Origin of the sequence: Pseudomonas sp. NBB (assembly GCF_032701105.1) — a bacterium.
GTDB lineage: Bacteria > Pseudomonadota > Gammaproteobacteria > Pseudomonadales > Pseudomonadaceae > Aquipseudomonas > Aquipseudomonas asiatica.
The window spans coordinates 2,617,254-2,672,865 of record NZ_CP103994.1 but is presented as its reverse complement, the minus strand read 5'-3'; the positions used below and the strand labels follow the sequence as shown (position 1 = coordinate 2,672,865).

Below are 55,612 nucleotides of genomic sequence, written 5' to 3'. Positions count from 1 at the left end.
GCAAGGCGTGATCATTCGCGGCGACAGGATCGTAAGGTTGATCCGTCGCGACGAAGTCGAGCAGTTCCGTACGGCATCGACAGTGGTAACCGACCTGGGCAACCGCACGCTGATGCCAGGCTTCGTTGATGTGCATGCCCATGCGGAAGTGGTTTGCCGCACCACCTTCAACACCATCGATTGCCGAGCACCTGAGTGCTCTTCGATTGAAGAGGTGTGCGCGCTTTTGGCAAAAGCCCGTGATGAGCGAGCACCCGGCGAATGGATCGTCGGCCAAGGCAATCTGTTCTTTGACCGCAAGCTCAAGGAAGGCCGCCTTCCCAGCAAGGCCGAGCTGGATGCCGTCAGTACAGATTCACCGATTGCCGTGCGCGCCGGTGGACACATTACCGTGCTGAACAGCAAGGCGCTCGAAGTGGCCGGCATCGACCGCAATTATGTCGCCCCCGAATTCAGTGTGACCGGCCTGCCGATCGTCGAACGAGATGAACACGGTGACCCCACCGGCGTGGTGAAGGAAATGGACACCTTGCTGCCCTTTCCGGGCTGCGACCGCTCGACCCTGAAAAGCGCGCTAAAGGAAGGTTTGTTCGAATACTTCACCCGCTTTGGGGTAACGACAATCGGAGAAATCTCCGAGACCGTCGAGGGTATTCAATGCATGGATGAAATGGCATGTGAAGGTGAATTGCCAGTTGCCATGCGTGTGTACATTTGGGCGCCAGGCACGATGGAGCTCGACGACGCCTGCAATTGGCAAGACAAATTCCAACTCAATGCATCGGAACACATGATCCGCATGCAGGGCATCAAGCTGTTCGCCGACGGTGGTTTCTCAGCCAAAAGCGCCGCCGTGAGCTGCCCTTACCTTGGCATGAATGGCCAATGTGGTGAAATCGCCTTCCCCAAGTACTTCTTCCGCAGGGCGTACGAGCAATCGCAAAAAAGCGGCCTGCAGTTGGCGGTTCACGCAAACGGCGATCGTGCCCAAGAATGGCTATGCGAACTGGTGCAATCCATGGGCGGCGCGAGCAGTGGTCGCACTCGTATGCGCATCGAGCATGCTGGCAACTTCATGCCTCGCCAGAAAACCATGGAAGCGTGGGCAACCGCCGGCATCATTCCCGTCCCGCAGCCAGTTTTCATCTACACCTTCGGGGAGTACTTCCCCGATTATCTGGGTGAAACTGGCCGAATCGGACGCTTCCCGTTCAAAGATCTGCTTGCCCAAGGCTGGCGCCTGTCCGGCAGTTCGGATGTCTGGATTGGCTCAGAACGCGAGGCCACCAACCCGCTGTTCAGTGTCTGGTGCTGTGTCAAGCGCGAAACCTACTCCGGCAATTTCATTGACCCTGAGCAAGCCGTCACCTTGGAGCAAGCTTTGCGCATGCACACACTGGATGCCGCAGCGACCATGGGAGAAGAAGACATCCGAGGCAGCATTACGCCTGGCAAGTTGGCCGACATTATTGCCTTGGATCGCGACCCCTTTGCAGTACCCGTTGATGACCTTAGAAAACTAAAAGTGGAATACGTGCTCACGCAAGGACGCACGGCTCTTAACCTTACCTGTTAACTGCCAATTCAGCCGGCTAGCAATAGCCGGTCCTCACAAGAAAAGGTTGCAGGAGATACAAAAATGCGTGCATTACCGCTGGAACTTGAAAGAAGAATAAGTTTGCTGGAACAAGAACACAACCAGGGTGCCGACTTTGACGCCACGGCCTGGTTCTGGCTCATCGTCCTGGGCGTCATCCTTCCGGTTGCCGTCGCAGTCTGGGGGTGGGCATGAGCAAAGATACGCTGGACGTCGCGGCTGATACATCCGCATGGCCGCTCCTCCCGGCCGAACGCGTCTGGGGGAGCTGGCAGTTGCTGATCGCCCTGACCACTGCGGGTGCAGCAACGTGGTGCTATATCATTGGTGAGTACGTTGGCTACTACCTGAACTTTAAACAGGGCTTTGCCGCTCTGACGGCGGGCTGCATGTTCGGCATGTTGCTGACCGTACTCGCAGCACTGCCAATCTGTTGCCGTTTCGGGGTTGACTCGATTGCGTCAAGCAAACCCGCGTTCGGCTCCAGAGGCTGGGTAATACCGGCAACCTTGCAGTTTCTTTCCATTCTCGGTTGGAACTGCCTTTTGCTGATTTTCTTTGGTAAATCCGCTGCACAGTTTCTTGTCGCGGTCGGCTTGGCCACACCTGAACAAAGTGGAATCATCGAGCCTTGCGCGACACTGTTTGCCTGCATCCTTGTAATGCTGCTGCTGCTCAAGGGGTCCGGGGGTGTTGATAGGGTAGCGAAAATTCTGGTCGCTCACGTGTTCGTAGGCCTTTGGATGCTCTACATCATCGTCAATGAGCGTTGGGAGGATCTCGCGATGGCCAAACCAGCCTCTGCATCGCCCGATCCTCTGTGGAATTTCGTCACAGGTCTTGAGTTGGGAATCGCCTCCTCGCTGTCTTGGTGGCCTTACGTGGGCGCTATGTCTCGAATGGTACCAAATGGTCGCAAAGCAGCAGTGCCTGCACTAATTGGACTAGGCGGCTCAGTCGCAGCGTTGAGCCTGATCGGCGTGGCGGGCGTGCTGGTATTGAAAGTTTCCGACCCCTCCGAATGGCTACGAACTGTTGGCGGCCCCACGTATGCAATCATCTCACTTGCGTTCGTGACTGCAGCCAATCTGGGTACCGCGGTCGCAGGCATCTACTGCTCCGCATTGGGTCTTCGCCATTACAAGGCGCTTGAACAGATATCGTGGAAAGTGCTGTTGGTGTTGATAGTGACCCCGATTGCGATTGTTGGCCTGGCGATTCCGAACTTATTCTTCAACAATTTCTCGACTTTCCTGGCCTTCATCGGGGTGGGCTTTGCTCCATTGTGCGGCATACAGATCATCGACTATTACCTGCTAAGGCGCGGAAAAATCAACGTCCGTGGACTATTTGACGAAAATGAACCTAGCTATAGATACTGGAAAGGCGTAAACCCGGCTGCAGTCTTGGGAATGGTGGCGGGAATTGGCACTTATATCTACGCACTCAACCCCTTGACTTACGTATCAAACTTCCCTTACCCACTGGTTCCAGCCTCAATTCTTTCCGCCGGAACTGCGAGCTTGGTGTTTTTACTAGTAACACGTTTGTTTGTAATACCGGCTAAAAAGGGGGGCTACGACAACATAGCCCGCCCCGTCAGCACCAAGAGCCTATCTCCCTTCTGAGTCTCAACCGGCCCGCTCATCCAGCGGGCCACAATTCAAAACAAGGTAACACTTATGCCCGCACTCACATCAACAATCATTGATGACATCATTCATGCCTTCAATCAACATGATGTTGAAAAAGTACTCAACTACTTCAGCAATAACGGCATCATGATTAGTTCCGGCGGCGACAATTGTCGCGGAACGTATATACAGGGCAAAGAAGCGATCGGCATGGCGTTGCGCTCTAGATTTTCATCATGTCCAGACATCAACTGGAGTGAATGTAAAACCTGGATATCAGGACACAAAGCGGTATCTGAGTTCCGAGTCAAAGCCACCCTTCCAACTGGAAAAAAATTAGATGCCATTGGCTGTGACATCTGGGAATTCTCGGAGGGAAAAATCATGCGAAAAGATACATATTACAAACACACCTAGGACCATACACACCACACCCGAAGTCGAACCAACCTTAAAGTCCAGCAATTCAAAAGTCAGCCATTGCAAAACAAAAAACAGGGAAAGTCATGTAACCAACAAGACTCACACCTAACACAAACCCATCAGCTTAATGAAAAAATGAATAAAACACTAATCGTCGTAGCACACCCAAATCTTGATCAGGGCATCGCAAACAGCGCCTGGACAACCGAACTTGAAACCTACCAAAACGAGTTCACAACCCACCACTTATATAAAGAATATCCCGACGGCATAATAGACGTCCGCAGAGAGCAGGAATTAATTGAGTCGCACTCCGAGTTAGTCTTACAGTTCCCTCTATATTGGTTTAACTGCCCACCACTGCTAAAGAAATGGCTTGACGATGTGTTTACATATGGGTGGGCCTATGGCAAAAAAGGTGAAAGCATGAAAGGACGGACAACAGCAATCGCGGTCTCAGCTGGTATATCCGAGAGTGACTTTCAAAAAAATGGGCGCTACAAGTATAGTCTGAGTGAAATACTCACCCCTTTCAAGGTTTCCTTTGACTATGTTGGAGCTCGCTACAAAGGAGTTTTCGCACTTTACGGGATCACAGAGGATACCAACCCTGAAATAACAAAAGCCAGCTCCCGAGATTACATTCAATTTTTAAGAAAGCTAAAGGACCCTGAAAACAAATAAAAATACAGACTCAAAAATTTTAATTAAAACAAATACATTGGAGGTCCATCTCACAACCGCGCTGCTAGAGATATTGTCCTTTTCCAGATCTAAGACGCTGACTATAAACCATCGCTATTTTAACCGCACAAAGGGATACGGACCATACCGTCCAATTGATCCACAGCGTCGTCATATCGTTTTTTCACGATTGGCAGTGATAATAACTGATCATTGATGCATCCGTGCGGTGTTCAATATGGACAAAATCCTGACACCTTGGGCCAGGAGAGTACCAAGCAGGTTGATTCCTTGTAATTAATGAATCACTAGATCATTATCAACCCACTCAGTAATTGGGCCTGCAAATCGCGTTTTTCAGGGGTCAAGCACGACCACTCTAGTCTGTTGGCTTATTTTATTAGAGGCAATAGATCATGAATCAGAAAGAAAACTTGCAACAACCTAAACATTGGCGCCTATTAAAAATACACTCACCACCCCATACCTAAGCAACTCAGCGATAAACGCGACCCACTTCAACTGGCAACTTTTTATCCGATATCTCTTGCTGAAAGGCAGCAGCCAGTGCTGCCTTCACGAAATTATCAACTACTTCACACCTTTCACAAGGCTCCAACTCATCTAAATTCATCCAGGCCGAAATGTTATTCAACCAAGCAACAATGCCACGCACAGTTGCACGCAACACAGGAGTAACGGGCTGCGCTCTTTTGTCGATTAATCGGTGCAACAAGATATCCTCATAGCGGCGACGCATCAGCAATATCAATTGCCGATGCTTGGGTGCGAGATAACGAAACTCTTGTTCACTCAGCAAGAAACAAATACGTCGATGCTCGTGCAAATCTACATGCGCATAGAGCAATGCCTGGAAACCGTCACCGGCGACATACTTTGTTATAGCCGCCGCCTCCAATATGTCTTCGTAAAGTTCTTCAATTGCCTCAAAGAGCAACTGCTCCTTACTCGCAAAATGGTGATAGATTGATCCCGGCCCCATCCCCAAATGCTGTGCAAGTTCGCGCATACCGACTTTTGCAAATCCTCTCTCGGCAAATAACTCTAGTGCCTTATTGCGAATCTCCTCAAATCGCGAACCAGCGGTTTCTACGGAAGCAATCAAGCATTCCTCTTCCGACAACGCAGCGGGGTGAATCGCTCTGTTCATTTTTTATGCAGACCTAAGTTTGTGACTACGCAGATTTCGCGCAAGAAATTTCTGACAAAAAACTCACCAGATGCTCTAAAAACACCATAAAATCATTGACTTAAGGATCTAGTGCATTACCCACCTTAACCAACCACTCACTGGCCTGTGGGCAGGATTCTAGCAAGTATTGCATTTTGCTTTTCTCAGGTCGCACCGATAAAACCTCGACTCTCGATCATAAAACGAATCCCGCACCGAGCACAGTTGCTAAACCCCGCTAACACGATGCTCTCAGAGCATGACGATCGCAAGAAAAAAGAAATAATAGGCCTATTATTTTTTATAACATCTGAAACCGGCATAACAATTACAACTTAATCTAGAATAGATACTTATCCACTATGTAAGATACACGACCTTTATCTTAGACAATACGAGCCAAGACAACGCAAACGCAAACGCAAACGCAAACGCAAACCATAGGGCTACATCGATAAAAAGACAGCAGGGCAAGCCTCTGAAAACAATTAAGCAGAAACCACAACTCAGTCCACCCTAGGAATGAAAGCTACTCTTTCACCCCCTTCAGTTCATCCCCCACAGAACACAACAACCTTCAATCAACTGAGACAAGATTAAGCAATTTTTTGTTTTAGCCCACAACCCCGCAAGTTCAGCATCAGCACTAAAAACTCAGTCACCCCCAACTTTTTGCACTCTTCTTGCATGACAGAACTCAGAAACCAGCCAATTACGAAACTGGTTTGCCCCCTCCCCTCTGACCGTCGGACTTTGACACAAATAATAATAGACCTTTAATGACAGTGCATTTCCAAATGGCGTTATAAGCTCACCAGATTTAACCTTATCCCTCATAAACAAAGAAGACCCAAGAATTAGGCCACTTCCAATTAATGCAGCCTTTTCCAAAAGAGCAGGATCCTTTACAACCATACCTCGCCGAGCTAGACTTGGGTCAATTCCTGCCAACTCGCACCAAGCTGCCCACCACTCTCTGTCAAATTCGTGAATCAAGCTAAAATTTGAAAGCTCCTGAAGCGGAAGTGACGCGAGGCCTTTAGTTAATGACGGACTACAGATCGGTAATAGTTCGTCGACGAGCAAAAGCTCATGATCAGCATCTTCCATTTCCTCTCTTGAGTAAAAAATCTTATAATCAAATTTCTCCCTATCTTCCACTGGCAAACTCAAAGAGCTATGCAGTACAACGTCGACATTAGGGCGATTAGAAACGAAACCGTTCAGCCGAGGAAGCAACCAATTTGCGGACAACAACGGTGTAACACTTAGAACCAATCTATTATTCGCGCTTGATAAATTGGCAATCACCTCAAATGTGTCGGCAAGCTTATCAAGACACTCAACACTTGACCTCAGTAAAATTTCACCCTCGAGTGTTAACTCAACCCCCTGGTGCTTTCGAGTCAATAGCCGAATGTTGATTTTCTCTTCCAGCTTCCTAATTTGATGACTAACCGCCGCCTGTGTCACATTTAGTTCTTTAGCCGCCATGGTAAAACTCAGATTGCGACCAACTGCCTCAAAATAACGGATCGCTAATAGCGATGGAAGTCTTCTACTCATGGGAACCTATACCTCGCCAAAAACTGTCAGCCGTCTTACTCTAGGCATCTATGCTAGACCTTATAGGATATTTCATTCAATAGCGCGAACTGTTAAGATTTTTCGGCCACAGGGCAACGATCATAAAATAATTGAGCGCCTTTTCCGCATTCAAAGCGAACTCTGATCAAGTTTCTCAGCGATCGGTAATGACCGGCTTTCTGTCCAAACACAGCTCGACTTTCAGACGAAAATATGTGTATTTCCCGGCACAGAGCCTTGCTTGGTAAGCCTTTCAGGCGTGCTGCTCCTCAGTACTCAATAAGTACCAGCGATCCATCCATAGGTTCGACAACGCAAACGGGGTGCTCAGCGGGGCTGGCGACCATGCCATAGAGGCAAGTCTTCCATAAACGGTACTGGCGCAGCCCCACCGAAGGGATGTTCGACCTTCGCCCGTCACAGCTTTGTCCTTCTCGATCCTCCGTCTGGCCTTGTAACGCGCACTGCATTTGCTCAGGTGTTTGTAGGTACCACGCCGGGCTGCGATCTGTTAGGTCACATACCCCCTCCACGCTCGGGTAGCTTTTCAACATCAGCATCCCCCCGTTTGTGCACGGACGACATGCTCTTGACCGTGCAGCAAGCACTGCGACTTCAACCACGTCGGCGATATTCGTAGTAGTGCCATGACCGTGAAGGACCAGTCACGCCATTATGGCCCTCATGCTGAATAGCACTGGTTGCCCTTCTTCATCTGATGCGTTTGCCTTCCTTATTCTTGGTCGAACTGGGCAGCATACACCACTGCCTTAACCTCAAACTGCCAAGTTTATGCCAGCTTATCCGACCCCTTGACTGAAATTCCCTGCCTAAAAAAACTAATGGGGCAATTAGTTTTATTAGGTTGCATCCAGCTTCTGGCAGTCACATAGTTTCTATATGTTACTGTGAATCATAGCAAACGAGCACTCAAACCCAATAACCACATCAGCCCGGCCGCTCGGCGCACAATTCAAACACTATAATATAACACCGCCAACCGCTAAGATTAGCTTTTCGCAGACGTCGCCAGGATACAAAAACACTGCTTGGACCTCTCACTCCAGCGAGCAATACGTGTACTTGACACACCCCAGCGGAGATTACTGAAACACACTAAAAGCCAGAATAAAATCAAAAAAGCAATGCAGAAATTTCAGACCTCGCCAGAGTCCAACTGTAAATTTTCAGCCATAGGCATTACAGAACTAATTACCTGACATCACCTGCCCCACACTCATAACACAGTACAGACGATAGGTACTCTAAGTGACTCGAGGTCGTTTGCCCAATAGGCACCGTGCAACTCAAGTCACTTTAACAATATAAAAACAACCATAAGGAGAACTAAGTGGGAAAATATCGTAAATGGCTCCTCGTTTCTGCACTGTGGGCGTCCGTGGCCAATGCTGAATACGTTAAGGTTTCCGATGACCTCAACATCCACTACCTCTCGTCTGGAGAGGGCCCAAAAGTTGTTTTGCTCGTCCCTGGCTGGATTATGAGCGCAGACGTTTTCGAAAAGCAACTCTCCTATTTTAAAGACTCAAAGAAGTACAAGTTGATCGCTATTGACCCTCGCAGCCAAGGCCTCTCAACACATACTAATGAAGGCAATTATTACGAGCAGCATGGCCGTGACCTTAACGCCCTGATCGTAAAGCTTAATCTGAATAAATTTGTGTTAGTCGGCTGGTCAAACGGTGGATTTGACGCGCTCTCCTACGTGCACCAATTTGGCGCCGATAGGTTGGGTGGCTTTGTAATGCTAGATGCAGCGCCGACAGGAAACGCAACAAGTAATGCAAGTGAGTGGGCTTGGTATTCCCGAGACGATAACGATCACTTCTGTGAACAACTCACGCAAGGTTCTTTAAATGATCGGCAGAAGATGAACATCGAGTTTGCTCAATGGATGGTGACTAACCCTACTCCAGAGTACATGAACTGGATTACCAAAATATCCAACATGACTAGCGACGGCGTGGCTGCACTGACCAATTCGAACAGTTTTTATCAAGATTACCGAGCGGATCTTCGCGGCTTGGAAAATAAAGTACCACTGCTTTACGTAGTACGCCAAGATTGGAAGCATTCCGTACCTAAGTGGAGCAAAGAAAACACACCGACTGCGTCAATAGCGCTTATGGACAAACACATTTCTTTCTGGGAGCATCCGGAGCAATTTAATATTCCGCTGGAGAAATTCCTGGGTGATTTAAACTAATCTTCAGAATGCATTAGCTCTCCAGCACCGCATCTATTAGCACACCCCCTCTAGTCCCAAAACTCCTCCTCAACAAAAATAGCCCAGCCAAAAATCTGGGCTTCCAACGCAAAATCAGCAGGACTAACGCCTAGTCACGCGAAGCCCACAATCGCAGCACCGGCTGCCCACTCTGCAGGTCACCACCTAGTCCTTCGATGGCGGCCTGGAGGACTTGCAGTTGCAAGGCCTGCGCCTGCTTGACCGGTTGTGGTTGCAGCACTTGGATTTCGCGCAAGGCATCGCGCACCTGCGCCGCCTTGGTCGGGTCGACAAAGCCGCGCTGCGGATGCCAGTGGGCGAGCACCCCCAGGTGCATGCGCAACGTGCCGGCAGAAAGCCGTGCACCGTAGGCCGCCAGGAGCGCAGCACACTGACGCCAGCAGCAGTTCCCCCCTTCAAGGTGCTCGATGGTCTGGGCGTAGCCAGCCCGGCATGCCGCCAGCCGATACCGATCTGCGTCGCTCACGTAACCTCCCGCATACAGCGCTCAAGCGCGCAATGCATCAAAAACGTCTGTCAGCTTCCGGAAATCTGCACTCTCGAACGTAAGCTTCTCGCATGGACTTTTCAAGCCTCGTCGCACAACTTGACTAGACCTTCGAACTGCCTATCCAGGACAAAATCAAGTCGAAAAAAATTGTGTATATAAGTAGAGTTTTGAGAGAAGATTCTGGCAAAAATGAATAGCGTCGAAACCTGTCGCGATCGGCTCTCTTCAGCCGAACCAAAAGACCATTTCACAGTCACTGCCTTTGGATCCGGAAATCCATTTGGATCCGCCGCTCGACAGAGGGCCCGAATCAGCAGCCCCCGCCAGCGATTAGGATGACCATAGCAGGAGGCTGATTGACATGGACTCGATCAAGAGCTGCTACCACCCCATTGATGCCGCGATCCTTTGGTGCAACCTCACCGATCACTCTACAGAGATCCTGGAAGTAGAGATCTCTCACTCAGGTGAACTGCTCAAACATTTTCCACAATGGCCCAACCTTCAGTTCCATGTAGAGCGAATTTACGACGCCATCGCCTCTGGGGAGTTGGCTGCAACTTTCCTCGGCGGACCCATCACGCCTAATGACCACGTCGAACGCGTGTATTGGTCCATCCGCCGTACAGATCTGAGAGTATGGTCCGCTCTAAACCACCCAGAGGATAAGCCCGAGTTTCTATTTCCAAAGAACACTGACCACCTCGAGTGCGTGAATCTCAACGTTTTCATGGCAGTGCAAGCTGAGCGAGACTTCTACGCGCGCGAATACGAAAAAATGCATGAGGCTTTTGATTCCCTCGCCAAAGAGATGGCTACGTATAAAGAGCAAGAGCACGAATTGGCAGCACAGCTCGAGGGAGTTGAGCCTGCATCCGAGACATCCACCAAGGTGCACCACACGATTATCGGAGCCCTGCTAGCGGTAATGCTTGAAAAGTCAAAGAGCGGCCAACCGCGGTCAATCTACAAGACCCAGGCTGCGGTAGTCGATGCCATCACTACGCTGTTCCCAGGTGTTGCTGGGTTGAGCAAACGCACCCTTGATCGGAAATTTGCGCAGGCTCGCCGTTTGTTTGCCCAAGCGGTAGAGGCCTAGCGCCAAATTGCCAGGCAATGGCGGCCATCACCCCACTCCAAATCCCAACACATCATACCCACCCCCATCTCTCCCAATTCTCACATTCTATCCCCATCCCTCACATACCCTCCCCCCCCCCCTAAACTACCTCACTCCCCACCATCCCCTTATCATCTAATTCCACCCCCCCCCCCCCCTTCAACCCCCTCACTCCCCACTCCCCCATCATCCTTCTTTCCACCCCCCATCCTCTCAACTTCCCTCTCTTATTTAATTCACTATTCTCATCCCTTTCAACCTTCATCCATACCTTAACTTTAATATACATCCCTACCAGCCTATCACACTCCCATTTCTTTTTCTTCCCTCCCCCTTATTCCCACTTCTTATCAATCTCCTCTTCATTCCTTATTTCGTCATCCCACTCCATACCCCCCTCCTCTTATCAACACTTCCCATATTCTCTCCCTATCTCTTTCTACCTCCCTTCACACTCCTCTTCACCTTAATCCTCTCACAAACAACCCCTCCCACCCTCTTCAATACCATCATAAACCCCTCCCTCTCCTTCCCCCTTTCCCCTACATATCCCTCTCCTAATTCTTCATCTCTCATCTGCCCATCCTAACTATCATATCCTCATATCCCAACACTCACCCCCTTTTTCTCCATTTTTTTTTTCTCATTCAACTCCACCTAATAATAAAAAATACAAATACCCCCCCAATATATATATATAATATATATATATTTTATATATATCCCCCCCCCCCCCCCCCCCCCCCCCCCCCCCCCCCCCCCCACCATGCCCGCTATGCCCGTTGCCACCGGAAATGCTCGCGGCACGCGAACTGCGGCGTGGCACGCTAGGCCTGTTCGAGGAGCTGGAACCCTACCGCTACCTCGGCGTGGACTTGCCCCCGGTGAAACTGCTGCTCAATCAGGTGAACGCGAATCGGCGCGACACCTGCCTGATCATGCAGAGCCTGCGCAACACCTTTGCCGCCGACCCGCATGTCAGCGTCTGCAACACGGTGATTCCCGATCGCGTCGCGTACCTCAACGCCGCGTCGTTGGGATTGCCGGTGCATCGGGTCGAGTCGAAAGCCGCCCCTCGATCGCGCAGTCGCTGCGCGGCCGATGTCATGCGGGCACTGGCCAATGAACTGTTCCCGGAGTGGGAGCAGCGACTGGCCCAGCCCAGGGGCCGTGCGCGCTCTTATCCCGACAGCATTGCCTCAGAGGAATGCGTCACCGGCCGACCCGCCTAGTGCCCTGCCCTTCCCCCCGCTGCCCCACCCACGCAGACAACTGGGAAGGCCAGGGCGGGGCCGCCTGCACTGACAGATCAGGGGCAAACCCATGAAACCACCAACCTCCGAAGACATTACACGCCAGCTCCAGCACGGGCACTTCCCACAGCGGGCAACACAGGTATCGCCCACCGATCCCGACTGCGACACGCCGATGGTGGTGACCCTCGAGCAGCTGCGGCCCTACGAGCACAATCCACGCTTCATCCGTAATCCGCTGTACGAGGAACTGAAGGCCTCCATCCGCGACCGCGGCCTGGACCAGCCCCCCTCTATCACGCGCCGGCCCGGCGAGCCGCAGTTCATCATCCGAAATGGCGGCAATACACGGCTGAGTATCCTCGGCGAACTGTGGCAAGAAACCCGTGACGACCGTTTTTTCCGCATCCATTGCCTGTTTCGCCCCTGGCAGTCGGAGCTCCATACGCTGCTGGGCCATCTGGCCGAAAGTGACCTGCACGGCCAACTGACTTTCATCGAGCGGGCCCTGGCCGTGGCCAAGTTCCGCGACATGCTTCTGGTAGACGGTGGTAGCCTGAGTCAACGTGAACTGGCGGCGCAACTATCGGCCGGCGGCTACCCAATCTCGCAATCGCACATCAGCCGGATGCTGGACACCCTGGAGCACCTGCTGCCGGCGATCCCGCAAACCTTGTACGCCGGCTTGGGCAGACCTTCGATCGAGCGGACCCTTAACCTGCGTCGACGTGCCGAATCGGTGTGGAATCGGTACGTTGCGACACGGTTGGATTTCACCGCGTTGTGGTTGGAGGTGCTGTCTACGTTCGACTGCACAGCCGCCGAGCTGGACACCGCCGAGCTGCAGGACGAACTGCTCGCGCACATGGCGAAATCCTTGGACCAGTCACCACGCCTGCTGGCGTTGGAGCTGTTCCAGGATAGCGGCCAGGCATCACGTCAGCCACTGACGCCCGACCGGTCGCTGCCCTCGCCGCTGGGCGTGGGCCAAGACACCGATACCACTTCCGGTAGTGAGCCTGAAGCCCCCACGGGGCTCCACTCACCGGAGCTGGTCTGCCCTCCGCAACCTGCTGATAGGCAACCCGAACAGGCAGACCTGAAGCAGCCTCCTGCCGTCACCCGTGAACAGGTACGCACTCCAACTGCGCCACCGCCCGCTCAGTCTGCCAATCTCGGCAGTGCTGGGCGCCTGTGCTTGCCCGATTCACTGGATACCCTCTGGCCGATACCGCCGGCTCTGGAAGACCTGGTGCAACTGCGCCAGGCCTACGCGCAGTTGGCCAGCGAACTGGCCGGCTACGCCAATGCGCCACACATGGTCTGCGCCACGGAGGAAGGCCTGGGTTTCTCGTTGGCGCCCGATACAGCAGCGCCTTCGACACCGCACCGCACCGGGATTCAGCTGCTGTTGGGCGCGCTGCTGCGCGTGCAGGATGACGTTGCTTGGGAGCAACGTCAGCAGCTCCCGGCGGCGCTGTTCGGCCAACTGCTACTGGGTGCCTACGACCTGCCACTGATCGAGCGCCCACAGCTCGCGATCGGGATTGAGCGGCTCCCCGATCCTCAATTGGCGCAACTGTTTTCACTTATCCGGCTCTCTCGACGCTTGATCGAACTCACGCTGTCGTCCACCCGCTGACACTCGGAGGTGCCGCATGAGCACGTCGTTCAATCTGCTGAACCACGCCATGTTGAACCAGGTCCTGCATGAGCTGCGCCATGGTCGGCTGCAACGCTGCAAGGCCTTGGGCCTCGGCGACGAGGACATCGAGGTGCTGCAGTCGCTGCCGCCTACGACCTTGTCCCACCTGGCGCACTCCACGATCGCCTGGGTCGAAATCAAGGTCGACACCACGGTGCTGCGGCGCCTGATCGCCCAGGCCGAACGCGACGAGCTGAACGAGCGGCTGATCAACCGTGCCCTCAAGCTCGGGGCAAGTTCAAACATCATGTACCGCTGCTTCGGCCTCGACCATTCCGAGACGGCGTTGCGCCGACGCATCCTGAAGATCGAGACCCATCGCGGCCGCCCCGTCCAGCTCAGCGAGACTCAGGAGCATGCGGTGTGGAACCGCTGGCGCCAGTTGCGGGCTGAAGATCCGGACAGTGAACCGCTGGATGCAATGATGATGCTGGCCGAGGAACAGCAGATCAGCCTGACCCTGATCTGGCAGCAGATCGAGCTTTACGGAGGTATCCCATGCTGAATTTCTACACCGTGGACTGGGCCGATGTGGTGCGCCAGAGCATGGTCACGCTCAAGCGCTGTCTGGAGCAGGCCGAACAAGCCAAGGCTGCCCGTGCACTGGCAGAGGGGCCGGGCTTCGTGTACCACGGCAGCCACGAACCGTTACCGCGGGGATTGCTGCAGGATCGCCGGCTCACGCCCGTGGAGCGCAATCTCTGGTTAGTGCTGCGCTGGTTGATCACCGAGCGGCAAATGCGTACCCCACGTTATCAGGACCTGCAGCCATACCTGGCGACCAGCCCCTGTGGCGCGCAGGCTTCACGCGAGACCATCGCCCGCGCGCTGAATGTGCTGCGTGCTACCCGCTGGCTCAGCCTGAGCGAACGGTATCGCGATGAGCAGGGTTGCCTGCGCGGCTGCGTGTACGTGCTGCACGACGCGCCGCTGTCACCCGCACAAGCCATCGACCAAGATGCCGGCTACCTGCCCCTGATCAGCCAAAACCTGTCCCACGCCACCAAAGGCGTGCGCGATCTCGCTCAGCATCTTCTCCAAGAGCTACGGGCGGATCCGGAGGTGGCTGACGAGGCCTTGGCCATGATGGCTTCGCTCCCCGCAACAGGCGCTCAACAGACCTTGCCGCTGCAGGCCGACAGCCATGTCGAGCATTCCGAACTAAGCGAGGCGCACTGCGTTCGGTCTGCCGCACCGTCCTCGACCAATTCCGAACCCAGCGTAAATTTCCCGGCTACGGCTGCCGTTCGGAATCCGACGCTCGACCGTACCGTACAAAAACAAAGCAAAAAAAGTACAGTACCGCCCAGCTCGGCCGATGGCAGCGCCGCTTGGCCAGAGGGTCTGCAGTTGAGTCCGAATGAACAGCGCCGGGCAGTCCAGGCGCTGTGCCAGCTCGAGCCCGAACAGCGACAAGCGGTGATCAATGAAGCAGCGGTTCGCTGTAGCCGCGGCGACATCCGCAAACCCATTGCCTACTTGTTGGGGCTGATCAAGCGAGCCTGCCAGGGCGAATTCACGCTTTGGGCCGCACGAAGAGATGTACCACCAGCACCGCGCAAGCGCATTCGCCCGCCTGAGCCGGCTGATGAGCGCTCACGGGAATCCGGAAGCCGGGTGGCCTCGCCGCTGGCCAAGGCGTACCTGGAGCAGCTCAAGCTTCGCTGCGGTGTTGTGAGCGGAACAACGTAACTGCGCGTTGAGTCTTTCAGGTCTCCAACTATCAGCGGACCTCTATGGATTTGATCGCAGTGGCATCACTCCAGTGACGTCTTCCAGCCAGACACCATTGCTCGAGGAGTGTGATCTGCGTGATGGCTGCGAGGTCGCAACATTGACCAATGCCAGGATGAAGCAGTTAGCGGCGTTGGCACTCAGTGGATTTGATCACAGTGGCATCAATCGCAGGACCATCGAAAGTAGGGGGCAATGTGAGCCCATCGCGTTCACATTGATCACTGCCAGGGTGCCCGAGAGCGCAGATCGTCGGCGTTATTCCGACGGCGAGGATCTGGCAATGGTCGACCACTACCAGCTCAACCTGGGCTCACTGCGCAGCAGCATCACCCTCACCCTGCACACACATCACGCAGCACGTCTGTGGCAGGGCCGTGCCGGGCGCGAAGGCGTGTTTGGCATCATGGGCATGGCGGGCTACATCAGCGTCACCAACCTGCTCAAGCAGGCGAGCAGCCAGGACGACCCCTTCGCCGACTGGTTCATGCTACAACTCGAAGACAAGGTACTGCAGGCCAAGGCCGAGCTGCTGGCATTGACCGAGCAAGTCAAACTGGTCGAGCGCGACCTGCCCTCCCAGGTCAGCATCGGCGACAACCTGAACATCCACCCTGTCACCCTGCCCCTGTTCATCGGCAGCCAGTTGGGGTTTCTCGCCGTCTACCTGCTGACAGACTACGACAGCCTGGTACGTCGCGTGCTGCTGGCCCACCACACCGCGCTGATCGGCCGGGCCGACATGGAGTACTGGATCGATGGTGGCGCCCACCTGCTGCGCAGCCTGTTCAGCATGGCACAGCAGTTCCGACTGGCCGGGGTAAGCCGCGACGACATGGCCGCCAACAACGCCCGCGCCCGCGAGGCCATCGACAAGTTCGGCACCCCGCCCCAGGACATTCTCGAAGGCACACGACGCTCGCAATTTGCGCCGCCCATCGTGCGCACCGCCAAGGCCGCACTGCCCAGTGAGGCCGATCAACTTGCTGACGACGTGGAACCTTCGCCCGGCGACCCCGCCGAAGGCGGTGAAGCATGACACTGCCCGAAGCGATCGCCCATTGCCTGTCATCCGAGGCCTATCGCGAGTTTGAACACAGTGCCTCTCTAAAAGGCCTTTTAAAGCCTTTTAAGGGTAAGGGGGAGCTGGCCCAGTTCGCCGAAACAATCAAACAGCTGCGAGGCGAACTCGAGACGCTGATGGCCGCGATGCTGGCGATCATGGCGCAGCCACCCTTCTCGTTGCTCGAGTTGCGACTGAGCGTCCAGCACAGCTCCCAGGGCGCCTGCTTCCTACGCTGGCGCAGCCCGGACTTCAAGCGCATGGGCGTGGAGGTCTGGCAGCAGGCGATGGCACATCCGCTGCTGCAGCCAGAACTGCGCCAGGCGCTGTACCAGCTGGAAGCCAACCGGATCGTCCTCAACCTGCAGATGAGCAGCCTGAACTCGCTCTATCGCCAGGTACTCACCGGCGCCCTCAAACTCGCGTATGCCGATGACGTCCTTTTCGATACCACCACCGAGGAGAATCACCCATGAGCACGTTCTTTGTTGGCGAAGGCAACATCGGCAGTCCGCCTGAGTTTCAGGAATTCAACAACAACCCGGACGAGCCGAAGCGGCTGCTGCGGTTGAATGTCTATTTCGACAACCCAGTACCGCGCGAGGGCGGCTACGAAGACCGCGGCGGCTACTGGGCTCCGGTCGAGCTCTGGCACCGCGATGCCGAGCACTGGAGCACCCTGTACCAGAAAGGCATGCGCGTCTTGGTCATGGGCCGCACGGTCAAGGATGAGTGGGAAGACAGCGAGGACAACGCCCGGGTGACGTTCAAGGTGGAGGCGCGGCACATCGGCATCCTGCCCCACCGCCTGGCCAGCGTGTCCATGCGCGAGAAGGCCAGTGATAATGGTGGCAGCAACCGCAAGCCGGCCGGCAAGAAAACCACACGCAAATCGACCTGAGCGGGTGGACGTCAGTGGAACCGTGCCTTTCAGCGCGGGAACGCTCAGTCACTGCGCCCCGCACGGCGGGCGACGCCCTGCAGGTCGTCCCCCTCGATCAACCCTTTGACCTCCGCCAGGTACTGGTCCAGGGCAAGGAACGCCCGCCAGTGCGCTGGCGCTTCCTTGATCCACGCGATCAACCTGGCCCTCGCCGCCTGATTGTCCGGTTCCTGATGGGTGGCCATGAACAACTCGCAGGCCTTGATCGCTAACGCATCCGCTTCATGCTGCTCAAGTTCGTCCAATCCGCTATCTCCGTGTGACGATCAGGTCACCGTACTCTCATTGGGTGATACGCCCGGTTAGGTTGATATTCAACCTTTTAGGGAGTTCATATCCTTGGGTGGCTGGTCAACCATACGGGTTGAATTGGAGAGCCACCCCGTTGCCAGTCAAAGAGCCTAGCCCACAACACATCGGCCGCCAGTTGGCCAAGTACCGCCGTGCCCAAGGCTTTACCCAGGCGCAAGTCGGTGAACGCCTGGAGATCGGCACCGAAGCGGTGTCGCGCATGGAGCGTGGCAAGGTCGAACTGACCGTGCCCAAGCTGCTGCAGTTGGCGGACATGTACGGCTGTCCGGCCGATGAGCTGCTACTGGCCATCAGTCCTCGCCCACAGGACCAGGGGCAGAAGATTGCCTCGCTGATCAAGGAACTTGGCGAGACGGACAAGCAATTTGCCTTGGACCTTCTGCAGACCGTGACCGCGCACCTCGCGCAGCGGTAACTCGCTCGCCGCTGGCGGCTACACCGATATGATCTCGACCAGTTCAGCTTTTCCCTAGCACTCCCCAGTCACGCGACCACCCTGTCGGTACCTGACCGAGAGGGCCACGTCATGCGCCTCTACATTTGCGAAAAACCGTCCCAAGCCCGCGATATCGCCCGGGTGCTGCAAGCCCATCGTCGCGGCGATGGCTACCTGCAGGGCATCGGAGTGACCGTGACCTGGTGCGTGGGCCACCTGCTCGAGACTGCGCCACCGGAAACCTATAGCGACCAGTTCAAGCGCTGGTCGCTGGAGCACCTGCCGATTATCCCGCAGCACTGGCAACTGGTGGTGAAGCCCAAGGTCGCCGCGCAGTTGAAGGCCATCAGCCGGCTGCTGCAGGCCTGCGCCGAGGTGGTGATTGCCACCGACGCTGACCGCGAGGGCGAGATGATTGCTCGGGAGATCCTCGAGCGCTGCCAGTATCAGGGGCCTATCCTTCGCCTGTGGCTGTCCGCCCTCGACGACGCTTCGATCCGTCGGGCCCTGACGGCGTTGCGGCCGGGTGAACAAACCCTGCCGCTGTACCACTGTGCCCTCGCCCGATCCCGGGCAGATTGGCTGGTGGGCATCAACCTCAGCCGATTGTTCACCCTGCTCGGTCGCCGCGCCGGCTTCGACGGCACGCTGCCCGTGGGCCGTGTGCAAACGCCCACCCTGCGCCTGGTAGTGGAGCGTGATCGCGCCATCGCCAGTTTCGTCGCCCGGCCTTTCTGGACCGTGGACGTTGTGCTGCACGCTGACGGGGCGGAGTTTGAGGCGCGCTGGCAGCCACCCGCTGCGCACTGCGATGATGCCGGTCACTGCGTTGATCAAGCGGCGGCCGAGCAGGTTGCCCGGCGCCTGGCAGCTGCGCGTTCAGTACAAGTGGAGCGGGTCGACGTTGAACGCGTGACGGAAGGGCCGCCCTTGCCGTTCGACTTGGGCACGCTGCAGGAAGTCTGTTCGGCCAAACTCGGCCTGGGCGCGCAGGAAACCCTCAGTGTGGCGCAGGCACTGTACGAAACCCACAAGGCCACCACCTACCCTCGCAGCGACTGTGGCTACCTGCCAGAGAGCATGCTGGACGAGGTGCCGCGCGTACTAAAGGCCTTGGCCGCAGCCGACCCGGCGCTTGCCCAGCGCTTCAAGGAATTCGATCCGACACGACGCTCCCGCGCCTGGAACAGCAGCAAAGTCACCGCCCACCACGGCATCATCCCCACCCCCGTGGTGATCCCGCTGGATCAGTTGTCCGAGCGCGAGCGCGCCGTGTACACCCTGATCCGCGCCCGCTACCTGGCGCAGTTTCTGCCCCACCACGAATACCTGAAAACCCAGGTGCAGTTGCGCAGCCAGGCCGATCAGGTGCTGGCCCGCGGCAAGCAGATCCAGGTACGAGGCTGGAAGGCCGTGATCGACGAAACCGATGCCAGCGAACCGACCGAGCAAACGCAGCGGCTCCCCACCCTGCAAGACGGTGCGTCGGTTGCTGCACACGACGCCACGATCAATACACAGCGCACCCAACCGCCCAAACCCTATACCGAAGGCACACTGGTCAAAGCGATGAAAACCATCGCCAACCAGGTGGCCGATATGCGCCTGAAGCAAACGTTGAAAGACAGCATTGGCATCGGCACCGAGGCCACCCGCGCCGCAATCATTCAGGGCCTGATCGATCACGGCTACTTGACCAAGAAAAAGCGCAGCCTGGCGGCCTCTGCCGCCGCCCACACGTTGATCGAGGCCGTTCCCCGTGAGGTTGCTGATCCGGTGATGACCGCGCTGTGGGAGCAGGCACTGGCACGGATCGAGACCGGGCAGCTGAGTGTCGAGGCGTTTCTCGCCAAGCAATCGGCCTGGCTCACTCAGGTGGTGCGCAGCCAAGCCTCGTTGAACTTGCAGCTACCCCGTTCGAAAGGTCCAGCCTGCCCCGTGTGCCGAAGCCCCATGCGCCAGCGCAAAGGCCGCACCGGTAACTTTTGGTCCTGTGTGCGCTACCCAGACTGCAAGGGTACTAAGCCAGTGAAAGCCAGCGCGGCGCCTGCCAAGCCGAAGCGCTCCTGACTGCTTGACGGTAGGGGCAGTCACTGATGTAGTGAACAGGTCCTCGCCGTTTGGCGACCCCAGGCCGATTCGCTCCGGGCAGCTCGGCCAGACTCGTTGAGTTCGGAGCCTCTTACACTGCGCTGCATCACTGTTCAGGATGTCCAAGGTTCCTGAGACGGATGACCCGTGCGACCTGCTTCAGGCTGCAGGGGTCATCCGCCTCGGCGACGATGCTCAGTGCCGGTGCCCGCCGGCGAAAAAACGGGCGCCGTTTGTGCGCGGATGCGTGCCAGTTATCCCGACCCAGGCCACGACAAGGGTCGGTTGATCAGGGTGAAGCGACAGCTGAAGTGAAGCGACGACTTCGCTGTCAATGGACCGGATCAAGGGTGGCCCTGCTGTTCCTAGCCCGACGACCGTTGGGCTATTTTTTCGCACGTTTGAATCTACTGTGCACCACCCACATCCACACCTCTGAACCCAGTCAAAACCGCTGTTGACGGGCTCTACGCACCGTTCTATAGATGAACTGCACCACGCTGTCGATGACAGCATTAGGTAGCCGGAACCTGCAAGGCTACGCTCTCCCCAGAGTGGTTCCTCCCAAAGTGCGACTAGCGTTCGGCGGCTCGCACGGTTATCGCTCCCCGCGATGATGAGCGCTCTTACACCACTGCTGTTGCACCTGACCTTCCCTTGCGGACTCACCCCCGCCAGGGCCGGTGAATATCCGCGTTTCTCGCAAACAGGAGATTCACCATGATCACGGCAAACACTGCTGCCCCCGCTACTTACTTCAACCTGCATACCCAAGGCATTGGTTACTTGAACCGTGTGCGCGAGGTGCCCGTACGGCGCGGACAGCCTTTTATGGCCTGCAACATTGCCGCCTTGCACGGTGCGTCGGATGACGTCGAGTACACCCGCTTCGACTGCAAGGTCGCTGGCGGTGAAGCCGAACGGCTGATCCGCGAACACCTCGAGGATGTCCGTGCCGAACGCAAAGTGCTGATCGCGTTTCGCATTGGCGACCTCTGGGTCGATGCCTTCACCTACGAAAAAGGTGAGCGCAAAGGCCAACCCGGTGCCAGCCTCAAAGGCCGGCTGATCTTCATCGAGTGGATCAAGGTCAACGGTCAACTCACCTACAAAGCGCCAGCTCGGCAGGATGCTTCCTCGGCTGAACCGCCGTCCGAAGCGGCAGAAGAGCATGCGCCGAATCCTTCACACAGTGCCGATCAGGCTCAGAACCAGGCCACGCAGCCTGCCTGAGACTGACACCCACCACAGAGGCGCTCGCATGAGCGCCTTTTCTCACCTCCGGAGGCTGCCATGGAGAGTTACTGGCTCTGTGAGGATTGCCTGAACGCCGTGGCCTACGACGACTTCAGCACCTTGTCGCTGTACTACAGCGAGGCCGAAGTCGACCAGCGAATCACGCAGATGCGTAAGGAGCTGCAGGTGTTATTGCCACTCAGCGCTGATTTCGATCCGGAAACCGGTGTCGGCATTGACCCCTTCTCCACTCATCCCTGCGAAGCCTGTCATTCCCCGTTGCACGGCACCCGGCATCGTTTCATCCGCCTGTGATCGCCTGACCCTACCCACAGGGGCCTCCTCCGGGAGCGCCCCTGCACACGAGGATCTGCTCATGAACACGCCATTGACCCTGGTCGAGCCCCTCGACCCCGTCCTGACCCAGCGCGCCCACGAAGATGCGTTGATCAGCGAAGCCCTGCAGTTACTGGACCAACGCTACTTTCAGCGCGGCGAAATACTCATCACACCTGCCGACGCCGCGTCCTACCTGAAGCTGCGCCTGGCGCCCTATCACCACGAGGTGTTTGCCCTGCTCTACCTCGACTCACGCCACCGCGTGCTCGACTTCGAGGTGTTGTTTTTCGGCAGCATCGACGGCGCCTCGGTCTACCCTCGTGAAGTGGTGGTCAAGGCACTGGCACACAACGCCGCCGCAGTTATCCTCAGCCACAACCACCCTTCCGGCTGCCCTGAGCCCAGCACCGCCGACCGCGTGCTGACGACGCGCCTGATTGAAGTCTTGGCGCTGGTCGAGGTCCGCGTTCTGGACCACATCATCATCGGCGAAGGTCAGCCCCTGTCCCTGGCCGAGTATGGCTGGATCTAACCCTCTCTCACTCGCCACCGCCTGCATGGGGTGGCGTTCTCTTTTTCTGGAGCGCCATCATGCTCACCTCAACCCCCAACCCCTTTGCCCGCGGCTTCCATGCATTCGCCTGCGAACGCGTGGTCCAGATCCACTACGACGACCAGTGCCCGCCCTGCTACCGTTCTCTGCACACCGCCCAGCTGGGCTTGGACGACGATCACATCAACTGCCAGGCGTGCGTGTTCGATGACGACTGCGTCGTCATCACGGAAGGCCAGGATGTCTCGGGTTTCCTTCGCATGCAGTTGCCCGCGGACGGCGTGGTCACCACCGTGCTGTACCAGGTCACCGCCGAGCGGCTGACTGGCTCGGTACACCTCGGCGACCTTCCCAGCTTGGAAGCAGCGGAGCACCTGATGCAGCAGCTGTCCTTTGCCACCGGCCAGTACAGCCGCAGCTGGGAGATCAGTTCATCCCACCTACCGGCTGACGAGTACGCCTACCTTGAGCAGCTTGCTCGCTGCGAACGACCGGCCGGTTACTTTGAATGCTTCCGGTTGGTCAGCAACCGCTCCGTTGGCTGCAAGCTGTACTCCACGCCCTGGCACCGCAGCGCCCAAGTGGAGGGCCTCGGTTGCTCAGCAGCGGACGTCTGCACGCGCCTGCTGGACGAGCAGGTACCACCGGTGTTGATGACGCTGCTACTGCTGGCCGGCCAGGCCGACACGCGCTTTCTGGTGTTCGATCCCGATGCAGCCCCGCTGGCAGGACTGCCGCTGTTTGCTGACGATTGACCCAAGGCGCCCTGCAGGGCGCCTTTTTTATGCCTTGCGCCCGATAAATAGGGCGGCCAACTTCGATTTTTCAGTGGGTGCAGCTCACGCGCGTTGCCAAGGTGTCGGCACCTACTGTCGAGACCTGCTCATGCACACGCCCGCACTTCCTTACCTTGTCCTGATGCTCGCGCTGGCGGGCTGCAACACGTCGCCTGCCATCACCCCAGCGACGACGCCAGCCAAAGCCGTACCAGCACCGGCCACCCCGCCCAAACCGTTGTCGGTGTCACCAGCGTGGGTACGCCAGGACCGCTACACCTTGGTCAGCACACGACCGACGCTGGAGCAACGCCAGCCCTTATTCCAGCTCATCACCGTACAGATTGCACCGGCGCTGCACGCGACGGTCGGTGATGCCCTGCACCACGTGTTGCAGCGCTCGGGCTACTCACTCTGCGCCAACCGCGCCGAGGTCACCACCTTGTTCAGCCGTCCCCTGCCGGCCGTGCAGCACCAACTCGGGCCGATGGCGCTGCTGGACGCCTTGACCATCCTCGGCGGCCCGGCCTGGCGGCTCGTGATCGACCCGGTTGAACGCAGCGTGTGCTACGCCCTTCGCGCACCGGTGCCCGCCCCACCTCGCCCGCCCCTGGAGATCGCGCCATGAAGGTCCATCACTTTCAGGCTCTGGTGCTCGGGGCCCTGTGCCTGGGTGCCGCCGTATTGGCCGCCGTGACCTACAACCACCATCAACAACTGACCGCGCTCCTGGTTGCCGCTGATAGTGCGCCAGCCGATCCAGTCCCGGCGCTACGGCGGGACCTTGATGCACTCGGCACCACCCTCGCGGCACTTCCAGCGCAAGTGAACGCGCTGGGCGAGCACCAGCGCCAGCAGGATGCGACCTTCACCACGCTGAGCAAACAGCTGGATGAGGTGAGCGCGACGCTCAAGGCCATTGAAGCGGAGCCGCTGGGTCCGACCAAGGCCGACCTGGTCGCGCTGGAACAACGATTGGGCAACACCGAAACTGCCGTCCACGCCCTTGAGGCTCGACCGACTGCGCCATCCACACAACCCCAGCCTGCAGCCTCTGCCAAACCGGCCGCCAAAGCCCAAACCCCGACGCCGCCATTCACCTTGTTGGGTGTCGAGACCCGGGGCGACGTCCGGTTTGTCTCGGTCCTACCGGCTGGCGCGCACGCCCTGTCGACCGTCCACCTGCTGCAGCCCGGTGACAGCCTGAACGGCTGGCAGCTCAAGACCATTCGCAGGAACCAAGCCGTGTTCCAGGTGCCTGGCCTCGGCGAGCGTTCGCTGCCCCTGCCGTGACGAGGTGCATATGGTCCGGTTTATCACTCTCTCGCTGCTCCTATTCCCCATCTACCTAGTCTCAGGATCGGGATGGAGTGCACCCGCCACGGTTGAAACGGAGCAGCAGTCCAGCGAGCAGGCTCCGCTGCAGCAAGCTAGCTCCGCAGTACAGGCCAAGGCCTGGGGCCTGACCGATGATGAATGGGCCAAGTTCGAGCGCCTGCAGAGCGGTCCCCGCCAGTACTGGTCACCGCAACTCGACCCGCTGACCACCCTGGGCGTGGAAGCCGACTCGGACCAGGAGCGTCAGCGCTACGCCGAGCTGCAGGTACGACTCGAAGCTGAGCGTGCCGAACACGAACTGGCCTATCAAAAAGCCTACACCGCGGCTTGGGCGCGGCTGTTCCCCGGACTGCTGCCGGTGCAGGGGATGGACGATGCAGTCTCCCCGTCGAGCAACCCGCGCTATGCCGTGTTTGTGGAAGATCCATGTTCGACCTGTGAGGCCAGCCTCCGCCAATGGCTGAGCATGGGCGCCCGCCTGGACGTCTATCTGGTGCGCAGCCAGGGCGACGATGCGCACATTCGGCAATGGGCGCGCAAGGTAGGCATTACCCCGGCCCAGGTCGGCAGTGGCCAAGTCACCCTCAATCACGACCGCGGCCGCTGGTTCGCCCTCGGCGCCAGCCGCCCCCTGCCCGCGCGCTTTCAACAGGTGGAAGGGAAATGGCAGCGCGTCGACTGAGCCTCGCCCTGGCCCTGATGGGGGTGACTGTCGCCCAAGCAGGCGGCCTCCCTCCACCGGCGTACCAGATGGCCGCCGCCCAGGCCGGCATCCCGGCGTCGGTGCTGTTCGCCATTGCCCAGCAGGAGAGCGGCACGCCGCTGCGTGGGCGGCTCATCCCATGGCCGTGGACCTTGAATGTGGCCGGCACGTCACAGCGTTTCGCCACCCGTGCCCAGGCCTGTAGCGCACTCACGGTTGCACTCACCCGGCATGATCCCAAGCGCATCGATGTCGGCCTGGGGCAAACCAACCTGGGCTACCACCCGGAGCGTTACCCCACCGCCTGCGACGCCCTCGATCCGCGTAGCAACCTCGCGGTCACTGCCGACCTGTTGCGCGGGCACTACGCCGACGTCGGCGACTGGGTCATCGCCGCCGGCCGCTACCACCGGCCTGCAGGTGGGGCCCCGGCGGCGCGCTACCGCACGCAGTTCAGCCAGCACTGGCAGCGCCTTGACGCCGCCACGTCTAGCCGTGGAGGACCACGCTCATGATTAACGTTCACCGGGGCGCACTGATCTGCGGGCTGGTGTGGTGTTTGGCCGCCGGGGCATGGCTTGTGTCAATTCACCCTGGCATGGCCGCGGAGTCGGCCGCGCCGGTCGAACAACCCGACCCACGCACACTGAACTGGGTACTGCCGGTGCACAGCACGCTCCTCACGCCGGGTGAGGTGCCGCGCAGAGCGCTGGATCTGCCGGGCATGATCCCGCTGTTCCTGGTTGGCGCGGACGCCGCCTCATTGGCGTGGCTGGCGCAGCACGCGCCAGCGCTGAAGCAGTTGGGCGCCAACGGCCTGGCCGTTGAGGTCGCGGATGCGGCAGCGCTGCAGCGCATCCAGGCGGTAGCGCCTGGGTTGGCCATATGGCCGGTGAACGGCGACGACATCGCCGAGCGGCTGGAACTGGAGCACTACCCGGTACTGATCACACCGACCGGCCTGGAGCAGTGAGGTACCGCCATGAGCGATCATGCGATGGAATCCCTGCTGCGCCCGGCAGTGGAGCTGTACACCGTGGGCATCTGTGCCGGTGCCGGCGCACTGTGTCTGCATTCGCCCTGGGCGGTGGCGCTGTCACCGGAAATTGGCGCCGGCATGGCCCTGGCCTATACCGCCTTCGGCCTCAAGCGCCTCAATGAGGCCCGCATTGTCCTGCGTTATCGGCGCAATATCCGCCGCCTGCCCCGCTACTCGCTGACCAGCCGACAGATCCCGGTCAGCAGCAAGCGCCTGTTCATGGGTCGCGGCTTTCGCTGGAGCCGATTGCATACCCAGCGATTGCTGGAGGCGCAGGACCCCGCGCTCGCCCGCTACGTCAACCAGTCGAGCGCCTACCAGTGGGCCCGACGCCTGGAACACGTCCTGGAAAAAGCGCCACCAGGGCTCTCCCTCCTGCCCCGGATCACCGCCTGGGACAGCCCACTCAACCCGGTACGCCCACTGCCGCCAGTGGGCGGTTCACCACTGCTGCATGGCGTCGAGCCCAACGAGCAGGAAGCCACCTTGCCACTGGGCGAACGCGTGGGCCATACCCTGGTGCTAGGCACCACGCGGGTCGGCAAAACGCGCCTGGCCGAGGTCTACATCACCCAGGACATTCACCGGCCAAGCCGGGAAGTGGTGATCGTCTTCGACCCCAAAGGCGATGCCGACCTACTCAAACGTATGTACGTAGAAGCGCGACGGGCCGGCCGTGAACACGAGTTCTACGTCTTTCACCTAGGCTGGCCTGAGATTTCCGCGCGCTACAACGCCATCGGCCGCTTCGGGCGCATCTCGGAAGTGGCCACCCGTATCGCTGGCCAGCTAAGCGGTGAAGGCAACTCGGCAGCGTTTCGAGAGTTCGCCTGGCGCTTCGTCAACATCATCGCCCGGGCTCTGATCGAGCTCGGCCGGCGCCCTGATTACCTGCAGATCCAGCGGCACGTGGTGAACATCGATGGGCTGTTCATCGAATACGCCCAGCACTTCTTCGCCCGCCATGATCCGCAGGCATGGGAGACCATTGTTGATCTTGAGGCGCGGCTCAACGAAAAGAACGTGCCCAGGCACATGATTGGCCGCGAGAAACGTGTGGTCGCCATCGAGCAGTACCTGACCGCCAAGCGCCTCTTCGACCCGGTCATGGATGGCTTGCGTTCGGCCGTCCGCTACGACCGCACCTACTTCGACAAGATCGTCGCCTCATTGCTGCCGCTGCTGGAAAAGCTCACCAGTGGCAAGACGGCGCAACTGCTGGCCCCCAACTATGCCGACCTGGAGGATCCACGGCCAATCTTCGACTGGCTGCAGGTCATCCGTAAACGCGGCATCGTCTACGTCGGCCTAGATGCGCTGTCCGATGCCGAGGTCGCCGCCGCCGTTGGTAACTCGATGTTTGCCGACCTGGTCTCCGTCGCCGGGCATATCTACAAACATGGCATCGACCACGGTCTCCCGAACTCCTCCAGCGAAGGCGACAAGGTGCCCATCAACCTCCACGCCGACGAGTTCAACGAGCTGATGGGCGACGAGTTCATTCCTCTAATCAACAAGGGTGGTGGTGCCGGTATCCAGGTCACCGCCTACACCCAGACCTTGAGCGACATCGAGGCGCGCATCGGCAGCCGGGCCAAAGCCGGCCAGGTCATCGGCAACTTCAACACCCTGCAAATGCTACGCGTACGGGAAACCGCGACCGCCGAGCTGCTGACCAATCAATTGCCCAAGGTCAACGTGCAGACCCGTACCCTGGTCTCTGGCGCGACGGACACCGCCGATCCCGACGCCCGCACCGACTTCACCTCCTCCTCGCAGGACCGGGTCACCACAACGTCGGTACCGCTGATCGAACCGGCGCACATTATCGCCTTGCCCAAGGGGCAGATGTTCTCGTTCCAGGAAGGCGGGCAACTGTGGAAGGTACGCATGCCGCTGCCAAAACCGGCCAGTGACGATGCGATGCCGGCTGACCTGCAGACCCTGGCTGCGCGTATGCGCGAGTCCTACAACACTAATGCGGGGAGTTGGTGGGGCAGTGCCGGCGGTGCTCCGACGGTCAATTTCGATCCCGAGATGCCGCCACCAGGACGCAAATCGGCCTCGTGATCACCTGGTAGACAGCCAACACCTGGGAGCCTCTAATGCCTACTACCGCAACCAACCCGCCTCAGACACAACGACAACCAAGGCTGATCTTCGGCACGCTTGAGCTGTGCCTGCGATTGCTCGGCCTGCTGTTCGCCTCCTTGGTGTTCTCCATTATTGTGGAGTTCGTGGGTATCCTGTGGCTCTGGCCAGAACAAGGCTGGCATCATAGCCATAGCATGTGGCTGAAAGAGCTCGGATGGCTTAGCAGCCACTTCAGGAGCTCGCTACTCGTGCAGGAGCCGGCGCAAGCGACCGCGAAAATCCTTGAGCGCCTCAACGATTGGGTTGTGGTCCGCTCCGGTTGGGTACAATCTGACATCCAGCTGAAACTACTCACTCGCGAGCCGTCGTTGCAAGGACAGCTAGCTCAAGCGTATGTCGCTGGACAGGAATACCTGCTGGCGGCCCTGTTCACGGTCTGCACTTTCGTCGTGCGCCTGACCGTTCTCACTTTGGCCACTCCCCTGTTCTTGCTTACGGTGCTCACCGGCATAGTCGACGGGTTGATGCGCCGCGACCTCCGCAAGTTCGGGGCGGGCAGGGAGAGCAGCTTTGTCTATCACCGAGCCAAGCGCACATTACTACCGCTGTTGATCAGCCCTTGGGTAATCTATCTGTCGCTCCCTTGGTCGCTGAATCCGAACTGGGTATTAATCCCCTCTGCTGCGTTGCTGGGTTTCATGGTCGCGATCACCGCTACAACGTTCAAAAAATATCTTTGAATGGCTGATGTCACCCCATACCAGCCCATCGAACTAAACAGCGGCCCAAGCTTTTTGTGATTAAAAGTCAGTCATGTGCGTGTCCACGATGCTTTCGGCAAATCCACTCCCGAAGACTTGAGCTGGTGTTGCAAAACCTAAGTGACGCTCACCGTTCAGTACCCGTACCGCAGCTGCCACTGCGGACAAAGGCGTGTAGGTGTAACCGTTGACCGTTTCGATCACGGAGCGAGCGATTGATCCATCTGCTCCCACCACTTCTACCACTGCCCGCGCTCGATGAGCATTTCGCTCTTCAGCGCTGGGCCCATCAGGCAATCGAGACATGTCGCCTTCGGGAAATGCATCGCCTGATACATGAACGAACATCGCGATGTTCGCGATGCCAGTCGAATACCAGCCGGTTATCAGGTCGCCGAATGACAAGGGTGCGCAGAGTACCGGCCCCTCCCCAAAGTCAAAATGGCGTGGCGTGGCATCAGCCGTTGAAACGAGTTCGCCATCGACCCTGGCAAGTACGCCTGCACCGATGATTTCGTTGACGCTCATGGCCGATCCACGGGACATCGAGCCTGGTACGTGAAGCGCGATATTCAGTGCGAACGGATCTTTGACCCGTTTGGCAACGTGTACGGCAAGGGAGTCGGTGGGCACAACGTCCCAACCGACACCAGGCATCAGCATGACGGAATGGGAAACCGCCTCAGTGCCAAGCCTCTCTGCCAATCGGTAAACGTTGATCTCTGCGGTGATGTCCAGGTAGTCCACACCTGCTTTCAGGCAAGCACGCATCAACGCTTCAGCCGTATGCGCGAACGGCCCTGCGAAGTTAAGCAATACCGAAATGCCCGATAAGGACGCCACGGCGTTGGCATCGGCATTGAACACCCGAAAATGTACACCCAACTGATCAGCGAGTGACGCCAGGCGCGAACGATCGCGCCCGGCAATTTCAACATTCAGCCCAAGCGCTTTTGCCCGCTCTGCCGCCATGCGGCCGGTGTAACCCGTGGCGCCGTAGATCAGAAGTTTTTTCATTGTGCGTGCTGCCATTTCTTGTAAACGAATTCGAGGCTGTACCCGTCCGGATCCAGCACATTGGCAGCGTAGTAATCAGGGTCATAGTGCAAGCGGGCGCCAGGTGCACCATTGTCGATGGCGCCATGACGCATGGCCGCAGCATAGGCCGCGTCCACTTCAGCCTTGTTGCGGGCGACGAAGCCGACATGCACGGCGCCTCCCTCGACGATGCCTTTGCGCAGCCAGAAAAACATCCGACCGTTGGCACCGAAACCCTTGAGGTCGGGATGCCCAGGTGGCCCGTCCATGCCGTCATAATTCAGCCGCGCCATTATGCCAAGTGGCGTCAGGGCTGCGTCATAGAAGCGGATGGAACGTTCGATATTGCTTACTGAAAGGAAAATGTGGTCAAGCATTGAAAACGCTCCTGTGCTCAGATGTTGTAACCGCCGGCGACTTCAATGTTCTGGGCGCTGATCCAGGCGCCCTCGGCGGACAGCAGCGTGCCGATGACGCGCGCCACATCCTCGGGTTCGCCCACCCGGCCCAACGCCGTCTGGGACGCCAGCAACGCCTCGAACTCTTCGTTCAAACCACCGCCCAGCTCAGTTCGGATTGCACCCGGCGAAACCGAGTTGGCACGAATACGACGCTCGCCGAACTCCTTGGCCATGTAACGGGTGAGCACTTCTAACCCCCCTTTGAAGGAGGCGTAGGGCGCAACACCCGCCGTTGCCACGCGAGTAGTGGCACTGGTCAGGTTGACGATGCAAGCGTTCGCTTCCAGCAACGGCAACAAGGCCTGGGTGAGAAAGAACGGGCCTTTCAGGTGCACGCTGAGCAGCGCGTCAAACTGGTGCTCACTGACCGATTCCAGCGGGTTGAAAAGGCCGTGCCCTGCATTGTTTACCAGCCCGGCAAGCCCGCTGACGCCCCAGTTTCCTTGCAACGCCTCGATGACGGCCTCGCGAAAGCCGATAAAGCTACCGACATCAGCAACATCCAATTCCAGTGCAACTGCTCTGCCACCGAAGTGCTCAATGTCAGCGACTACCTGCCGTGCGGCAGCCGAGCTGCGCTTGTAGGTAAGGATGACACCCATGCCGCGCCGGGCCAGATGGTGTGCCGTACTGGCGCCAATGCCCCGGCTGCCGCCTGTTATGACGATAACGCCCATGTGCTACTCCGCTAGCGATCAACTAAGCCCTCACAGTAATCAGATCGCGGATTGCATACGCTCCCATTGCTGCTTCGATCCTGCCTGTTTCTGCTTTTTGCTTGCACGGCATCGCTCGCTGCCGTCAGCATGCCAGCCATGACCACTCAAATTGATGAACTGCGCGCTTTGGCCGCCAGAGCCGAAAACCGCCGCACCGAGACGGGCATCCCGCGTGTAGCCATGGTTCAGGGCAAAATCCCGGAGCACATGCTGGCTGCTGTCTACGACCCCATGATCAACTTGATCTTGCAAGGGAGTAAGTCGATGACTGTGGGCGATCGCACCCTGCGCTATGACCCTGCGACTTACTTTGTCATGTCCATCGACCTACCCTCGGTGGGCACGGTGCATGCCGCCGAGTCAGGCGCACCCTACCTGGCTGTGAGCTTGACGCTCGACCCGTTGGTATTGACGACATTGCTCGCCGACCTGCCAAGGCCGACCGGGCAGTATGAACATCAACCAGGGTTTTCCGTGGCAGCCGTCACGCCAGAGCTGATGGACGCCTTGGTACGTATGCTGCGCCTGATGGACAAGCCTGAAGAGATTGCGGCCCTTGCGCCCGTGTATGAACGCGAGATCTTGTACCGGGCGTTGCAAGGCCCGCATGGCTGGATGTTGCGGGAGATAGCCGCGCCGGATACTGCACTGGCAAGGGTAAGCCAGGCCATTCAGTACATACGCCGCCATTTTGCGGTGTCAATCAGAGTAGAGGAGCTTGCGCAGCACGCCACCATGAGTGTTTCGGCATTTCACCGGCATTTCAAAGCCGTCACCAACCTGAGCCCGTTGCAGTACCAAAAACGCGTGCGGCTGCTTCAAGCACGCACCCTCATGGTGGCCAATGCCAGAAGTGTGATGGCGGCGGCGTTCGAGGTTGGGTATGAGAGCCCCACGCAATTCAGCCGGGACTACGCCCGCCTTTTCGGCTTGCCCCCCGCAAAGGACGCGGCACGCATCGTGGAAGTCAGCAGGTCTCCAGGTCATTGACCAGTGGTGGATCATGTTGATCCCCAGACGCAGCTCTCACAAAAAGTGCTCGCCGTAACTGGCTGCTTCACGCCCTGACATTGATGGCTGGCCAGCTTCTCAGGCGTTCGCTGCAGAATTCGTGGGGCCAGCAACGCTCGCAGATTGGTCGTCCCCTGAATGGTTGAACTCCAGTCTTGCTCCACTCCTGCCAACCTCGACAGAAAGCGAAAGGCCAAGAATCCTTTTAACTCATGCCTCAACTCGCCCGCTGGGTAAAGGTGGCGACCAGAGATTGCTCTGGAGCATGCCATGAGGACTTATGCCTTCCCGATGCTTGTGATTTATCTAGCAACACTCCCGGCTGTTGCACAAGAAAGTCGCGAGCGCTCGGATCTGGGACTCGTGCAACGACAGCTCACTGCCATCGAACAGTTGGCTGATCGTGCGCAAAGCGGCTCAGAAAATGTCGCTGGAGTGCGCTATCGATTCGACTATCAGAGGGTTGCGGCGGACCTAGAACGTGTACGTGAAGGCATCCAACAATACTTATCGCCCTCCCGCGCGCAGCCGGCTGACCTGGTCGAGCTGGCCGGTCAGTACCGTGCTGAAGCACCCCACTCGAGCCCCTCCGATGAGCATGACTGACGCTCAACTCAGCGCGTTCTCGGCCGTGGCCGGGTTTTCCCCGCAACTCAGCTCGGTACTGTGGCGCTCCTCGGTGCTGTTGTTGGCGTTGCTCTGGTGCACCTGGGCCCTGTGGACCGGCTACCGCGGCTGGGCGGCCGGCAACATCAATTTTGGCTCGCTCGGCGGCAGCACGCTGCGTCTAGCCCTCGCCCTGATCGTGCTGATGTTTTTCATGCTGTCGTAACCAGGAGAACTTGCCATGAACCTCTCCCGTCATTGCCACCGCCCGCATTTTCCGCTGCGGGCTACTTGTTCGAAAATCCTGTTCGCCAGTTTGGTGCTACTGAGCTCGACACTCGCCTGGGCTGATCTGCCCACCATGGAAGCGCCCTCCCGCGGGGAGGGCTCAGGACTGATCGACACCATCAAGAACTACGCCTACGACGGCGGCATCCTGCTCGGTCTACTGATCGCAACCCTCGCCTTTTTGGGTGTGGCCTGGCACTCGCTCACGGTCTACGCCGACGTGCAAAACCAGCGCAAGACCTGGAAGGATCTCGGCGCTGTGGTCGGCGTCGGCGCGCTGTTGGTGGTGGTGATCCTGTGGTTCCTGACCAAAGCCGCGACGATTCTGTGAGGTCACCATGTCCGACGCCCCTGCTACCCTCCCCGACGGCACTCTGACCTTCCTGCCAGAACGCCTGAACCGCGATCCAGCCGTCCTTCGCGGCCTCACCAATGACGAGATGTGGGTCGCACTGATTGTCGGCGCAGTACTGGGTGTTGTCCTCGGCGCGCCGCTGGCGTTGGCCACCGCCTCTATCGCCACCCTCCCCACCTGCATGTTCCTGTGCATGGCACTGGTATTGCTTGGCGGTGGTAAGCTGCTGCGCCGGGCCAAACGCGCCCGCCCCGAGACCTGGTTGTATCGACGCCTGCAGTGGCAGCTGGCGGTGCACTGGAGCATCGGCACTGAGTACCTGATCCTGCATTCTGGCCCGTGGACGGTTCGGCGCACGCGCCGGCCTGCGAGGACCACTCCATGAGCCGCTTCCGCAACAAGGTGGATGCGCAGCAGGCGCACATTTTCAGCCTGCGCCTGGCCGTAGCGACCCTGGCACTGCTGTGCAGTGGCATCTGGTATGGCTGGCAGTCCGCACCATCCGAACTGACCATCCACGTGCCGCCGGATCTGCGCTCCGGCAGCACGCGAAAATGGTGGGATGTGCCGCCCGAGAATATCTATGCCTTCGCCCTGTATATCTTCGGTCAGCTAAACCGTTGGCCCAGCGATGGCGAGGTCGACTACCACCGCGCCATCTTTGCCCTTCAGCCCTACCTGACACCGGCGTGCAAGGCCTTCTTCGATGGTGACTTCGAGTACCGCAAGGCGGCCGGCGAACTGCGCGGTCGCGTGCGCGGCGTGTACGAAGTGCTGGGCCGCGGCTACAGCGATGATCCCGATCTGCGGGTGAAGCAGCTGGATAAGCACAGCTGGCTGGTCAAGCTCGACCTGAATGCCGACGAATACTACGCCGCCGAACCGGTGAAGCGCGTGGTCGTGCGCTATCCGCTGCGGGTGGTGCGCTTCGACGTCGACCCCGAACGCAACAAATGGGGCCTGGCCCTGGACTGTTACGAAGGCACACCGCAGAAGCTGACGCTGCCTGGAGGTGCGTGATGATGGGTGTCTTGATCCTGATTCTGGTGTCGGTGGCCGGGTGGTGTTCAGCCGCAGGCGCCGTCGAAGTCAAATACTGGGACCGCTTGCCGCTGGCAGTGCCGTTGACGGTGGGTCAGGAACGTATCCTGATGCTGGATGAGGATGTCCGCGTCGGATTGCCCGGTGCGATTACCAATAAGCTGCGTGTGCAATCGGTTGGCGGGACGGTGTACCTGCGTGCGTCGGAAGCCATCCCCCCGACCCGACTGCAGCTGCAGTCGGTAAAGTCAGGCGACATCATCCTGGTCGACATTGAAGCGCTCCAGGGCAGCGAGACGCTGGAGCCGGTCAAGATCGTGGCTCAGGCCCAGGCACCAGACGTGGAAACCGCGAAGGATGCAGCACCGGCAGCGACGCCGGTACCGGTGGTGCTGACCCGCTTCGCGGCCCAGAACCTGTATGCGCCGCTGCGCACCGTGGCGCCCTTGCCCGGGGTGCGTCTGGTCCCGCTGGGCGAGTCTTCTGGATTCAGCACGCTCCTGCCGACCGAGCACGTCTCCATCAAGGGACTTGCCGCCTGGCGGCTGGGTAATTATTGGGTGACGGCGGTGAAGATCGTCAACCGTGGGTCGGCCAAGGTCACACTGGACCCGCGTCACCTGCAGGCCACGCTGTACGCCGCTACCTTCCAGCACGAGTACCTGGGGCACGCCGGCACACCTGAAGACACCACCGTGGCGTACCTCGTCACCCGCGGCGGCGACCTGAGGCACGCGCTGCTGTTGCCACCGCCAGCGCCGGAGGCTGCCGATCATGAAAGCTAACGGTGTGCTGAAATGGCTGGTACCTGCGGTCCTGCTGGGGATTGTGCTGATCATCGGCAAATCCTGGGTATCTTCACCAGACGCTCAACCTGTCCGTGATCCCGAAAACACCGCCCTAAGCCCTGAACAGGCCAAAGCCCTCGGCATTGCCGGCGACACGCCGCGCGACACCGTGGCCACGCTGATTGGCCAAGTCAAGGCGATGCGTAGCGAGATGCTGTCGCTGAAGAAAGGCAATGAGACGCTGCAGTCCGAGAACAACCGGCTGCGCACCCGCGAAGGCAACATCGACAGTCGCATTCAGAGCACGCTGAGCAGTGTCACCCAGCAAGTCACCGAGCAGCGCCAACAGGCCAACGATGCCCGGCAGAAGGCCGAGCAACAGCACCGCGAGACCCAGGGTTTGCTGTCCCGGCTCAAGGACCAGCTCACCAGCAAGCCGGCCGTAAAATCCGACGTACCTGTGGGCTTTGGACTCGAACCTGGTGACGAGCAACAATTCTCCGGAGCACAACTGCCGGCGGATGCGGTGCAGTGGATCGAGCCATCCAATACACGTGCTGGCCAGGAAGGAGCCAGTAAAACTGAGGGACCGTTGTCGGCGCTGACGTCAAAGTTCAAGGATCTGCATGGCCTGGACAACAACGCGATCGACCGGGGCCAGGACCATCTGCGCGCCGTGGCCAAGGGCGAGCGCGACCTGGAAAACACTGAGGCCCGGACTGAGGGTGCCAAGCCGGTCTACACAATCCCCGAGAACTCGACCCTGATGGGTTCGATTGCCATGACCGCCCTGATTGGCCGCGTGCCGGTGGACGGCACGGTGAACGATCCCTATCCGTTCAAGGTGCTGGTGGGACCGGACAACCTCACCGCCAACGGCATCGACCTGCCCGACGTTGTCGGTGCAGTCATGAGCGGGACTGCGGCCGGTGACTGGACCTTGTCCTGCGTACGCGGCCAGGTCGAGTCGATCACCTTCGTCTTCAGCGACGGCACCGTTCGCACGGTGCCACAGCCGCAGAAGGTGGTCAGCCGCAACCGCAGCAGTACCCAGACTTCGGACACCGAGAAGATCCGCGGGAGCTTGGGCTACATCTCCGACCCTTACGGCATTCCCTGCATCGCCGGCGAGCGCCGTTCCAACGCCCAACAGTACTTGGGCAGCCAGAGCCTGATCACTGCGGCCGGCGCCGGCTTCGCGGCAGCGCTGGGTAGCGAGCAAACCAACACCTCGTTCATCAACTCGGCCAGCGGCAGTCTGGGGCTGTCGCAGAACAGCGGCAACAGCGCGCTGAACTCGGTCATCAGCGGTGGCATCGGCGACATTCGTGACTGGATCAACAAGCTCTACGGCGAAGCCTTTGCCGCGATCTACGTCCCGCCGGGGGCCAAGGTGGCCTTGCACCTAGATCACGAAATCAGCATCGATTACGAACCCAAAGGCCGGAGAGTGAATCATGAACGCCCATCCGTTTCGGTACTGGACCTGGATTAGCCTGCTGCTGTGCCTGCACTTGGCGGGCTGCACCACCAGCAAGGACGAAATGCTGCCCCATGGCGACCACACCATGCTGGACATTTGGAACAGCGGTGGCGCGGTCGGCACGCAGCAGCAGTTGCAGGAGGCTCGCGGCGAACTGCGTCGGCCGGTGCTCGATCCTGAGCGCCTGATCAAGGACCAGAGCGCCTACACCCGCACAGCCGCCAACGAGATCCGCGCCCAGTTTCCACGCCTGCCTAATCCCGACCTGGTGATGTACGTCTACCCGCACCTGGCCGGCACCCAGCAGGCGCCGGTGCCCGGCTACTCGACCGTGTTCCCGTTGTACGAGAAGGTCCAGTACGCACTACCCGGCGAGCGCCTGGACGATCTGTGATGGACGAGGATGCAGATCGCACATCGCAGCGCTGGCAGCCCTGGCGCGCCGCGCAGCGTCGGCGCGCAACGCGTGCGGACGAAGCTACGCAGTATGCGCACAACCCCAGCTTTACCGACCACTTACCCTGGGTCGAATACCTCGAGGAGGAGCAGTGCTTTCTACTCGACGACAACCGCTCGGTGGGCGCCGTGTTCGAGTTGCAGCCGATCGGCACCGAGGGCCGTGAGCCCGAATGGCTAATGGCGGCGCGCGATGCGTTGGAGGATGCGCTGCAGGACAGCTTAGACGAGCTCGACCAGGCGCCTTGGGTGGTGCAATTCTTCTGTCAGGACGACAGTGATTTTTCCCCGTACCTGGAGCGCCTGGAACAGTACGTTGCACCACGGGCGACAGGTACCCCCTTCACTGCAGCTTTCCTCACCTCGATGCAACACCACCTCGATGCCATTGCCAAGCCAGGCGGCTTGTTCGACGACCATGTCGTGTCGCACCTGCCCTGGCGCGGCAGCAATCGACGGATTCGGCTGGTGGTCTATCGCTGGCTCGGTGACCAGGCCGACGACGAAGGGCAAAACCCCGCTCAATTGCTGGGAAGGACCTGTGACCGCCTGATGGCCTCGTTGCAGGCCTGCGGCGTCAATCCTCGGCGGCTGACGGGGCAGGATTTCTATGCCTGGTTGCTGCCGTGGTTCAATCCGGCCCCGACTCTCACCGGTGAATCACCAGCGGCGTTCTATCGACGCGTGCCCTACCCGGAGATCGATGACGGCGATGGGCTGTCGCTACCGTTCGACCACGACTTTGCCGAGCGACTGTTCTTTCAGGAGCCACGCTCGGACAGCGAGCAGGGGCTCTGGTATTTCGATCAACAGCCGCACGCGGTGATGGTGGTCGACAAACTGCGCAGGCCACCCCACATCGGCCAGCTGACCGGCGAGACCCGCAAGGGTGAAGCGCTCAACGCTCTGTTTGACCAGTTACCCGAGCAGGCCGTCCTGAGCTTGACCTTGGTCATCACACCTCAGGATGTGCTCGAGGAGCAACTCAACCGCTTGGCGCGCAAAGCCATCGGCGAAAACCTGGCCTCGACCCAGACCCGCCAGGACGTGGAAGAGGCCCGCGCGCTGATTGGCCGCCAGCACAAGCTATACCGCGGCACCTTGGCACTGTACCTGCGTGGCGCCGATGAGCCGCAATTGCGCCAGCGCTCGATCCAGGCCGCCAACGTACTGCTCGGCGCCGGCCTGCAACCGGTGCGTGAGGGCGATGAAGTGGCCGCCTGCAACAGCTACCTGCGCTGGCTGCCGATGGTCTACAACCCCGCTCGTGATAAACGGAACTGGTACACCCGCCTGTTGTTCGCTCAGCATGTCGCCAACCTGTTGCCGCTGTGGGGGCGTAGCATCGGTACCGGCAACCCAGGGATCACCTTCTTCAACCGAGGTGGTGCGCCGCTGTCGTTCGATCCCCTATCCCGCTTCGACCGCTCCATGAATGGTCACCTGCTGTTGTTCGGCCCGACCGGCGCTGGCAAGTCGGCCACCTTGGTCTCGATCCTGATGCAAGTCATGGCGGTGTATCGGCCGCGGCTGTTCATTGTCGAAGCTGGCAACTCCTTCGGCCTGCAGGGCGACTACTTCGCCACCCTCGGCCTGACCGTCAATAAGGTTCAGCTCAAGCCCGGCAGCGGCTTGAGCCTGGCTCCCTTCGCCGATGCCCGGCGGCTGATCGAGCGCCCCGACCAGGTCGCCAGTCTGTCGACCGAAGACCTGGATGAAGACGCTTCGGGCAGTGACGAGCAACGCGATGTGCTGGGCGAACTGGAGATTACCGCTCGCCTGATGATCACCGGGGGCGAAGTCAAGGAAGAGGCCCGCCTCACCCGGGCTGACCGCAGCCTGATTCGCGAGTGCATCCTCGACGCCGCCAGGCACTGTGCGGCCAGCGATCAGCAGGTCATGACGCGCCATGTTCGTGATGCCCTTCGAGTGGTGGCCAGCGACGCCCATCTGCCCGACAAGCGTCGCGAGCGGGCCCAAGAAATGGCCGAGTCCATCGACCTGTTCTGCCAGGGCTTCGAGGGTGCGCTGTTCGACCGACCAGGCACCCCTTGGCCGGAAAGCGATGTCACGATCGTCGACCTCGCCACCTATGCCCGCGAGGGCTATGAAGCGCAGATGTCGATCAGCTACATCAGCCTGATGAACACGGTGAACAACCTTGCCGAACGCGATCAATACCTCGGTCGTCCGATCATCATGGTCACTGACGAAGGTCACATCATCACCAAGAACCCGCTGCTGGCGCCCTTCGTGGTCAAGGGTACCAAGATGTGGCGCAAGCTCGGCGCCTGGTTCTGGCTGGCAACGCAGAACCTGGCCGACTTCCCCGATGCGGCGCAGACCATGCTCAACATGATCGAATGGTGGATCTGCCTGAACATGCCGCCGGCGGAGATCGAAGAGATCGCGCGCTTCAAGAAGCTCACGCCAGCACAGAAGACCCTGCTGTTGTCAGCGAGCAAGGCCTCTGGCAAGTACACCGAGGGCGTGGTCTTGTCGAAGCAGCTGGAGACGCTGTTTCGCGCAGTCCCGCCGAGTCTGTACCTCACCCTGGCCATGACCGAACCCGAAGAAAAGGCCCAGCGCTGGCGGTTGATGGAAGCGCATCAGCTATCCGAGCTGGAGGCCGCACTTCGGATTGCGGCGGACATCGATCGCTTGCGCGGCATGTCCTGAACCTCGTGGCCCACGATGCTCTGTGGCCTGCCGATCAATAAAACCCGACAGGAGTACATATGTACTCCTTTGGTAATTTAGGACGAATTGCAGTCCTCACCATGCCGGCTGGAGAAACCGAAGGCACCAGTCTCGGTTTGTCCGCCCCACTCCTCTGCCTGATCCGTGATGCTGCAACTCGGCGCATGGATGCACACCGTTGCCACTTGCCGAGCGCTGCCGATGAACTTGACCGCCCCATGTCGTACACCACAGCCAAAGAGATCTGGCCGAGGTCGCGGCTTTATCGCGATCGTTTTGCTCGTGGCTGCCGAGCAGTGCCTGGCGATAACCACTCCCTCCATCATTGCCTCGGTCGCGTCGCTGCAGTGTCTGGAGTACCGGATCGTGGGGATCTGCTACTGGCTGCTGTGTACGCCCTTTGGTTGCACGGTGAGAACTTCGCCCAAAGTCCGTCACTTCATTCCTGAGCTGGTGGTGTCGAGCTATTCCGACACCGGCAATAACCCCTGGGGCGAGATGTCCGGTCTTTCGGCACCGACACCCCTGTCGCAAGGCGGGGGCAACCTGATCACACCCTCGCCGCAGCGCAACAACCTGCCCCGCTTCAAGAATGTCGACGGCATCGGGCACCCCGGCGGCGCGGCGCTGACGGCCCTGGCCCGCAGCTTCGGCTATGCATGTCCAAGCGGTGCGGTGCCACTTGCGCCCTATTACCTCAGTACGCTCGATCCGTTGGCTTGGCGCCACGCCATTCCCGAGTCCGTGTACCCGCAGGCGCTTGTCCCGGGCGTGCGCGAAATCGGGAGCCAGGCCCTCGGCAACATGTGGGGCAGCGTCTACCCACGCCAAGGCTTCCTGGTACAGCCCGACGACTTCAAGGCCGCTGCGGTGATGGCGCAGCGCGCCAGCGATTTCATCACCCGTGTCGGCCAGCCACACGTCTATTTGCCGCTGCAGCCGATGCCCTCTCCCGGCTATTGGCCGCCACAGCCGGTGATGGAGAACAACCTCAACAACCACCGTTGGCAGTTGCTCGCACCGATGATGCAGAGCACCTGCGCAATCTTCCCGAGCGCCACCGTCCAGAGTGCCGAGGGCGCCTACGCCTGGTCGTTGTGGCGGCCGTATCGCTGCTGCCAACGCATGGGGCAGACCTTCCTGTTCAGCATCGACTTTGATGGAGGCCAGTGATGAACGCCCTCTCGTTCGGGTTGATATGTCTTTTCGTGTGCACCGCTGGCCACGCCGCCGAGAGTGGCTACCACCTGGGCGACCAGGCCCAGGTGTTGGACGACCGCGTGATGTACACCATCGGTGGCGGATCGGCGGCAGGCGCACCCTCCTCGCTCTACCGCCCCAGCGGACTCGGCGTGGGCCTGTCCTGGCGGGCAAACATGATGTGCGGAAACATGAACCTCTCCAACACCCTGCAGAACCAGCTCAACGGTGCCACCCAGGGTTTCCAGCAGATCATGGGCAACGTCATCCAGAACGCCACCCAGGCGGTGATGTCGCTGCCGGCAATGATCATTCAGCGCGCCAACCCCGGGCTGTACGAGCTGCTGAGCAACGGCGTGCTGCAGGGGCGCATAGACTTTGACCGTTCGAAGCTCACCTGCCAGGCGATGGCGGCGAAGATGGCTGACAAGGTGGACCAGGCCGGTTGGGGAGCACTGGCGCAGAACCAGGAAATGCAGCACAACCTGGAGCAGTCCGACGGTGATGCCGTTACGGCGGTAAAGGACACCGAATCGAACAACGGCAACAACGGCGTCAGCTGGGTCGGCGGGCAGAAAGCCGGCGGTCATGGCCAGGCGCCGATCCGAGTGACCTCGGACGTGGTCAAAGCGGGCTACAACCTGCTGCACAACCGCTCGGTCGAAGACACCTCGGCCGTCGGCTCAAGTTGTCAGAATGGCGCGATCTGCCAGGCCTGGGCGAGTCCCGAGGAGGCTGCCGAATGGGCCACTCGGGTGCTCGGCGAAACCGAGGTCGAGACCTGTGACGATTGCGAGACGCTGCGCGTGAGCGCGGGCGCCGGTCTTACGCCACTGATCCAGGAAACTTACACCCAGCACCTCGAGGGCTTGCAGCGCATGTTGTCAGGCGCAGAGGAGCCCACGCCAGAGAACCTCGGCAAAGTCTCCAGCCCGTTGCTACAGGTTTCGCGCGGCGTGATTGAAGGCCTGCGTGATGACCCCGATCAGAACCTGTTGGCCCGACGTTTGGCCAGCGAGACCGCGCTGTCGAGCGTGATCTACAAAGCGATGCTACTGCAGCGCACGTTGCTCGCCGGTAGCCGTGAGCCCAATGTGGCGTCAACGCAGCCCGCCACCACCGCCCTCAACAGCAACGTCGAAACGCTGGAGCGCGAGATCCGCCTGCTGCAAACGGAGTTGCAAGTGCGCCAAACGCTGGCCACCAATACCGCCAGCCTGGTCCTCGATCGCCACGCCGGCGGCGCCGATGCCTCACGCAATATCGACCAGCGCGAGCCACGCCCAGACCGCCTGCAGCGAGCGGATCAGGGAAGGAGCACGCCATGATGCCGTTTTCTGTGAGGAGCTCGGTCGTTCGGGGCCTGCTGATCCTCGGCGTCGTGATGGTCATGTTGCTGATTGCCTCGATGGCGCTGCAATTGAGCGGACCCCAGTTGGAATGGGTCAAGGAGGGACAGGGGAGTACGCCATATCTCGCCTACTGGCGAGCCCTACTGTACACCCTGATTTTCGCCGGCTGGACCGCAGCACTCCGCTTGCGGCCAACCTCGGAAGACCAGCAACGGCTCTTGCGCCTGGGCCTGATCGGCTTCAGCTCGATCATCCTGGTCGAACTGTCGCGCGTATGAGGTGCAGCCATGAACATGAGCACCAACAGCTACCTTGAGTACTACCTGTCGCTGCTGGCCTGGATCATCAACAACGGCATCTGGAACACGCTGGCGGACACCGGGCTGTTCGCTGCTCCGTTTGGGGCGATCATCCTTCAGGAGTGGTTATCCGCCCGCCAACAGGGGGCCGACGAGGGCAACAAGGGCTTGCTGTCGATCCCCCGCGTCGAGAACCGCCTGTGGATGAGCTACATCGTCATCCTGTTTGGCTGCATGCCGTTCTTCCCGTTGAACCTTTCCTCCGTGACCTTCGACGATGCGGCGAGCCAGCGCTGCGGGGTGTCGATGGCCAAGCCCGCGGACACGGCCTGGGGAACTACCTTCAACACCATCGGCGAGAAATCAGCAAATGTGCCGGTGTGGTGGTACCTGGTGCATGCCATGAGCAAGGGCGTTACCGCCGCCGCCACGGCGTCGATCCCCTGCGCACCCGACATTCGTGCAATGCGGATGGAGATCGACAGCTCGCGGATCAACGACCAGGTGCTGCTGCAGGAAGTCGCTGATTTCACCCGCGACTGCTATGGCTATTCGCGCTCGCGGCTGTTTACCAACCGCCCTGAGCTGGACGAGTCGCAGAGCTACGATGCGTCCTGGATTGGTTCGACGTATCTGCTTGACACACCGGGCTACTACGACACGGATCGCTCGCACACGCCCCGGGTTGATTGGCCGTATGACGAAACGCGGGACACCTCCCTGCCCCGGCTGGACAACGGTGCGGGCTACCCTACCTGCAAGCAGTGGTGGAGCGATGCCACGGTCGGCTTGCGCGACCGCCTGGTCGCCGAGGTCGATCCAAACCTGCTCACGCAATTGCGCGGTTGGCTGACCGGACACAGCTCCACCGAAATCGAAAACGCTACCCTGCGTGAACTGGTTAGCCCCCGCCAGCAGTCATTGAGCATGGCGCCTGGTCAGGTGTTCCAGGACTACGGCAGCAGTGCCCGAGGCGGCTCGTTGACGCAGGGGCTCAACAATCTCGCCACCAACACCGGCCTGGCCCTGGGCTCGTTCAGCAACTTCCCGGCGATGAATGCGCTACGCGCTGCACTGCCGATGGTGCAGGCCTTCCTGATCATGGGCACGATCATCAGCTTGCCACTGGTGCTGCTGATCAGTACCTACCAGCTCAAAGCACTCATGACAGTCACCTTCGCGCTTTTCACGCTGCACATGCTGACGTTCTGGTGGGAGCTGGCCCGCTGGATCGACTCGAGCATGCTGGACACGCTGTACCACCAGGTCTCTGTCACGGACCAGGCGCTTTTAACATTACCAACGGCAGGGTTCATGGATGGGACGGTCACCGCGCAGGTGATCGAGTACGTGATGGGGGCGATGTTTTTGGTGCTCCCGATGTTCTTTCTGGGAACCATGAGTTGGGCGGGGTACAACGTTGGCAGCAACGTTCAGAGCCTTCTAACTCAAGGTGCAGAGAGTGCCAAACTCCAAGCTGGGAAGGGAACATCACAAGTTGTTGGAGGCGTACAAAAGCTTAAGTAATCAGTTATCGAAGTGATCCATGTTCGTCGTACATTTCTGGATACTTGAAACGATGCTGAGGATGGCTAACCTCGAATACATCGGGCTCATCATCATTCGCTTCAATAGGCAGCGCGGCAAACGCCCATAGGGCTACCATTCCGACCGCCAGGAAGAATGCTACTGATGCGACAGCAAGCAAAAGAATCACCTTAACAATCTGCATTCCGAGCCGGCGATACCCAAACGGAACGCTCGCCAACATCGGTGAATTCAGCACGCTGGCTTCTAGCTGATTCACCAATCGACCCGCGCGAGTTGCGGCACGAATCAAATACTTGCCGAAAGAAGTACGGCTGGGGTTTGAAGACGCTGGAGTCGCCATTTCCCTACCTCCATTTACTTCACCGCACGTGCGGTCAAACCGCTGTAAACAATTTGGATCCAAGCCTTAGCTTACTCCTCTCCTGCGGATTTCCATGACCGTTGATCACTTGGTTTACGCTGCTGATCGCCAGTGGCACTGCATGGATTGATGCAGTGCACTCTTCTGAAAATCACCATTGACGTTATGCCGTCCCGCTTGATAAACCGGACAGGCAAGCGCTGGAAAACCAGCACCCCAGGTGGCCACAACCTTCAAGGCCACATCACTCCCGTGATGGTTGTCCCAAGGGCGATTAGCGTTCGGCGGCTCGCCCGGTTACCGCTTCCGCGGTGATGAGCGCTCTTTCACATCTGCCTCACGGAGCCCTGCTCCGTTGAAGCTCCTTTTCCATTTCCGTGCTGGGAATTCTTCCCGCATGGGTGGTATTCCTCCGCACTACCTGGAGGAACTCACCATGTTGCGCTTCACAGGAACTGAACTTCATGCTGTTTTGACTGAAGCGGCCGTCATCGGCTGCCGAGTCATCCTGGTCAAAGACCACGGTGTCTACCTCATGTCCGAGTTCGGCGAAAGCAAACCCGACGGAGGTAGCCGCAAACACATTGCCTACGCCATGGGTTGCAACCCTGACGTCGACGACTTTGACGCCTGGTGGAATCGCGCACGCAGTGAATTCGGCGGCGACGATTTTGCCGAGTACTTCGACCTTGATGATCCCGTTCTGGAAAGCCTACGCGGCACCAGCGGGTCGCTCGTAATCGAGGCCACATCCACCCACTTGTACATTGCTGCAGAGATTGCCCCCTCCGGGAAGTCCTGAATGCTCTCGCAACACCCACGATATCCCAGGAAAGCACGAGCCTGTGTTTCTCTGGGATATCGCTCATTTCAATCTCTACGCCAACAACAGCGAGCCATTCATCTGGAATTTTGGGATGGAAAGCCTTCGCTGGAAGCGGCTGGAAACTTGACCTGCTCGGTGCCCTAGGTTGGGCATTGACCCCACGGGCAAGCGCGTTTTAATGCCTAGACACGCTTAGTTCAAAGTGTGAGTTGTGGCGATGGGACTTCCCCCAAGTTGTTCGTGAAGCCATCGCAGGATCAGCTCCCGGGAGGCACCCGTGTCCAGGAAGCACCGCTCCTTACCCGCCATTGTCCTGAGTCCAGGAGTATGGCAATTCATCACCGAGGTTGGTACGGCTACTGACGCAGTCGAGCAATCAGGGCAGCGCTTGCAAGCCGTCTTGGGAATCGCCTTGGCTTCAGTAGGTCGTCGCCACTTGCGCCAATCGCTCGATTTGCTGCTCAGTCAGCCTTCCCAGCGCGAATCGCACTCATCGCCGGCAGCTACTCAGCTACAGGTAAATCAAATCACACCAGCGACCGGCCCTGTTTTTCTTCATATCAGGTTGCCACATGAGATCGGTATGGACATCTCATCGGCCTGAACGCCCGCACTACCACTGTCCACTTACCCCACCGGGAACCCTTCCCGGCCGGGCAGCGTTCCCCTCTTTGACTGGAGAACGTCATGTCCGATATCTACCTAGACGTCACCAACAAGATTGTCAGTGCCCTGAGCCAAGGGGTCATCCCCTGGATCAAACCCTGGACCACTTCAGGTTCCAGTGCTGACGCACCTTTCCCCATTAACGCGATCACTCGGCGACCCTACGCCGGCATCAACATTCCACTGCTGTGGGCCGAAGCCCGCCTGCGCGGGTACCGCCAGGATCGCTGGCTCACCTACAACCAGGCACGGAAAGCCGGTGGTCACATACGCAAGGGCGAACAATCGACCCTCGCAGTACTGTACAAGCCCATGAGCAAGGAAGCACACGACGAAGACGGTCAAGTCGTCCGTGATGAGCAAGGCAACGTCAAGATGGTGCAATTCGCGCTACTGCGGACGCATTGCCTGTTCAACATCGAGCAGACCGAGGGACTACCCATCGAGGAACAGCAGAACGACGAAGGTGAAGATACGATGGCGTTCATCGATCATGCACCTGCCGAGCGACTGTTGGACGCCAGCGGCGCACACATCGAGCATCGGTATGGTGATTCCGCGTTTTATCTACCGATCCGGGATCTCATTCAATTGCCCACCAAGGCCCAGTTCGTGGACGTCGGCAGCTACTACGCGACCGCGCTGCATGAGCTGACGCATTGGTCGGGTCACCACTCCCGCCTCAACCGGGAAGGCATCACGGGCTGTCACGCCTTTGGCTCTGCAGCCTACGCCTTCGAGGAATTGGTCGCGGAGATGGGTGCAGCATTTCTCTGCGCCCTCACCGGCACCCAGGGCGAGCTGCGCCACGAGGAGTACCTGGCGTCCTGGTTGAAGATCCTCAAGGAAGATAAGCGGGCCATCTTCCGCGCCAGCGGTTTGGCGCGAGAGGCATCCGAGTACCTGTTGGCGCTGATGCCGGATCAGGCTACCGAGGCAACGGAACGGCTCACGGCATAACTTTTCACCTTCAATAGAAAGGCCCCAACCGGGGCCTTTGTTTTACCTGCAACGCCAACCATCGGCCGCTGCAATTGAGCAAGTGATTACTGCAGCCAGCTCTCGACGACATCCGAGCCGTGCTCTTGCTTCCACTGCTTGAGGATCTTGTGGTTGCCGCCCTTGGTTTCGACGATCTCGCCGCTGTGCGGATGCTTGTAGCGTTTAACTTCACGCGGCTTGCGCTGAGCGCCGGTGGAGGCGCTGGAAGTGGTCACGCTCACGCCTTTGGACGGGTCAAGAATGGTGATGACCTGGCGCAGGTTCATGCCGTACTGATCCAGCAAGGCCTTGAGTTTTTGTTCGAACTCGATTTCCTGCTTCAGGCCGGAATCGTTTTTCATCGCGTCCAGCTGTTGAAGTTGAGCAGCCAGTTGAGCTTCCAGTGCTTTGAATTCGGCAAGTTTGGACATGTGAAATCTTTCCTAGGGTTGGGGCATGTGAGCCGATATTACCTGATGCACAAGTACTAGCCGAGCGTGAATTGGCTCTTCAGCTAACTTTTCATCCTTCAACATGTCCACATATCTATGTGACTAATCAGTCCGGCAAAAACTGGCAAAGGTGGCCCACTAGTTCACGAGGTGCAGCACTGTTGCCGATCTTGAACAACATGTCGCGCTGACTGCGTGGCAGCTGTTTCGCACAGCGCTTGGCTGCTGATCGAATGGCAGCATCGGTCCCATGAATCCGGTCGGCCAGTAGCACGATTAAAATGGCATCGTTCAACGTCATCAGGCTACCTTCCCCCAAATAGTGCCGAACAGTCTACCTCCCGAAAAAAGGACAGGCCATTCCCGCACCACACGTAACCCGATGCGCCAAGCTTCGAATTTACGCGTTCGCGAAAAGGGCCTAGAGGGTAAAGGATAACGGCAGCAATGGAAGGGGGCACAAGGGTAAGAGCTCTATCCGAAAAGGCAAAAGGACCTTCTGAATGCAAAGCAGGTAATGCGATGAAGCGCTGGTGGTTCAAGCATGAAAAAGGCAATGCTGTGGAGCCCATACTCGCTCCAGCACCCGAGGGATTTCTCCTCCCACTACCCGCCGAATCCCTGCTCTGTGCCGACCACCGGAAAAAGCTGCTGGAGCGCATCTGGCAATACACAGCGCTCTCCGAGCCGCAGTTCAATCAGCTCTACCTTGACCCGATCCGCCGCTACGCCGCCTATGTACAGCAACTCCCTGCCAGCGAAAGTCACCACCATGCCTACCCGGGCGGCATGCTCGACCATGGACTAGAGCTGATGGCCTGCAGCCTGAAGTTGCGCCAATCGTACCTGCTACCCAGCGGCGCCGCGCCAGAAGACCAGGCCGCGCAGGCCGACGCCTGGAGCGCGGCGATTGCCTACGGCGCCCTGCTCCATGACATTGGCAAGATTGCCGTCGACCTGCAGGTGGAGTATCAGAATGGTGAGGTGTGGCACCCGTGGCACGGTCCTCTGGCCCAGCCCTATCGTTTTCGCTACCTGGCCGGCCGCGACTACAAGCTGCACAGCGCCGCCACGGGGCTGCTGTACACACGGATTTTGACGCCTCTCCAGCTCGACTGGCTCAGCAGCTATCCACTCCTGTGGGGCCACCTACTGTTTCTGCTGGCCAACCACTACGAGCATGCCGGTACCCTCGGGGAACTGGTGCTGCAAGCGGACCGGGTCTCCACCGCGCAGAACATCGGCGCCAACCCCACTAAGGCCCTGCTGGCACCTAAACACTCGTTGCAGCATCACCTGCTCACGGGCCTGCGTCACCTGGTTAAAAACGAGTTCAAATTCAACCAGCCCGGTGCAGCCGGTTGGCTCACCGAAGACCATCTGTGGTTGGTCAGTAAAACCGCCACCGACAAACTGCGCGCCTACCTGCTGGCTCAGACCGTGGATGGCATCCCCTCCTCCAACATCGCCTTGTTCGATGAACTGCAGTCGCATGGATTGGTGGATGCGACACCTGAGGGCAAAGCGGTATGGAATGCCAACGTAACAGACGATGACTGGCAACATCGCTTTACTTTTCTCCGCCTGCAACCGAGCCTGATCTGGGCCGATGCCCCCCGGCCAGACTACTTTAAAGGAACGGTTGAACCGATGATGAAACATCCTCTGCCGGCCGGTGAAACCTGCGAGTCGACTTTGGATCGATCGCAACCAACGCCGGAAAAAAACCAGCCCGTATCCGAGCACCAGAACCAGGATTTTGACTATCTCGACGATTTGATGGACATGTTGCAAGAACCAAGCGAGGTCGAAATTGGACCAAGCGCGGGAAGCCTGCAATCCACCACTGCGTCACCCAAGGATCCCAAGGGGCTGGCCTTCCTCGAATGGCTCCGCGAAGGAGTTCTCAAACATCGCTTGGTGATCAACGACAGCAAGGCCAAGGTCCATACCGTAGAAGGCACTTTTTTCCTAGTCACCCCAGGCATTTTCCAACGCTACGCCGCCGAACACCCCGAGTCAGCCGAAGCAGACTCTCAAAGCGACGCCTGGCGACGAATCCAACATCACTTTGAAAAGCTAGATGCTCATCTGAGAAAGCCTAATAGGCAGAACATTTGGACTTGCACTGTACGAGGCCCGCGGAAAACCACATCCCTCAACGGCTACATCCTGCGTGACGTGAATCTCCTTGGTCTGCCGCCTCCTCCAGATAACCCGTTCCTTTCTCTGCGACCTCCGATGCCCTGAGGATCTTCGTTTGTTGTCCTCCGAGCGACTGAGATCTGACGCGGTACATCGGCCAAGTGAGGTTGCCCACCGAGGTGGCTTTCCTTGAGCGCCTTTGGGGATCCGATCAAGTCAGCACAGGTCATCAGACCTGTGCTGACATAGCCCTCCAATTGCCCTCCACAAGCCCTCCATCCCATGAGTCAGATGAGCTTTTCCGATTTTGAGTACGCCGGTAAGCGCAAGCAAACCCGTCGCGAGCGTTTCCTGGCTGAGATGGAGCAGGTAGTGCCGTGGAGCGGTTTGGTGATTGAACGATGCAAGAAGCCCACGACGCTTATACCTCATGTTTTGAGTCCATCCCCTTCTATCCGAATGGCCCTTTGATCTGCAGACTACCCATCGTCGCTAAAGCTTCGTATCGCCTGACGAGATTAAGCCCCAGCGCCACGTTGATGTAGAACTCCATCGATGATCGGGTGCAGTGAATATGCTTTCTGATTTTGTGCTTGTCTCGCCGTTTGTTACTGCTTATGCCCTTGGTTGCGTTCTAGTAGCTGCGATTGCGCGAGGCTTCTCCGGCTTCGGTTTCACGCTGTTGGCCATCATGTCACTTTCGTTCGCGCTTCCGTTGTCGACGATCGTACCGGCCATATTTATTCTGGAAATTGCAGCCGGCTTGAAGCTATTGCCATCGATATGGGGACAGGTGCACTGGGGCTCCATCCGGGTTCTTGTTATCGCGTCGATCATTGCGACGCCGCTGGGAGCGTATCTGCTTGCTAAGGTACCTGGAGAGTACGTAAGGGTCGTGCTCGCGGTACTCATAATTGCCTGCTGCTTGGCCTTGATCACAGGATTCAAGCTTCAGAGGATGCCATCGTTCATGCAGACTGCTGCAACCGGTGCAGGCGCAGGGGTCCTCAATGGCTCCCTGGGGCTAGGCGGCCCTCCAGTCATCGTTTTCTTCCTTGGCTCTCCGTTGGCGCTGGAGGCAGGACGGGCTTCGATCATCGCAGCTTTTCTTGCAATGGATGTAGCGGCTCTCCCCGCTTTCTGGGCCCTTGATATGTTTGGACCAGAGTCGCTACATCTAGGATTCATGAGCCTGCCAGTGCTGGTACTTGGGGTATGGCTTGGCTCAAGGCTTGCGCAAGGTATAGAGGAAGCAAAGGCCCGAAAGGTCATCATTGTACTGCTGCTGCTTCTCGCATTAGGTAGTTTCCTATAACGGCTCGGCGCCTGGCTAAGGGCTGCAGACTCGCTGAAGTCGCCCGGTCGTCCGCCTTAGTTAAATCAGCACTGCGCCGCTGGGTGAACCAGTTCCGCCGTGAGGAACCTGTCGAATTGCTCTGCTTGGTATTCGATCGTGTTACTACGCATATTGCCATAACCGACGATTTCCGGACGTGCGCGACTGGCACTGCGGGTTTGGATCAAAGAGCTATTTACACAGAGCCGCAGTGCCACAGAGAGTCGACGCACCATGTACGAAGAGGGCATTCAGGTCGGTAGTTTCCAGGTGCAGTTGATGCTCGAAATGAAGCTGTTCAGTAAGCAACCGAGTTCACATGCCTACAAGAAGGCCACAGTTGAGCGCGGTGACACTCCGTACGAGTGGCCTCAAGGCCAGTGGCACTATGTGGCAGCAGTTATCCGCTGCCTCAAGCGCTACATCGCAAGGGAGGTCTACTGCATCCTCCAGAGATGAGAGTGCATCATCAACTAAAGCGCAGTATCCACTTGAAATTTAGAAGGGCGTCCAAGGTAACTAATAGGTAGCCGAGTTTTCGGCTGCGATTGCGGCGCTACCGCTTCAGGCAAAGCATGAGCCGTATAAGTAAATGCCGGGACAATGCGCCCATGGAGCCCTTGTCCGTGAGGAAGCAGTCTACGATCAGACCTTGTAGGTCATGCAAATCCGCTTTGCTGGCTAGCGTCGAAGGGTGCCATTCGATTTTGTCATCAGTACACCGTCAAAAATGTCGATTCAAATTAGTGGAATTCACGACTTAGACTGGCTACCAAGCAGAAGCAGATTACCAGCCCTAGGTTAAATACCAAAACACCATCTGCCACTGTGACTGCATGGCTCTAGACAAAGGTGTGCCTCGCACCGGCGTACCATCACCATGCTAGAGGGTAAAAATGACCGCCCACACTATTTCACATGGTCGAATCGCGAAACAAAAAAACAGTACAGCGTGGTCGGAATGCAGCACCGCTGAAAATCCACATCCGCGCACGCATCGCATGCCTCTAAAAGGCACGACCAACTGCGAACGCACCGTCTAATGCTAACTGCATTTTAATCTGCAGAGGTGCTCAAAAGAGCGAATAAGGACATGCTCACATAAGAATCGCAAGGACCAACCCCAAGCGCAAAACTGACTCACGTTCATATTTGAACAGACTGCCAATAAATTACCGTCTTCGCTGAATAAAAATCATCAGCAAAAACAAATTTTTGGTTATAAGCATAAAAAGAGGTCGTAGTCGTATGAACCAAACCGAAGAAATTCTATCGGTGAAAAACATTTTCAAGGTTTTCGGGCCCAACCCCGACATGGCCATGGAGATGCTCCGCAAGGGGGCCGACAAGAACGAAATCTTCAGCAAGACCGGCCATGTGGTTGGCGTGTTCGATGCCAGCTTTTCCGTCAAGCGTGGCGAGATCTTCGTCATCATGGGCCTGTCCGGTTCGGGCAAATCGACCATGGTGCGGCTGTTCAACCGCCTGATCGAACCCACCTCCGGCAGCATCCACCTCAACGGCAAGGAAATCACCGGGCTTTCCGACAAAGCCCTGCTCGATGTGCGCCGCAAGGAGATGGGCATGGTGTTCCAGTCCTTCGCCCTGATGCCGCACATGAGCGTGCTGGAAAACACCGCCTTCGGCCTGGAAATTGCCGGCGTGGCGGAAGCCGAACGCCACAGCCGTGCCCGTGAAGCCCTGAGCCAGGTAGGCCTGGCCGGCCACGAGCACAGCTACCCGCACCAGCTGTCTGGCGGCATGCAGCAGCGCGTGGGCCTGGCCCGGGCACTGGCCAACGACCCGACGATCCTGCTGATGGACGAGGCGTTTTCCGCCCTCGACCCGCTGATTCGCCACGAGATGCAGGGTGAGCTGATGCGCCTGCAGGCCGAGCAGCAGCGCACCATCATCTTCATTTCCCACGACATCGAAGAAGCCATCCGCATCGGTCACCGCATCGCCATCATGGAGGGCGGGCGCGTGGTGCAGATCGGCACCCCGCAGGAGCTGATCAACCAGCCGGCCAACGATTACGTGCGTACCTTCTTCAAGAGCTACGACAGCTCGCGGGTGCTCAAGGCCGGCGATGTGGCCAGGTTCGACCCGGCGGTGGTGTGCAAGGTCAACGGCAAGGCCCCGAGCTTCCAGGCCGGTGTGCCATTCGGCTACCTGGTCGACGACCGCGGGCAGTTGCTCGGTGTGGTCGACACCGATGCCAACGGTGCCAGCGTCAGCGAACGCTACAGCCTGCACGAGCAGCAGCCGGTGTACATCGACACGCCGCTGCACGAGGTGCTGGGTATCGCGGCCGACCTGCCGTACCCGGTGCCGGTACTCGACCGCGAGGGCGCCTTAAAAGGCACGCTGTCGAAGAACGAACTGCTGCAGACCCTGAGCCGCCACTAAGTACAAGAAGAGGTAAGCCCTCATGTCCGAATTCAGCCTTCTCGACCCGTTCCAGGCGGCCACCATCCCGCTGGGCGACTGGGTCACCGCCACCCTCAACTTCCTCGTGCACAACTTCCGCGAGGTGTTTCGCGCCATTCGCTGGCCGATCGACCAGGTGCTCAACGGCATCGAGTTCACCCTGCAAAGCATTCCGCCCACCATCGGCATCCTCCTGTCATCGCTGCTGGGCTGGCAGTTGGCGGGCAAGCGCATGGCGCTGCTGTGCTTCATTACCCTGACCTTGCTCGGCCTGATCGGGGTCTGGGCCGAGTCGATGACCACCCTGGCACTGGTGCTGACCTCGGTGTTCTTCTGCGCGGTGATCGGCATTCCGCTGGGCATCCTGAGTGCGCGCAAAAACGCAGTCGAGCGAGTTGTGCGCCCCATGTTGGATGCGATGCAAACCCTACCGGCCTTCGTGTACTTGGTGCCGGTGGTGATGCTGTTCGGTATTGGTAACGTACCCGGCGTGCTGGTGACCATCGTGTTCGCGCTGCCGCCGCTGGTGCGCCTGACCAACCTGGGCATCCGCCAGGTACCGGAAGACAAGATCGAAGCCGCCCGCGCCTTCGGCTGCACCCCGCGTCAGATGTTGACCCGTGTGCAGCTGCCGCTGGCCACCTCGACCATCATGGCCGGCCTCAACCAGACCCTGATGCTGTCCCTGTCGATGGTGGTGATCGCCTCGATGATTTCGGTAGGCGGTCTGGGCCAGATGGTGCTGCGCGGCATCGGCCGCCTGGACATGGGCCTGGCGACCGTCGGCGGCGTCGGCCTGGTGCTGCTGGCGATCTTCCTCGACCGCTTGACTCAAGCAATGGGTCAGCGCACCAACGACCCAAGCCAGCACTGGTATGAAACCGGCCCAGTAGGACTGCTGGTACGCTTATTCCGTAGCGACCCCAGCGCTAAAGCCATAAAGAGCAATTGAAAGTCAACTCAACAATCTGCCGCTTTAATCAAAACAACCAAAAATGAGTAACAGACCATGAACAGACTTACCTTTCCTCGAAAATTTATGCACTGCATAACCGGCGTGGCCCTGACGTGTTTATCCGCATATTCTATCGCCTCAGCGGACAAGCCTGGTGAAGGCATTAAAGTAACGCCTATGTTCTCGTCGGTAGCCGAAGAACGCTTCCGAGGTGAAATAGCCATAGCCGGCCTTAAGGAGCTCGGCTATGAAGTGCAAGAACCGAAGGAAGCTGAATACGCAACCATGACGCTTGCTGTTGCCTATGGCGATGCAGACTTCACCGTCCAGATGAATGAGATTCTGCACGCTAGCTTTTATGAAAAGGCGGGTGGAAACGACACCATGATGAAAGCTGGGGCATTCATGCCCGGCATTCTTCAAGGGTATTTAATTGATAAGAAAACAGCTGACAAGTACCACATCAAATACATCACCGACCTCCAGAAACCGGAGATTGCCAAACTGTTCGATAGCGATGGAGATGGCAAGGCGGACATGACAGGTTGCAACCCGGGGTGGGGATGCGAGCTGGTGATCGCGCACCACATGAAAGCCTACAACTTGGAGAAGACTGTCAATGTCAATCAAGGCTCATACTTCGCCTTGATGGCTGACACAATCACTAAGTTCAAAGAGGGCAAACCGATTCTTTATTACACATGGATTCCACAATGGATCTCTAATGTGCTCGTAGAAGG

General features: G+C 58.6%; 59 protein-coding genes and 2 pseudogenes (2 of these 61 only partly in view). 50 read left to right on the top strand and 11 right to left on the bottom strand.

Features of this window, described 5'->3' with window-relative positions; translation table 11 throughout:
* From NY023_RS12435 to NY023_RS12415, 5 genes are all read left to right on the top strand, one after another.
* Positions 1-1,576, top strand: partial view of an amidohydrolase gene (locus NY023_RS12435; protein ID WP_013972323.1) — the 3' portion only. 83 nt of this gene lie to the left of the window's left edge; the window shows 1,576 of its 1,659 coding nt (coding positions 84-1,659); the start codon falls outside the window, past its left edge; it ends in the stop codon at positions 1,574-1,576.
* Between the two features lie 63 nt (positions 1,577-1,639).
* Positions 1,640-1,792 (top strand): hypothetical protein, encoded by a 153-nt coding sequence (locus NY023_RS12430; protein ID WP_152953874.1) that lies wholly within the window; start codon positions 1,640-1,642, stop codon positions 1,790-1,792.
* Complete coding sequence (locus NY023_RS12425) at positions 1,789-3,225, top strand: purine-cytosine permease family protein (protein ID WP_013972322.1); 1,437 nt, start codon at positions 1,789-1,791, stop codon at positions 3,223-3,225. The genes NY023_RS12430 and NY023_RS12425 overlap by 4 nt, the downstream gene beginning before the upstream one ends.
* 54 nt (positions 3,226-3,279) lie before the next feature.
* Positions 3,280-3,648 carry a nuclear transport factor 2 family protein gene (locus NY023_RS12420; RefSeq protein WP_080563772.1) on the top strand — a complete coding sequence of 123 codons (369 nt, stop codon included), beginning with the start codon at positions 3,280-3,282 and terminating at the stop codon, positions 3,646-3,648.
* Positions 3,649-3,711: 63 nt separating this feature from the next.
* The gene (locus NY023_RS12415; protein WP_235208039.1) at positions 3,712-4,338 is read left to right on the top strand and encodes an NAD(P)H-dependent oxidoreductase; all 627 of its coding nucleotides are present in this window, start codon (positions 3,712-3,714) and stop codon (positions 4,336-4,338) included.
* 496 nt (positions 4,339-4,834) lie between these two features.
* Here the strand turns inward: NY023_RS12415 and NY023_RS12410 are convergent, their stop codons facing one another.
* Together NY023_RS12410 and NY023_RS12405 are read right to left on the bottom strand one after the other, a co-directional pair.
* The gene (locus NY023_RS12410) at positions 4,835-5,464 is read right to left on the bottom strand and encodes a TetR/AcrR family transcriptional regulator (RefSeq protein WP_158308188.1); all 630 of its coding nucleotides are present in this window, start codon (positions 5,462-5,464) and stop codon (positions 4,835-4,837) included.
* Between the two features lie 720 nt (positions 5,465-6,184).
* On the bottom strand, positions 6,185-7,096 hold the full coding sequence (locus tag NY023_RS12405) for a LysR substrate-binding domain-containing protein (protein ID WP_080563770.1): 912 nt from the start codon (positions 7,094-7,096) through the stop codon (positions 6,185-6,187).
* A 1,372-nt stretch (positions 7,097-8,468) separates the two neighbouring features.
* Between NY023_RS12405 and NY023_RS12400 the strand changes: the two genes are divergently transcribed.
* Positions 8,469-9,344: an alpha/beta fold hydrolase gene (locus NY023_RS12400; RefSeq protein ID WP_049798441.1), complete on the top strand. Its 876-nt coding sequence runs from the start codon at positions 8,469-8,471 to the stop codon at positions 9,342-9,344.
* Between the two features lie 130 nt (positions 9,345-9,474).
* On the opposite strand, the gene NY023_RS12395 is transcribed toward NY023_RS12400, so the two are convergent.
* A complete protein-coding gene (locus tag NY023_RS12395; RefSeq protein WP_044047247.1) occupies positions 9,475-9,852 on the bottom strand; it encodes a hypothetical protein in 378 nt (125 codons plus the stop codon).
* 385 nt (positions 9,853-10,237) lie between these two features.
* Here NY023_RS12395 and NY023_RS12390 point away from each other — a divergent pair, with 385 nt between their 5' ends.
* Positions 10,238-10,975, top strand: coding sequence for a hypothetical protein (locus NY023_RS12390; RefSeq protein ID WP_044046996.1), 738 nt, complete (start codon positions 10,238-10,240; stop codon positions 10,973-10,975).
* A gap of 450 nt (positions 10,976-11,425) precedes the next feature.
* Here the strand turns inward: NY023_RS12390 and NY023_RS12385 are convergent, their stop codons facing one another.
* Positions 11,426-11,572 (bottom strand): hypothetical protein, encoded by a 147-nt coding sequence (locus NY023_RS12385; RefSeq protein ID WP_316927906.1) that lies wholly within the window; start codon positions 11,570-11,572, stop codon positions 11,426-11,428.
* Between the two features lie 191 nt (positions 11,573-11,763).
* On the opposite strand from NY023_RS12385, the pseudogene NY023_RS12380 reads away from it, so the two are divergent.
* The 7 genes and pseudogenes from NY023_RS12380 to NY023_RS12350 all read left to right on the top strand — a co-directional run.
* Positions 11,764-12,228: pseudogene (locus tag NY023_RS12380) on the top strand (ParA family protein); the annotation flags it as partial.
* 91 nt (positions 12,229-12,319) lie between these two features.
* The gene (locus NY023_RS12375) at positions 12,320-13,891 is read left to right on the top strand and encodes a ParB family protein (protein ID WP_044046994.1); all 1,572 of its coding nucleotides are present in this window, start codon (positions 12,320-12,322) and stop codon (positions 13,889-13,891) included.
* 16 nt (positions 13,892-13,907) lie between these two features.
* On the top strand, positions 13,908-14,459 hold the full coding sequence (locus NY023_RS12370; protein ID WP_013972314.1) for a DUF2857 domain-containing protein: 552 nt from the start codon (positions 13,908-13,910) through the stop codon (positions 14,457-14,459).
* An 11-nt stretch (positions 14,460-14,470) separates the two neighbouring features.
* Positions 14,471-15,646: an STY4528 family pathogenicity island replication protein gene (locus tag NY023_RS12365; protein WP_238531266.1), complete on the top strand. Its 1,176-nt coding sequence runs from the start codon at positions 14,471-14,473 to the stop codon at positions 15,644-15,646.
* Positions 15,647-15,971: 325 nt separating this feature from the next.
* Positions 15,972-16,727, top strand: a complete 756-nt coding sequence (locus NY023_RS12360; protein WP_013972312.1) for a PFL_4669 family integrating conjugative element protein — start codon at positions 15,972-15,974, stop codon at positions 16,725-16,727.
* Positions 16,724-17,227 carry a DUF3158 family protein gene (locus tag NY023_RS12355; protein ID WP_013972311.1) on the top strand — a complete coding sequence of 168 codons (504 nt, stop codon included), beginning with the start codon at positions 16,724-16,726 and terminating at the stop codon, positions 17,225-17,227. The genes NY023_RS12360 and NY023_RS12355 overlap by 4 nt, the downstream gene beginning before the upstream one ends.
* On the top strand, positions 17,224-17,652 hold the full coding sequence (locus tag NY023_RS12350; protein WP_013972310.1) for a single-stranded DNA-binding protein: 429 nt from the start codon (positions 17,224-17,226) through the stop codon (positions 17,650-17,652). Before NY023_RS12355 ends, NY023_RS12350 begins: the two co-directional genes overlap by 4 nt.
* Before the next feature lie 44 nt (positions 17,653-17,696).
* Here NY023_RS12350 and NY023_RS12345 read toward each other — a convergent pair whose 3' ends face one another.
* The gene (locus tag NY023_RS12345) at positions 17,697-17,879 is read right to left on the bottom strand and encodes a hypothetical protein (protein ID WP_049798473.1); all 183 of its coding nucleotides are present in this window, start codon (positions 17,877-17,879) and stop codon (positions 17,697-17,699) included.
* Positions 17,880-18,079: 200 nt separating this feature from the next.
* On the opposite strand from NY023_RS12345, the gene NY023_RS12340 reads away from it, so the two are divergent.
* The 13 genes from NY023_RS12340 (at position 18,080) to NY023_RS12280 (ending at position 29,351) form a co-directional block, all read left to right on the top strand.
* Positions 18,080-18,421, top strand: a complete 342-nt coding sequence (locus tag NY023_RS12340; protein ID WP_013972308.1) for a helix-turn-helix domain-containing protein — start codon at positions 18,080-18,082, stop codon at positions 18,419-18,421.
* A gap of 111 nt (positions 18,422-18,532) precedes the next feature.
* Complete coding sequence (locus tag NY023_RS12335) at positions 18,533-20,512, top strand: DNA topoisomerase III (RefSeq protein ID WP_013972307.1); 1,980 nt, start codon at positions 18,533-18,535, stop codon at positions 20,510-20,512.
* Between the two features lie 741 nt (positions 20,513-21,253).
* Complete coding sequence (locus NY023_RS12330) at positions 21,254-21,766, top strand: STY4534 family ICE replication protein (protein ID WP_044046993.1); 513 nt, start codon at positions 21,254-21,256, stop codon at positions 21,764-21,766.
* A 60-nt stretch (positions 21,767-21,826) separates the two neighbouring features.
* The gene (locus NY023_RS12325; protein ID WP_013972305.1) at positions 21,827-22,084 is read left to right on the top strand and encodes a hypothetical protein; all 258 of its coding nucleotides are present in this window, start codon (positions 21,827-21,829) and stop codon (positions 22,082-22,084) included.
* Positions 22,085-22,145: 61 nt separating this feature from the next.
* Positions 22,146-22,640, top strand: coding sequence for a JAB domain-containing protein (locus NY023_RS12320; RefSeq protein WP_013972304.1), 495 nt, complete (start codon positions 22,146-22,148; stop codon positions 22,638-22,640).
* 59 nt (positions 22,641-22,699) lie between these two features.
* Positions 22,700-23,416 (top strand): hypothetical protein, encoded by a 717-nt coding sequence (locus NY023_RS12315; RefSeq protein ID WP_013972303.1) that lies wholly within the window; start codon positions 22,700-22,702, stop codon positions 23,414-23,416.
* Between the two features lie 130 nt (positions 23,417-23,546).
* Complete coding sequence (locus NY023_RS12310) at positions 23,547-24,065, top strand: PilL N-terminal domain-containing protein (RefSeq protein WP_044046992.1); 519 nt, start codon at positions 23,547-23,549, stop codon at positions 24,063-24,065.
* Positions 24,062-24,730, top strand: coding sequence for a hypothetical protein (locus NY023_RS12305; protein WP_013972301.1), 669 nt, complete (start codon positions 24,062-24,064; stop codon positions 24,728-24,730). The genes NY023_RS12310 and NY023_RS12305 overlap by 4 nt, the downstream gene beginning before the upstream one ends.
* A gap of 10 nt (positions 24,731-24,740) precedes the next feature.
* Entirely contained in the window at positions 24,741-25,457 is a 717-nt protein-coding gene (locus NY023_RS12300) for a TIGR03759 family integrating conjugative element protein (protein WP_013972300.1), read from the top strand.
* A complete protein-coding gene (locus NY023_RS12295; protein WP_044046991.1) occupies positions 25,439-25,993 on the top strand; it encodes a transglycosylase in 555 nt (184 codons plus the stop codon). Before NY023_RS12300 ends, NY023_RS12295 begins: the two co-directional genes overlap by 19 nt.
* Before the next feature lie 65 nt (positions 25,994-26,058).
* Positions 26,059-26,451: an integrating conjugative element protein gene (locus tag NY023_RS12290; RefSeq protein WP_238531265.1), complete on the top strand. Its 393-nt coding sequence runs from the start codon at positions 26,059-26,061 to the stop codon at positions 26,449-26,451.
* 9 nt (positions 26,452-26,460) lie between these two features.
* Positions 26,461-28,587 carry a type IV conjugative transfer system coupling protein TraD gene (traD, locus tag NY023_RS12285; protein WP_013972297.1) on the top strand — a complete coding sequence of 709 codons (2,127 nt, stop codon included), beginning with the start codon at positions 26,461-26,463 and terminating at the stop codon, positions 28,585-28,587.
* Between the two features lie 35 nt (positions 28,588-28,622).
* Complete coding sequence (locus tag NY023_RS12280; RefSeq protein ID WP_013972296.1) at positions 28,623-29,351, top strand: TIGR03747 family integrating conjugative element membrane protein; 729 nt, start codon at positions 28,623-28,625, stop codon at positions 29,349-29,351.
* A 60-nt stretch (positions 29,352-29,411) separates the two neighbouring features.
* Here NY023_RS12280 and NY023_RS12275 read toward each other — a convergent pair whose 3' ends face one another.
* The 3 genes from NY023_RS12275 to NY023_RS12265 are packed head-to-tail and all read right to left on the bottom strand — an operon-like array spanning position 29,412 to position 31,548.
* Positions 29,412-30,389, bottom strand: a complete 978-nt coding sequence (locus NY023_RS12275) for a saccharopine dehydrogenase family protein (protein ID WP_044046990.1) — start codon at positions 30,387-30,389, stop codon at positions 29,412-29,414.
* The gene (locus NY023_RS12270; protein ID WP_013972294.1) at positions 30,386-30,787 is read right to left on the bottom strand and encodes a VOC family protein; all 402 of its coding nucleotides are present in this window, start codon (positions 30,785-30,787) and stop codon (positions 30,386-30,388) included. Before NY023_RS12270 ends, NY023_RS12275 begins: the two co-directional genes overlap by 4 nt.
* Positions 30,788-30,804: 17 nt before the next feature.
* On the bottom strand, positions 30,805-31,548 hold the full coding sequence (locus NY023_RS12265) for an SDR family NAD(P)-dependent oxidoreductase (protein ID WP_013972293.1): 744 nt from the start codon (positions 31,546-31,548) through the stop codon (positions 30,805-30,807).
* A gap of 138 nt (positions 31,549-31,686) precedes the next feature.
* Here NY023_RS12265 and NY023_RS12260 point away from each other — a divergent pair, with 138 nt between their 5' ends.
* The 14 genes from NY023_RS12260 (at position 31,687) to NY023_RS12195 (ending at position 44,696) form a co-directional block, all read left to right on the top strand.
* Entirely contained in the window at positions 31,687-32,580 is an 894-nt protein-coding gene (locus tag NY023_RS12260) for an AraC family transcriptional regulator (protein WP_193384129.1), read from the top strand.
* A gap of 291 nt (positions 32,581-32,871) precedes the next feature.
* Positions 32,872-33,207 carry an RAQPRD family integrative conjugative element protein gene (locus NY023_RS12255; protein ID WP_044046989.1) on the top strand — a complete coding sequence of 112 codons (336 nt, stop codon included), beginning with the start codon at positions 32,872-32,874 and terminating at the stop codon, positions 33,205-33,207.
* On the top strand, positions 33,194-33,433 hold the full coding sequence (locus NY023_RS12250; protein ID WP_013972291.1) for a TIGR03758 family integrating conjugative element protein: 240 nt from the start codon (positions 33,194-33,196) through the stop codon (positions 33,431-33,433). Before NY023_RS12255 ends, NY023_RS12250 begins: the two co-directional genes overlap by 14 nt.
* A gap of 15 nt (positions 33,434-33,448) precedes the next feature.
* Positions 33,449-33,826 (top strand): TIGR03745 family integrating conjugative element membrane protein, encoded by a 378-nt coding sequence (locus tag NY023_RS12245; RefSeq protein ID WP_080563769.1) that lies wholly within the window; start codon positions 33,449-33,451, stop codon positions 33,824-33,826.
* A 7-nt stretch (positions 33,827-33,833) separates the two neighbouring features.
* Positions 33,834-34,235 carry a TIGR03750 family conjugal transfer protein gene (locus tag NY023_RS12240; RefSeq protein ID WP_044046988.1) on the top strand — a complete coding sequence of 134 codons (402 nt, stop codon included), beginning with the start codon at positions 33,834-33,836 and terminating at the stop codon, positions 34,233-34,235.
* Complete coding sequence (locus tag NY023_RS12235) at positions 34,232-34,870, top strand: PFL_4703 family integrating conjugative element protein (RefSeq protein ID WP_044046987.1); 639 nt, start codon at positions 34,232-34,234, stop codon at positions 34,868-34,870. The genes NY023_RS12240 and NY023_RS12235 overlap by 4 nt, the downstream gene beginning before the upstream one ends.
* Positions 34,870-35,676 (top strand): TIGR03749 family integrating conjugative element protein, encoded by an 807-nt coding sequence (locus tag NY023_RS12230; RefSeq protein WP_013972287.1) that lies wholly within the window; start codon positions 34,870-34,872, stop codon positions 35,674-35,676. The genes NY023_RS12235 and NY023_RS12230 overlap by 1 nt, the downstream gene beginning before the upstream one ends.
* Complete coding sequence (locus tag NY023_RS12225) at positions 35,666-37,174, top strand: TIGR03752 family integrating conjugative element protein (RefSeq protein ID WP_013972286.1); 1,509 nt, start codon at positions 35,666-35,668, stop codon at positions 37,172-37,174. Before NY023_RS12230 ends, NY023_RS12225 begins: the two co-directional genes overlap by 11 nt.
* The gene (locus tag NY023_RS12220; RefSeq protein WP_013972285.1) at positions 37,137-37,556 is read left to right on the top strand and encodes a TIGR03751 family conjugal transfer lipoprotein; all 420 of its coding nucleotides are present in this window, start codon (positions 37,137-37,139) and stop codon (positions 37,554-37,556) included. Before NY023_RS12225 ends, NY023_RS12220 begins: the two co-directional genes overlap by 38 nt.
* Positions 37,556-40,297, top strand: a complete 2,742-nt coding sequence (locus NY023_RS12215; protein WP_013972284.1) for a conjugative transfer ATPase — start codon at positions 37,556-37,558, stop codon at positions 40,295-40,297. Before NY023_RS12220 ends, NY023_RS12215 begins: the two co-directional genes overlap by 1 nt.
* A 222-nt stretch (positions 40,298-40,519) precedes the next feature.
* Positions 40,520-41,491 carry a TIGR03756 family integrating conjugative element protein gene (locus NY023_RS12210; RefSeq protein WP_044046986.1) on the top strand — a complete coding sequence of 324 codons (972 nt, stop codon included), beginning with the start codon at positions 40,520-40,522 and terminating at the stop codon, positions 41,489-41,491.
* Complete coding sequence (locus NY023_RS12205; protein ID WP_044046985.1) at positions 41,491-42,846, top strand: integrating conjugative element protein; 1,356 nt, start codon at positions 41,491-41,493, stop codon at positions 42,844-42,846. The genes NY023_RS12210 and NY023_RS12205 overlap by 1 nt, the downstream gene beginning before the upstream one ends.
* The gene (locus NY023_RS12200) at positions 42,843-43,148 is read left to right on the top strand and encodes a hypothetical protein (protein WP_044046984.1); all 306 of its coding nucleotides are present in this window, start codon (positions 42,843-42,845) and stop codon (positions 43,146-43,148) included. The genes NY023_RS12205 and NY023_RS12200 overlap by 4 nt, the downstream gene beginning before the upstream one ends.
* Positions 43,149-43,157: 9 nt before the next feature.
* Entirely contained in the window at positions 43,158-44,696 is a 1,539-nt protein-coding gene (locus NY023_RS12195; RefSeq protein WP_013972280.1) for a conjugal transfer protein TraG N-terminal domain-containing protein, read from the top strand.
* 4 nt (positions 44,697-44,700) lie between these two features.
* Here the strand turns inward: NY023_RS12195 and NY023_RS12190 are convergent, their stop codons facing one another.
* Positions 44,701-45,060 carry a hypothetical protein gene (locus NY023_RS12190; RefSeq protein ID WP_044046983.1) on the bottom strand — a complete coding sequence of 120 codons (360 nt, stop codon included), beginning with the start codon at positions 45,058-45,060 and terminating at the stop codon, positions 44,701-44,703.
* Positions 45,061-45,517: 457 nt separating this feature from the next.
* Between NY023_RS12190 and NY023_RS12185 the strand changes: the two genes are divergently transcribed.
* Positions 45,518-45,883: a DUF3085 domain-containing protein gene (locus tag NY023_RS12185; protein WP_044046982.1), complete on the top strand. Its 366-nt coding sequence runs from the start codon at positions 45,518-45,520 to the stop codon at positions 45,881-45,883.
* 711 nt (positions 45,884-46,594) lie between these two features.
* The gene (locus NY023_RS12180; protein ID WP_013972278.1) at positions 46,595-47,533 is read left to right on the top strand and encodes an ArdC family protein; all 939 of its coding nucleotides are present in this window, start codon (positions 46,595-46,597) and stop codon (positions 47,531-47,533) included.
* Between the two features lie 86 nt (positions 47,534-47,619).
* Here the strand turns inward: NY023_RS12180 and NY023_RS12175 are convergent, their stop codons facing one another.
* Entirely contained in the window at positions 47,620-47,985 is a 366-nt protein-coding gene (locus NY023_RS12175; RefSeq protein WP_013972277.1) for a histone-like nucleoid-structuring protein, MvaT/MvaU family, read from the bottom strand.
* Between the two features lie 127 nt (positions 47,986-48,112).
* Positions 48,113-48,307 carry a hypothetical protein gene (locus tag NY023_RS12170; RefSeq protein WP_013972276.1) on the bottom strand — a complete coding sequence of 65 codons (195 nt, stop codon included), beginning with the start codon at positions 48,305-48,307 and terminating at the stop codon, positions 48,113-48,115.
* A 221-nt stretch (positions 48,308-48,528) separates the two neighbouring features.
* On the opposite strand from NY023_RS12170, the gene mobH reads away from it, so the two are divergent.
* From mobH to proX, 7 genes and pseudogenes are all read left to right on the top strand, one after another.
* Complete coding sequence (gene mobH, locus NY023_RS12165) at positions 48,529-50,256, top strand: MobH family relaxase (protein ID WP_013972275.1); 1,728 nt, start codon at positions 48,529-48,531, stop codon at positions 50,254-50,256.
* A gap of 177 nt (positions 50,257-50,433) precedes the next feature.
* Positions 50,434-50,544 (top strand): annotated as a pseudogene (locus tag NY023_RS12160) (IS5/IS1182 family transposase); the annotation flags it as partial.
* 181 nt (positions 50,545-50,725) lie between these two features.
* Positions 50,726-51,466 (top strand): sulfite exporter TauE/SafE family protein, encoded by a 741-nt coding sequence (locus NY023_RS12155; RefSeq protein WP_044046981.1) that lies wholly within the window; start codon positions 50,726-50,728, stop codon positions 51,464-51,466.
* Positions 51,467-51,721: 255 nt separating this feature from the next.
* A complete protein-coding gene (locus tag NY023_RS27725) occupies positions 51,722-51,946 on the top strand; it encodes a hypothetical protein (RefSeq protein ID WP_013972274.1) in 225 nt (74 codons plus the stop codon).
* Between the two features lie 789 nt (positions 51,947-52,735).
* Positions 52,736-53,896, top strand: a complete 1,161-nt coding sequence (locus NY023_RS12145; RefSeq protein ID WP_013972273.1) for a glycine betaine/L-proline ABC transporter ATP-binding protein — start codon at positions 52,736-52,738, stop codon at positions 53,894-53,896.
* A gap of 22 nt (positions 53,897-53,918) precedes the next feature.
* Positions 53,919-54,869, top strand: a complete 951-nt coding sequence (gene proW, locus NY023_RS12140; RefSeq protein ID WP_316927905.1) for a glycine betaine/L-proline ABC transporter permease ProW — start codon at positions 53,919-53,921, stop codon at positions 54,867-54,869.
* A gap of 57 nt (positions 54,870-54,926) precedes the next feature.
* Positions 54,927-55,612, top strand: the 5' portion of a protein-coding gene (gene proX / locus NY023_RS12135; RefSeq protein WP_044046980.1) for a glycine betaine/L-proline ABC transporter substrate-binding protein ProX. The gene runs 343 nt beyond the window's last position; only the first 686 of its 1,029 coding nucleotides appear in the window; its start codon is at positions 54,927-54,929; the stop codon falls past the right edge of the window.

What these genes read in the sequence shown, in the direction of transcription:
- NY023_RS12265 (WP_013972293.1), bottom strand. Translation starts at nt 31,548, where the DNA reads ATGGGCGTTATCGTCATAACAGGCGGCAGCCGGGGCATTGGCGCCAGT.
- NY023_RS12385 (WP_316927906.1), bottom strand. Translation starts at nt 11,572, where the DNA reads ATGAGAGATGAAGAATTAGGAGAGGGATATGTAGGGGAAAGGGGGAAG.
- NY023_RS12430 (WP_152953874.1), top strand. Translation starts at nt 1,640, where the DNA reads ATGCGTGCATTACCGCTGGAACTTGAAAGAAGAATAAGTTTGCTGGAA.
- NY023_RS12155 (WP_044046981.1), top strand. Translation starts at nt 50,726, where the DNA reads ATGCTTTCTGATTTTGTGCTTGTCTCGCCGTTTGTTACTGCTTATGCC.
- NY023_RS12305 (WP_013972301.1), top strand. Translation starts at nt 24,062, where the DNA reads ATGAAGGTCCATCACTTTCAGGCTCTGGTGCTCGGGGCCCTGTGCCTG.
- NY023_RS12220 (WP_013972285.1), top strand. Translation starts at nt 37,137, where the DNA reads ATGAACGCCCATCCGTTTCGGTACTGGACCTGGATTAGCCTGCTGCTG.
- NY023_RS12355 (WP_013972311.1), top strand. Translation starts at nt 16,724, where the DNA reads ATGACACTGCCCGAAGCGATCGCCCATTGCCTGTCATCCGAGGCCTAT.
- NY023_RS12230 (WP_013972287.1), top strand. Translation starts at nt 34,870, where the DNA reads ATGATGGGTGTCTTGATCCTGATTCTGGTGTCGGTGGCCGGGTGGTGT.
- NY023_RS12185 (WP_044046982.1), top strand. Translation starts at nt 45,518, where the DNA reads ATGTTGCGCTTCACAGGAACTGAACTTCATGCTGTTTTGACTGAAGCG.
- NY023_RS12145 (WP_013972273.1), top strand. Translation starts at nt 52,736, where the DNA reads ATGAACCAAACCGAAGAAATTCTATCGGTGAAAAACATTTTCAAGGTT.
- NY023_RS12270 (WP_013972294.1), bottom strand. Translation starts at nt 30,787, where the DNA reads ATGCTTGACCACATTTTCCTTTCAGTAAGCAATATCGAACGTTCCATC.
- NY023_RS12370 (WP_013972314.1), top strand. Translation starts at nt 13,908, where the DNA reads ATGAGCACGTCGTTCAATCTGCTGAACCACGCCATGTTGAACCAGGTC.
- traD (WP_013972297.1), top strand. Translation starts at nt 26,461, where the DNA reads ATGAGCGATCATGCGATGGAATCCCTGCTGCGCCCGGCAGTGGAGCTG.
- NY023_RS12175 (WP_013972277.1), bottom strand. Translation starts at nt 47,985, where the DNA reads ATGTCCAAACTTGCCGAATTCAAAGCACTGGAAGCTCAACTGGCTGCT.
- NY023_RS12260 (WP_193384129.1), top strand. Translation starts at nt 31,687, where the DNA reads ATGACCACTCAAATTGATGAACTGCGCGCTTTGGCCGCCAGAGCCGAA.
- NY023_RS12295 (WP_044046991.1), top strand. Translation starts at nt 25,439, where the DNA reads ATGGCAGCGCGTCGACTGAGCCTCGCCCTGGCCCTGATGGGGGTGACT.
- NY023_RS12425 (WP_013972322.1), top strand. Translation starts at nt 1,789, where the DNA reads ATGAGCAAAGATACGCTGGACGTCGCGGCTGATACATCCGCATGGCCG.
- NY023_RS12345 (WP_049798473.1), bottom strand. Translation starts at nt 17,879, where the DNA reads ATGGCCACCCATCAGGAACCGGACAATCAGGCGGCGAGGGCCAGGTTG.
- NY023_RS12310 (WP_044046992.1), top strand. Translation starts at nt 23,547, where the DNA reads ATGCACACGCCCGCACTTCCTTACCTTGTCCTGATGCTCGCGCTGGCG.
- NY023_RS12375 (WP_044046994.1), top strand. Translation starts at nt 12,320, where the DNA reads ATGAAACCACCAACCTCCGAAGACATTACACGCCAGCTCCAGCACGGG.
- NY023_RS12170 (WP_013972276.1), bottom strand. Translation starts at nt 48,307, where the DNA reads ATGACGTTGAACGATGCCATTTTAATCGTGCTACTGGCCGACCGGATT.
- NY023_RS12180 (WP_013972278.1), top strand. Translation starts at nt 46,595, where the DNA reads ATGTCCGATATCTACCTAGACGTCACCAACAAGATTGTCAGTGCCCTG.
- NY023_RS12240 (WP_044046988.1), top strand. Translation starts at nt 33,834, where the DNA reads ATGTCCGACGCCCCTGCTACCCTCCCCGACGGCACTCTGACCTTCCTG.
- NY023_RS12245 (WP_080563769.1), top strand. Translation starts at nt 33,449, where the DNA reads ATGAACCTCTCCCGTCATTGCCACCGCCCGCATTTTCCGCTGCGGGCT.
- NY023_RS12210 (WP_044046986.1), top strand. Translation starts at nt 40,520, where the DNA reads ATGAACTTGACCGCCCCATGTCGTACACCACAGCCAAAGAGATCTGGC.
- NY023_RS12325 (WP_013972305.1), top strand. Translation starts at nt 21,827, where the DNA reads ATGGAGAGTTACTGGCTCTGTGAGGATTGCCTGAACGCCGTGGCCTAC.
- proW (WP_316927905.1), top strand. Translation starts at nt 53,919, where the DNA reads ATGTCCGAATTCAGCCTTCTCGACCCGTTCCAGGCGGCCACCATCCCG.
- NY023_RS12335 (WP_013972307.1), top strand. Translation starts at nt 18,533, where the DNA reads ATGCGCCTCTACATTTGCGAAAAACCGTCCCAAGCCCGCGATATCGCC.
- NY023_RS12350 (WP_013972310.1), top strand. Translation starts at nt 17,224, where the DNA reads ATGAGCACGTTCTTTGTTGGCGAAGGCAACATCGGCAGTCCGCCTGAG.
- NY023_RS12205 (WP_044046985.1), top strand. Translation starts at nt 41,491, where the DNA reads ATGAACGCCCTCTCGTTCGGGTTGATATGTCTTTTCGTGTGCACCGCT.
- NY023_RS12420 (WP_080563772.1), top strand. Translation starts at nt 3,280, where the DNA reads ATGCCCGCACTCACATCAACAATCATTGATGACATCATTCATGCCTTC.
- NY023_RS12195 (WP_013972280.1), top strand. Translation starts at nt 43,158, where the DNA reads ATGAACATGAGCACCAACAGCTACCTTGAGTACTACCTGTCGCTGCTG.
- NY023_RS12280 (WP_013972296.1), top strand. Translation starts at nt 28,623, where the DNA reads ATGCCTACTACCGCAACCAACCCGCCTCAGACACAACGACAACCAAGG.
- NY023_RS12390 (WP_044046996.1), top strand. Translation starts at nt 10,238, where the DNA reads ATGGACTCGATCAAGAGCTGCTACCACCCCATTGATGCCGCGATCCTT.
- NY023_RS12250 (WP_013972291.1), top strand. Translation starts at nt 33,194, where the DNA reads ATGAGCATGACTGACGCTCAACTCAGCGCGTTCTCGGCCGTGGCCGGG.
- NY023_RS12315 (WP_013972303.1), top strand. Translation starts at nt 22,700, where the DNA reads ATGCTCACCTCAACCCCCAACCCCTTTGCCCGCGGCTTCCATGCATTC.
- mobH (WP_013972275.1), top strand. Translation starts at nt 48,529, where the DNA reads ATGAAGCGCTGGTGGTTCAAGCATGAAAAAGGCAATGCTGTGGAGCCC.
- NY023_RS12330 (WP_044046993.1), top strand. Translation starts at nt 21,254, where the DNA reads ATGATCACGGCAAACACTGCTGCCCCCGCTACTTACTTCAACCTGCAT.
- NY023_RS27725 (WP_013972274.1), top strand. Translation starts at nt 51,722, where the DNA reads ATGTACGAAGAGGGCATTCAGGTCGGTAGTTTCCAGGTGCAGTTGATG.
- NY023_RS12405 (WP_080563770.1), bottom strand. Translation starts at nt 7,096, where the DNA reads ATGAGTAGAAGACTTCCATCGCTATTAGCGATCCGTTATTTTGAGGCA.
- NY023_RS12255 (WP_044046989.1), top strand. Translation starts at nt 32,872, where the DNA reads ATGAGGACTTATGCCTTCCCGATGCTTGTGATTTATCTAGCAACACTC.
- NY023_RS12215 (WP_013972284.1), top strand. Translation starts at nt 37,556, where the DNA reads ATGGACGAGGATGCAGATCGCACATCGCAGCGCTGGCAGCCCTGGCGC.
- NY023_RS12300 (WP_013972300.1), top strand. Translation starts at nt 24,741, where the DNA reads ATGGTCCGGTTTATCACTCTCTCGCTGCTCCTATTCCCCATCTACCTA.
- NY023_RS12275 (WP_044046990.1), bottom strand. Translation starts at nt 30,389, where the DNA reads ATGAAAAAACTTCTGATCTACGGCGCCACGGGTTACACCGGCCGCATG.
- NY023_RS12360 (WP_013972312.1), top strand. Translation starts at nt 15,972, where the DNA reads ATGGTCGACCACTACCAGCTCAACCTGGGCTCACTGCGCAGCAGCATC.
- NY023_RS12235 (WP_044046987.1), top strand. Translation starts at nt 34,232, where the DNA reads ATGAGCCGCTTCCGCAACAAGGTGGATGCGCAGCAGGCGCACATTTTC.
- NY023_RS12225 (WP_013972286.1), top strand. Translation starts at nt 35,666, where the DNA reads ATGAAAGCTAACGGTGTGCTGAAATGGCTGGTACCTGCGGTCCTGCTG.
- NY023_RS12190 (WP_044046983.1), bottom strand. Translation starts at nt 45,060, where the DNA reads ATGGCGACTCCAGCGTCTTCAAACCCCAGCCGTACTTCTTTCGGCAAG.
- NY023_RS12200 (WP_044046984.1), top strand. Translation starts at nt 42,843, where the DNA reads ATGATGCCGTTTTCTGTGAGGAGCTCGGTCGTTCGGGGCCTGCTGATC.
- NY023_RS12320 (WP_013972304.1), top strand. Translation starts at nt 22,146, where the DNA reads ATGAACACGCCATTGACCCTGGTCGAGCCCCTCGACCCCGTCCTGACC.